Source organism: Brevibacterium sp. UMB1308A (assembly GCF_030230605.1).
Taxonomy (GTDB): domain Bacteria; phylum Actinomycetota; class Actinomycetes; order Actinomycetales; family Brevibacteriaceae; genus Brevibacterium.
Window position 1 is genome coordinate 115,343 of the sequence record NZ_JASPDO010000003.1, and the last position, 45,888, is coordinate 161,230.

At 57.5% G+C, this 45,888-nt stretch carries 43 protein-coding genes and 2 tRNA genes (1 of these 45 running past the window's edge); 7 read left to right on the top strand and 38 right to left on the bottom strand.

What is annotated here, in order from left to right; translation table 11 throughout:
* The 11 genes from QP868_RS02905 to mfd all read right to left on the bottom strand — a co-directional run.
* On the bottom strand, positions 1-2,134 hold the 5' portion of the coding sequence (locus QP868_RS02905) for a glycogen/starch/alpha-glucan phosphorylase (RefSeq protein ID WP_284925157.1). 353 nt of this gene lie to the left of the window's left edge; only the first 2,134 of its 2,487 coding nucleotides appear in the window; the start codon lies at positions 2,132-2,134; its stop codon lies off the left edge, out of view.
* A gap of 359 nt (positions 2,135-2,493) precedes the next feature.
* Positions 2,494-2,567: transfer RNA gene (locus QP868_RS02910), tRNA-Leu, on the bottom strand.
* 71 nt (positions 2,568-2,638) lie between these two features.
* A complete protein-coding gene (locus tag QP868_RS02915) occupies positions 2,639-4,012 on the bottom strand; it encodes an NAD(P)/FAD-dependent oxidoreductase (protein WP_284925158.1) in 1,374 nt (457 codons plus the stop codon).
* Between the two features lie 52 nt (positions 4,013-4,064).
* Positions 4,065-5,330 (bottom strand): S8 family peptidase, encoded by a 1,266-nt coding sequence (locus QP868_RS02920; protein WP_284925159.1) that lies wholly within the window; start codon positions 5,328-5,330, stop codon positions 4,065-4,067.
* Complete coding sequence (locus QP868_RS02925) at positions 5,323-6,258, bottom strand: Ppx/GppA phosphatase family protein (protein ID WP_284925160.1); 936 nt, start codon at positions 6,256-6,258, stop codon at positions 5,323-5,325. Before QP868_RS02925 ends, QP868_RS02920 begins: the two co-directional genes overlap by 8 nt.
* On the bottom strand, positions 6,258-6,758 hold the full coding sequence (locus QP868_RS02930; protein WP_005886284.1) for a DUF501 domain-containing protein: 501 nt from the start codon (positions 6,756-6,758) through the stop codon (positions 6,258-6,260). The genes QP868_RS02925 and QP868_RS02930 overlap by 1 nt, the downstream gene beginning before the upstream one ends.
* Before the next feature lie 2 nt (positions 6,759-6,760).
* Positions 6,761-7,207: an FtsB family cell division protein gene (locus QP868_RS02935; protein WP_284925161.1), complete on the bottom strand. Its 447-nt coding sequence runs from the start codon at positions 7,205-7,207 to the stop codon at positions 6,761-6,763.
* Positions 7,208-7,321: 114 nt separating this feature from the next.
* Positions 7,322-8,602, bottom strand: a complete 1,281-nt coding sequence (eno, locus tag QP868_RS02940) for a phosphopyruvate hydratase (protein ID WP_284925162.1) — start codon at positions 8,600-8,602, stop codon at positions 7,322-7,324.
* 42 nt (positions 8,603-8,644) lie between these two features.
* On the bottom strand, positions 8,645-9,394 hold the full coding sequence (locus QP868_RS02945; RefSeq protein ID WP_284925163.1) for a tyrosine-protein phosphatase: 750 nt from the start codon (positions 9,392-9,394) through the stop codon (positions 8,645-8,647).
* The gene (locus QP868_RS02950) at positions 9,372-10,160 is read right to left on the bottom strand and encodes a MazG nucleotide pyrophosphohydrolase domain-containing protein (protein ID WP_284925164.1); all 789 of its coding nucleotides are present in this window, start codon (positions 10,158-10,160) and stop codon (positions 9,372-9,374) included. Before QP868_RS02950 ends, QP868_RS02945 begins: the two co-directional genes overlap by 23 nt.
* Positions 10,157-13,765 (bottom strand): transcription-repair coupling factor, encoded by a 3,609-nt coding sequence (gene mfd, locus QP868_RS02955; RefSeq protein WP_284925165.1) that lies wholly within the window; start codon positions 13,763-13,765, stop codon positions 10,157-10,159. The genes QP868_RS02950 and mfd overlap by 4 nt, the downstream gene beginning before the upstream one ends.
* A 31-nt stretch (positions 13,766-13,796) precedes the next feature.
* On the opposite strand from mfd, the gene QP868_RS02960 reads away from it, so the two are divergent.
* Positions 13,797-14,516, top strand: a complete 720-nt coding sequence (locus QP868_RS02960; RefSeq protein ID WP_284925166.1) for a rhomboid family intramembrane serine protease — start codon at positions 13,797-13,799, stop codon at positions 14,514-14,516.
* Here QP868_RS02960 and pth read toward each other — a convergent pair.
* From pth to QP868_RS02985, 5 genes are all read right to left on the bottom strand, one after another.
* Positions 14,513-15,097, bottom strand: coding sequence for an aminoacyl-tRNA hydrolase (gene pth / locus QP868_RS02965; protein ID WP_284925167.1), 585 nt, complete (start codon positions 15,095-15,097; stop codon positions 14,513-14,515). The two genes, QP868_RS02960 and pth, sit on opposite strands and share 4 nt — an antisense overlap.
* A 61-nt stretch (positions 15,098-15,158) precedes the next feature.
* Positions 15,159-15,815: a 50S ribosomal protein L25/general stress protein Ctc gene (locus tag QP868_RS02970; protein WP_284925168.1), complete on the bottom strand. Its 657-nt coding sequence runs from the start codon at positions 15,813-15,815 to the stop codon at positions 15,159-15,161.
* Between the two features lie 212 nt (positions 15,816-16,027).
* Positions 16,028-16,999 carry a ribose-phosphate diphosphokinase gene (locus QP868_RS02975; RefSeq protein WP_284925169.1) on the bottom strand — a complete coding sequence of 324 codons (972 nt, stop codon included), beginning with the start codon at positions 16,997-16,999 and terminating at the stop codon, positions 16,028-16,030.
* Positions 16,996-18,447, bottom strand: coding sequence for a bifunctional UDP-N-acetylglucosamine diphosphorylase/glucosamine-1-phosphate N-acetyltransferase GlmU (gene glmU, locus QP868_RS02980; RefSeq protein ID WP_284925170.1), 1,452 nt, complete (start codon positions 18,445-18,447; stop codon positions 16,996-16,998). The genes QP868_RS02975 and glmU overlap by 4 nt, the downstream gene beginning before the upstream one ends.
* Before the next feature lie 27 nt (positions 18,448-18,474).
* Positions 18,475-18,546, bottom strand: a tRNA-Gln gene (locus QP868_RS02985).
* 51 nt (positions 18,547-18,597) lie between these two features.
* On the opposite strand from QP868_RS02985, the gene QP868_RS02990 reads away from it, so the two are divergent.
* Positions 18,598-18,957 (top strand): hypothetical protein, encoded by a 360-nt coding sequence (locus QP868_RS02990; protein ID WP_284925171.1) that lies wholly within the window; start codon positions 18,598-18,600, stop codon positions 18,955-18,957.
* An 81-nt stretch (positions 18,958-19,038) separates the two neighbouring features.
* A complete protein-coding gene (pcrA, locus tag QP868_RS02995; RefSeq protein WP_284925172.1) occupies positions 19,039-21,348 on the top strand; it encodes a DNA helicase PcrA in 2,310 nt (769 codons plus the stop codon).
* Between the two features lie 66 nt (positions 21,349-21,414).
* On the opposite strand, the gene QP868_RS03000 is transcribed toward pcrA, so the two are convergent.
* The 6 genes from QP868_RS03000 to purN form a co-directional block, all read right to left on the bottom strand.
* Positions 21,415-21,597, bottom strand: coding sequence for an antitoxin (locus QP868_RS03000; RefSeq protein ID WP_284925173.1), 183 nt, complete (start codon positions 21,595-21,597; stop codon positions 21,415-21,417).
* Positions 21,598-21,739: 142 nt separating this feature from the next.
* Positions 21,740-22,873, bottom strand: coding sequence for an acyl-CoA dehydrogenase family protein (locus QP868_RS03005; protein ID WP_284925174.1), 1,134 nt, complete (start codon positions 22,871-22,873; stop codon positions 21,740-21,742).
* 10 nt (positions 22,874-22,883) lie between these two features.
* Entirely contained in the window at positions 22,884-24,002 is a 1,119-nt protein-coding gene (locus tag QP868_RS03010) for a CaiB/BaiF CoA transferase family protein (protein ID WP_284925175.1), read from the bottom strand.
* Between the two features lie 76 nt (positions 24,003-24,078).
* On the bottom strand, positions 24,079-24,348 hold the full coding sequence (locus QP868_RS03015) for a hypothetical protein (RefSeq protein ID WP_284925176.1): 270 nt from the start codon (positions 24,346-24,348) through the stop codon (positions 24,079-24,081).
* A 52-nt stretch (positions 24,349-24,400) separates the two neighbouring features.
* Complete coding sequence (gene purH / locus QP868_RS03020; protein WP_284925177.1) at positions 24,401-25,933, bottom strand: bifunctional phosphoribosylaminoimidazolecarboxamide formyltransferase/IMP cyclohydrolase; 1,533 nt, start codon at positions 25,931-25,933, stop codon at positions 24,401-24,403.
* A complete protein-coding gene (purN, locus tag QP868_RS03025; RefSeq protein WP_284925178.1) occupies positions 25,926-26,540 on the bottom strand; it encodes a phosphoribosylglycinamide formyltransferase in 615 nt (204 codons plus the stop codon). The genes purH and purN overlap by 8 nt, the downstream gene beginning before the upstream one ends.
* Positions 26,541-26,597: 57 nt before the next feature.
* Between purN and QP868_RS03030 the strand changes: the two genes are divergently transcribed.
* Positions 26,598-27,035: a cyclin family protein gene (locus tag QP868_RS03030; RefSeq protein WP_284925179.1), complete on the top strand. Its 438-nt coding sequence runs from the start codon at positions 26,598-26,600 to the stop codon at positions 27,033-27,035.
* Here QP868_RS03030 and QP868_RS03035 read toward each other — a convergent pair.
* Complete coding sequence (locus QP868_RS03035) at positions 27,024-28,211, bottom strand: cell division protein PerM (RefSeq protein ID WP_284925180.1); 1,188 nt, start codon at positions 28,209-28,211, stop codon at positions 27,024-27,026. The genes QP868_RS03030 and QP868_RS03035 overlap by 12 nt on opposite strands.
* 108 nt (positions 28,212-28,319) lie before the next feature.
* On the opposite strand from QP868_RS03035, the gene QP868_RS03040 reads away from it, so the two are divergent.
* Entirely contained in the window at positions 28,320-29,525 is a 1,206-nt protein-coding gene (locus tag QP868_RS03040; protein WP_284925181.1) for a zinc ribbon domain-containing protein, read from the top strand.
* Positions 29,526-29,583: 58 nt separating this feature from the next.
* Here QP868_RS03040 and QP868_RS03045 read toward each other — a convergent pair whose 3' ends face one another.
* From QP868_RS03045 to clpS, 12 genes are all read right to left on the bottom strand, one after another.
* Positions 29,584-30,984 (bottom strand): amidase, encoded by a 1,401-nt coding sequence (locus QP868_RS03045; protein WP_284925182.1) that lies wholly within the window; start codon positions 30,982-30,984, stop codon positions 29,584-29,586.
* A gap of 88 nt (positions 30,985-31,072) precedes the next feature.
* A complete protein-coding gene (locus QP868_RS03050; protein WP_284925183.1) occupies positions 31,073-32,839 on the bottom strand; it encodes a dipeptide ABC transporter ATP-binding protein in 1,767 nt (588 codons plus the stop codon).
* Positions 32,839-33,663 (bottom strand): ABC transporter permease, encoded by an 825-nt coding sequence (locus QP868_RS03055; RefSeq protein ID WP_284925184.1) that lies wholly within the window; start codon positions 33,661-33,663, stop codon positions 32,839-32,841. The genes QP868_RS03050 and QP868_RS03055 overlap by 1 nt, the downstream gene beginning before the upstream one ends.
* Complete coding sequence (locus QP868_RS03060) at positions 33,663-34,610, bottom strand: ABC transporter permease (protein ID WP_284925185.1); 948 nt, start codon at positions 34,608-34,610, stop codon at positions 33,663-33,665. Before QP868_RS03060 ends, QP868_RS03055 begins: the two co-directional genes overlap by 1 nt.
* Positions 34,611-34,615: 5 nt before the next feature.
* Positions 34,616-36,121, bottom strand: coding sequence for an ABC transporter substrate-binding protein (locus QP868_RS03065; protein WP_284925186.1), 1,506 nt, complete (start codon positions 36,119-36,121; stop codon positions 34,616-34,618).
* A gap of 191 nt (positions 36,122-36,312) precedes the next feature.
* Positions 36,313-36,603, bottom strand: a complete 291-nt coding sequence (locus QP868_RS03070; protein WP_284925187.1) for a hypothetical protein — start codon at positions 36,601-36,603, stop codon at positions 36,313-36,315.
* A 127-nt stretch (positions 36,604-36,730) separates the two neighbouring features.
* Complete coding sequence (locus tag QP868_RS03075; RefSeq protein ID WP_284925188.1) at positions 36,731-37,369, bottom strand: hypothetical protein; 639 nt, start codon at positions 37,367-37,369, stop codon at positions 36,731-36,733.
* Between the two features lie 138 nt (positions 37,370-37,507).
* The gene (gene rdgB / locus QP868_RS03080) at positions 37,508-38,098 is read right to left on the bottom strand and encodes an RdgB/HAM1 family non-canonical purine NTP pyrophosphatase (RefSeq protein ID WP_284925189.1); all 591 of its coding nucleotides are present in this window, start codon (positions 38,096-38,098) and stop codon (positions 37,508-37,510) included.
* A gap of 10 nt (positions 38,099-38,108) precedes the next feature.
* Positions 38,109-38,855 carry a ribonuclease PH gene (gene rph, locus QP868_RS03085; RefSeq protein ID WP_284925190.1) on the bottom strand — a complete coding sequence of 249 codons (747 nt, stop codon included), beginning with the start codon at positions 38,853-38,855 and terminating at the stop codon, positions 38,109-38,111.
* An 85-nt stretch (positions 38,856-38,940) separates the two neighbouring features.
* Positions 38,941-39,765 (bottom strand): MBL fold metallo-hydrolase, encoded by an 825-nt coding sequence (locus QP868_RS03090; RefSeq protein WP_284925191.1) that lies wholly within the window; start codon positions 39,763-39,765, stop codon positions 38,941-38,943.
* A gap of 2 nt (positions 39,766-39,767) precedes the next feature.
* Positions 39,768-40,373 carry a DUF2017 domain-containing protein gene (locus QP868_RS03095; RefSeq protein ID WP_284925192.1) on the bottom strand — a complete coding sequence of 202 codons (606 nt, stop codon included), beginning with the start codon at positions 40,371-40,373 and terminating at the stop codon, positions 39,768-39,770.
* A complete protein-coding gene (gene clpS / locus QP868_RS03100; protein ID WP_284925193.1) occupies positions 40,370-40,663 on the bottom strand; it encodes an ATP-dependent Clp protease adapter ClpS in 294 nt (97 codons plus the stop codon). The genes QP868_RS03095 and clpS overlap by 4 nt, the downstream gene beginning before the upstream one ends.
* A 63-nt stretch (positions 40,664-40,726) precedes the next feature.
* Here clpS and QP868_RS03105 point away from each other — a divergent pair, with 63 nt between their 5' ends.
* Entirely contained in the window at positions 40,727-42,043 is a 1,317-nt protein-coding gene (locus tag QP868_RS03105) for a nicotinate phosphoribosyltransferase (protein ID WP_284925194.1), read from the top strand.
* A 53-nt stretch (positions 42,044-42,096) separates the two neighbouring features.
* Here the strand turns inward: QP868_RS03105 and adhP are convergent, their stop codons facing one another.
* From adhP to QP868_RS03120, 3 genes are all read right to left on the bottom strand, one after another.
* Positions 42,097-43,119, bottom strand: a complete 1,023-nt coding sequence (gene adhP / locus QP868_RS03110) for an alcohol dehydrogenase AdhP (protein ID WP_284925195.1) — start codon at positions 43,117-43,119, stop codon at positions 42,097-42,099.
* 114 nt (positions 43,120-43,233) lie between these two features.
* Entirely contained in the window at positions 43,234-45,012 is a 1,779-nt protein-coding gene (locus QP868_RS03115) for a DEAD/DEAH box helicase (RefSeq protein ID WP_284925196.1), read from the bottom strand.
* Positions 45,009-45,278 (bottom strand): DUF3039 domain-containing protein, encoded by a 270-nt coding sequence (locus QP868_RS03120; RefSeq protein WP_005886356.1) that lies wholly within the window; start codon positions 45,276-45,278, stop codon positions 45,009-45,011. Before QP868_RS03120 ends, QP868_RS03115 begins: the two co-directional genes overlap by 4 nt.
* Here QP868_RS03120 and QP868_RS03125 point away from each other — a divergent pair.
* Positions 45,277-45,774, top strand: a complete 498-nt coding sequence (locus tag QP868_RS03125) for a flavin reductase family protein (RefSeq protein ID WP_284925197.1) — start codon at positions 45,277-45,279, stop codon at positions 45,772-45,774. The two genes, QP868_RS03120 and QP868_RS03125, sit on opposite strands and share 2 nt — an antisense overlap.
* The last annotated feature ends 114 nt before the right edge of the window (positions 45,775-45,888 follow it).

Consider the following 45,888-nt stretch of genomic DNA (forward strand, 5'->3'; position numbering starts at 1 on the left):
TGGTCATGCCAAACAGGAAGAAGTTTTCAGCCCCCACCTTTTCGCGGATTTCGACATTGGCGCCATCCAGGGTTCCGATAGTGAGGGCCCCGTTGAGCGCGAACTTCATGTTTCCGGTTCCGGAGGCTTCCATGCCTGCAGTCGAAATCTGTTCGGACAGGTCGGCGGCCGGGATGAGTTTTTCGGCCATGGACACGTTGTAGTTCGGTGGGAACACCACTTGGAGGAGGTCCTTGGTGTCTGGGTCGTTGTTGACCACTGCCGCGACGTCGTTGATCAGGCGGATGATGTCCTTTGCCATGACGTAGCTCTGTGCAGCTTTCCCACCGAACAGTTTGACGCGTGGCACCCACCCTGTAGACGGGTCGCGCTTGATGCGTTGCCAGCGGGCAATAGTCCAGAAGATGTTGAGCAACTGGCGCTTGTATTCGTGGATGCGCTTGACCTGCACGTCAAAGAGCCCGGTGACGGGAATGTCGATGTCGTGGTGGTGGTTGAGCCAGTCTGCTAGGCGGTTTTTGGCCGCGTGTTTGGTTTCGCCGAATGCGGTGAGGAAGTCGTCGTTGTCTGCGTACTCGGCGAGTTGAGTGAGCCGGTCGAGGTCGGTTTCCCACCCTTCTCCAATGGCTTCCGTGATGAGCGCGGCAAGGTCTGGGTTGGCAAGTTTGAGCCACCGCCGAGGTGTCACCCCGTTGGTGACGTTGAGGATCCTTTCGGGGTGGCGGCTGTTGAAGTCAGGGAAGAGGTCACTGCGGATGAGGTCAGTGTGGAGGGCGGATACTCCGTTGACGCGGTGGCTCGTGAGGAAGGCGAGGCTGCCCATGTTCACGTGGCCGTTGTCAATGATGGCGTTGGCCGGTTCAAGTGGGCCGTGCAACTCGATTTCGCGGTGTTGAATCTTTTCAATGAGGTCCATGTGGCGTGGGAGGACGTGGCGCATGAGGTCAACCGACCAGCGCTCCAGCGCTTCTGGGAGGAGCGTGTGGTTGGTGTAGCCCAGCACTTGTGTTGCGATATCTGCTGCGGTTTCGAATTCGAATCCGTGATCGTCAATGAGCAGACGGACGAGTTCTGGGCCTGCGATCGCCGGGTGGGTGTCGTTCATCTGGATCGCTGCGAAGTGAGGGAGTTTACGCAGGTCGTCGTGGGTGGCGAGGAAGCGGCGAAGAATGTCCTGCACGGAGGCCGAGGTGAGGAAATACTCCTGGCGTAGGCGCAGTTCCTTACCGGTGTCCGTGGTGTCGTTGGGGTAGAGAACTCGGGACAGGCTGCGTGCGAGTGCTTCGGCGAATGATGCGCGGGCCAGGTGTCCGGCGTTGAACTGGTTGAGGTCGAAGTACTTGGCGCTGGGTTTGGCAGCCCACAGGCGAAGGGTGTTGGCCCAGTTGCCTCCGTAGCCCACGATTGGGGTGTCGTGGGATTCTGCGACGACGTGTTGTTCGGGCACCCAGATGGTTGTGCCGTTGTCTTCTTCCAGGTGTCCGCCAAAGAGCACGCGGTAGGCGGCTTCGGGGCGGGTGAAGTTCCAGGGGCTGTCGTTGGCTTGCCAGTCTTCTGGTGTTTCGATTTGGACCCCGTGATCGAAGCCTTGTTTGAACAGGCCGTGTTCGTAGCGGATGCCGTATCCATATGCGGGGCATGCCAGGGTGGCGGTGGATTCGAGGTAGCAGGCGGCCAGGCGGCCCAGTCCCCCGTTACCCAGGGCGGGATCGGGTTCGTCTTCTGCGATGTCGTGGAAGTCGAGGCCCAGGCTTGTCAATGCTTCGTTGACGATGCTGAAAATGCCCAGGTTGATGGCGGTGTCTTCCAGGAGACGTCCGGTGAGGAACTCCATGGACAGGTAGTACACGCGTTTGTGGTCGGTGTCCCATGTGGTGCGGGTTGCGCGGAACCATGGGCTGATTGCGCGGTCACGCACTGCGTAGGACAGGGCGATTCGCCAGTCGAACTTTGAAGCGTGGGCTGGGTCTGAACCTACTGAGTACTGAAGGTGGTGAAGCAATGAGGAGCGGAAACCTTCAGCGGTGATTTCTGGAAGCTCCAGTGCATCGGTGTCGACGTTGTGAACTTTGAGCCGTTCAGACATGGGTCCCCTGACAGTAAAACCACGGTTGTTGGCGCGCGTTTTGCGCACGCGTTCTCATCGTAAATGACGTGGTGAGCGAAAAGCGCGTTAGCCACCGACCGTTCACACGGGGTTCACTCGAACGAGTGAAGCTACTGCACTCACCGCCGCAGCCAGGAGGGCAACAGGAACAGCTGCGGCCACCTCGAGCTCGGGAGCGCATTTGGCTACAGTCGAATCTGCCGACTGTAGCTAAACAACCACCAAATACCACCATTTAGTGACCTACGACACCATTTCGGCCACTTTTGTCTACACTCGAGCCCCAAAATCGAACTCGAGTGTAGCTAAACGACCACCACATCAACACCCCAGAACACAAAAATCTCGGGCCATCGAGTGAACGATGTCCCGAGACTTCACATGTGTCCCCCCAGTGGGACTCGAACCCACACTGGATCGATTTTAAGTCGACTGTCTCTGCCGATTGGACTATGGGGGGGGCAGGGTTTTACCCTACAACAGTTTGAGAGGCGACCACACACGCGTGGTCGCCTCTCACACGCCTAACGCTTACTTGTTAGCTGGCTCCTTGCGAGGAGCTGGCTTCGAGTGAGCAGCTTCTACGAAGCTCTTGCGTGGCACGTCCAGGTCCTTCAACGCGGTGAGGTCGCGACCAGCAACGAAGTTGAGGAACCAGTTGGTGAACACACGCAGCTTGCGGTCCACGGTAGGAATTGCGTAGCCGTGGTATCCACGGTGCATCAGCCATGCGAGGAAGCCGCGGGTTTCGAAGTCACCCATCTGTGCGACACCCTTGTACAGTCCCATACCGGCAACCGCACCCAGTGACTTGTGGAAGTACTGGCGGAATTCGGTTTCGCCACGCAGGGCAGCCAAAATGTTAGCGGCCAGAACAGGAGCCTGACGAACAGCGTGCTGAGCGTTTGGCACGCAGTAGCCACCAACACCGCCACCGGAGAGGTCAGGAACAGCAGCGTTGTCACCAGCACCCCATGCGCCTTCAACAACACCGTTTTCGTCTTCCACGCGCAGGTCAGCGCGAACCGTGAGGCGACCGCGGTCGTCCAGTGGAAGGTCCGAGTCAACCAGCAGTGGGTTAGCCTTCACACCGGCGTTCCACACGATGGTGTCAGCGTCGAACTCTTCACCGTTGGACAGCTTGCAACGCTTGTTAGTGCAGTCCTGCAGGAAGGTCTCCAGGTACACGTCAACGCCACGTTCACGCAGGTGGTCGACAACCCAGCGTGCCTGCGCTTCGCCAACTTCTGGCATAACGCGAGGTGCAGCTTCAACCAGAACAAAGCGAACGTCAGCTTCCGTGAGGGTTTCGTGCTGTGCAACTGCAGAGCGCACCATGTCTTCGATTTCAGCGAGCGCTTCGATTCCAGCGAATCCACCACCGACGAACACAAACGTCAGAGCCTTACGACGTTCTTCGTCGTTCTCCATGAGAGCCGCAGCGTCTAGTTGGTTGAGGATGTGGTCGCGCAGAGCAACAGCTTCTTCAATGCGCTTGACACCAATAGCTTCTTCGTCCAAACCAGGGATCGGAAGTGCACGTGCAACCGAACCGGCAGCCAACACGATGTGGTCGTAGTCCAGTTCAAATGCTTCGTCACCTTCAGGCTCAACAACCGCGTACTTTTTGGCGTGGTTGATGGAGCGCACGTAACCGGTGACAACTTCTGCACCCTTGAGGTTGCGACGCAGTGGTACCACAGCGTGGCGCGGTTCGATTGAACCAGCGGCAACTTCTGGAAGGAACGGCTGGTAAGTCATGTACGGGTTGGGGTCAACAACGGTGACAGTTGCTTCACCTCGACCCAGGTTCTTCAGCAGGTTCTGGGCGGTAACCAATCCGAGGTAACCTCCACCTACTACGAGGACGCGTGGACGCAATTTGCTATTACGAATCAAAGCCATAGTCTCATGCTATCGCTTGATCCGGTGTTTCACGAACGCGCCCCCTGAATGTTCATCGCATCTTTCCCGAGTCGTTTTTTCGACGTCGACTTTGCACCGACCACACGACTACACCGGACAGAATTAGCGCACCCCCTACGCTCAAAAGAGGTACGTAAAACCACGGCAGTTGATTGCGGTCGTGAGGGGTAGGTTGATGGGCCGAGGTGGTTCCCGGCTTGTCCGCGTCACCTTCGATAATGTCTTTTCCTGGCTTGGATGACTCTTGAGCCCGGCGATGCATGCGAACCCATTCGGCTAGCTCTTTCTTTGCCGATTTCACATCCTTGCCAGGTTTCGCATCAAGGGCCGCAACCGGGTCGATCCGCCCGTGTCCCACAATGGGGTCAACAGGTTTTTCCTGGTCGTGACCCTTCACGGGTTTTGCGGTGGAGGTCATAGCGGCCACCACCTGATCGGCCGAATACTCAGGGTGTTCGGAACGGATCAGCGCAGCTACACCGGATACAAAGGGGGCAGCAAAGGAACAGCCTTCCGCCTCGGCGTACCCACCTTCATAGTACGGAACAGGGATGTTCTGGGCCGGCCCCATCAGATCAACCGCAATGCCTGGCGCGGTCGACTCCGAATCGATTGAGTCGTCCTTCTTCAGACCCCCAACACCTACGACTCCCGGAACCGTAGCTGGCGACCAGGCTCGGGTCGCGCCCTGGGAAGCATTACCCACACACGCGATGATCACCGCGTCTTTTTCATAGGCGTAAGAAAACGCCTCGTCCCAGTATTCTGGCCACGCTGGATCGGCCCACCCAAGCGACATGTTGATGACCTTGGCTCCGTTATCCACGGACCACTTAATGGCGTCAGCTGCCTGTTGGCGTGATGAAGGCGCGTCCGCTGGTCCACCTGAACCCAGCCACATGGACGCGGATAAGAGTTCAGCGTCTGGGGCGACGCCGCGTGGCCCCAGATTAGAACCGTTCCCTGCGATGACTCCGGCAACAGCCGTGCCGTGCCGCACTGTGTCCTTTGGCCCCACAGGGGTTTGGCCGTCGGTTTTTGACCCGGAGAAGTCCTTTGCCCCAACGACTTTGCCCGTGAGGTTTTCGTGGTCACCCTTGACCCCGGAGTCAATGATGGCGACTTTGACGCCCTTCCCTGTTGTGCGTTCCCAGGCCTTGTCGATTCCATACGACTCAATAAACCACTGACCGGGTGACGCTTTTGGGGCGGCGTGCACTGGGGCGCCAGGGCTCAACAGTGAACCACCCAGCACCAGGATTGCAAGTGAACCTAGCACCTGGCGGAGTTTAGGCACGTGACCTCGCCACGCCAAGTGCGATTCCGTCGAGAATGTCAGTTTCGCTACTCCGAATCGTCAGCCCTGGAGCAGCAGCGACAATCCGAGTAATCAAGCGGGCGTACACGGTAGCGCCTGCACCAATGACGTCTACGCGTCCAGGGTGCATGTACGGTAACGCGGCCCGTTCCGCGCGTGTCATTGCGGCGAGTTTTTGACATGTTTCCAACACGCGGTCCACCTCGAGTTGCGCACCGTGGATGGCGTGGGGGTCGTATGTGGGCAGGTCCAAGTACGCTGCCGTGACTGTGGTGATAGTCCCGGCTACCCCCACCAAGGTGCGTGCCTGTGAAGTGTCGACTGTTTGACGTGCACGGTCGTACCACTCGTCGATGTCGGCCACCGCTGCCACTATTTCGTCCTCGGTAGGCGGGTCAGAGTGCATGTGTCGCTCGGTCATGCGCACGCACCCGATGTCCATCGAAAATGCACTGTCAACGGCATCCGTTCCCAAAACCAGTTCGGTTGAGCCGCCTCCTAGGTCCATGACGAGTGCCGGGTAGTCAACGCTTGCGCCCAGCCCGGCTGTCGCCCCAATGAACGACAGTCCGGCTTCTTCTTCCCCTGTGATGACTTCCGCTTCAATGCTCAAGCGTTCGCGCACTCCGGCAAAAAAGGTTTCGCGGTTGGAAGCATCGCGGGTGGCCGAGGTGGCAACGAAGCGCGCGTGTTCCGCACCGTGATCTGTGATGAGTTCAGCGTATTCGTCGATTGCTGAGAAGGTTCGTTCCAGTGCCTCTGGGGCAAACGCGCCTGTTGCGTCAACGCCTTGTCCTAGACGCACAACACGCATTTCGCGCACCACGTCGGTCAGCGTGGTGCCGTCTGTGTCGGCGATGAGGAGGCGGATTGAGTTGGTTCCGCAGTCGATGGCAGCAACTCGCATTATCTTTGTACCCCCGGAACGTTGTTCATGCGTTCAATTGCACGGTCACCGATTGGGTTGACACCCGGCCCGGCGGCCAGCGCGTGACCAACCAAGGCGTGCAGGCACTTGACACGGTTGGGCATCCCGCCGGCGGAAAAGTCAGCAATTTCTTCGACAAACTCAATTCCGGCCTCATCCCCCAGCGTTTTGCGATCGTGCAAATACGCGCGATGAGCTGCCAAGTACTGAGCGGCCAGTTCTTCATTTTCTGCGAGTTCAGCTGTCCATTCGGACATGATCCCGGATGCTTCTAGACGCGAACATTCCGCAACGTAGTCAGGGTGTGTCAGATAGTACGTGGTGGGGAACGGTGAACCGTCTTCTAAGCGCGGTGCTGTTGCAATCACAAGCGGTTCCCCGGTGACGGATCGAGCTGCGACTCCAAGTACTCCCCGGGGGATCCGGCCTAACTGTTGGCGCACTGTTTCTAAATCTGCCTTACTCGCCAGGCCGACCATTGCTATTCCTCCGTTGCTAGCCCCACAGTCTTCAGGGAATCCGAAAGTTCAACGTACCAGGGACGTTGCCGTTCACCCTTGTTCGCTTGATTTGCTGAACCGTGTTCGTCCTTGTCAGATTCTACGATAAATATCTTTTCACCCGGCTTGGCGTAATGGTATTCGTCACGTGCACGCCGTTCGATGTGCTTGGGGTCTTTGAGCTCTTGCTGTTTCTTCTCGAGGTCTCGGATCTCTTGTTCTGTCGCTGCGTTGTCGCGCTCCAGAGCACTGATTTGTTGAGCTTGCCTAATTCCCGTTGTCACGGTGGGCACGAACATGAGTGCCACCAAGATGAACACCCCTGCAAGTGCAGTTTTGCGCCCAAAGCTCAGACGCTTACGTGACTTTTTGCGACCGGAAGATTTTGAGGACGAGGTCGCACGATGACTCTGCGTTTTCTTGTTCATGAGACCTCGTCATTCGCGCGTAGGGGAAGGGAAAAGCACGACACTTGTAGTGTGCCGTGCTTTTCGTTAAACGCGAAGGCTATTCGCGGGTGTGTTGATTATCCGTTGTGCGGGCTACCCGTTGAAGCGTGGGAATGCGCGCGCACCTGCATAGCGGGCAGCGTCTCCCAAAAACTCTTCGATGACGAGCAGACGGTTGTACTTAGCAACGCGTTCCGAACGAGCCGGTGCACCGGTCTTGATCTGTCCGGCGTTGGTGGCCACCGCCAGGTCAGCAATCGTGGTGTCTTCGGTTTCACCTGAACGGTGGGACACCATGGTGGTGTAACCGTTGGAGTGTGCCAGTTCGATTGCTTCCAGGGTTTCTGTCAGGGTTCCGATCTGGTTGACCTTCACCAGGAGTGAGTTGGCGGCACCCTTTTCGATTCCGGTCTGCAAACGTTCAGGGTTGGTCACAAAGAGGTCGTCACCAACCAGCTGAACCCGGTCTCCCAGTGTTTCTGTCAGGTGGACGTAGCCGTCCCAGTCGTTTTCGTCCAGTGGGTCTTCAATTGACACCAGCGGGTACTTTTCCACCAGTTCGGTGTAGTACGCAGTCATTTCTTCTGCAGACTTCTGCGCACCTTCAAAGGAGTACGACCCGTCTTTGAAGAATTCGCTGGATGCAACGTCGAGCGCAAGAGCAATGTCCTTGCCCGGTGTGCGGCCGGTGGCCTGGATTGCTTCGATGATGAGGTCCAGGGCCTGCGCGTTGGATTCGAGGTTAGGCGCAAATCCACCTTCGTCGCCCAGGCCGGTTCCCAAACCTTTTGCCTTCAGCACCTTTTTAAGTGCGTGGTAAACCTCGGCGCCCCACTGGAGAGCTTCACTGAAGGTCGCTGCACCAATTGGAGCGATCATGAATTCCTGGATATCAACGTTGGAGTCTGCGTGTGCGCCACCGTTGAGAATGTTCATCATGGGCACAGGCATGACGTGCGCATTTGGGCCACCCAAGTAGCGGAACAGCGGTAGGTCTACCGACCGGGCTGCCGCGTGCGCTACTGCCAGCGAAGTTCCCAGGATCGCGTTGGCACCCAGGCGTTCTTTGTTTGGCGTTCCGTCGAGGTCGATCAGTGTCTGGTCAATGATGCGCTGGTCATCGGCTTCGATACCGGCAACTGCGTCGTGAATCTCATCGAGGACAGAGTCAACAGCGGACAGGACGCCCTTGCCGTCGTAGCGTTCTGGGTCGTTGTCGCGAAGTTCAACAGCTTCCCATTCACCGGTTGATGCACCGGAGGGGACACATGCGGAACCGATTGCTCCATCCTCCAGAAGGATCTCAACTTCGACAGTGGGGTTGCCGCGGGAGTCTAGGATTTCACGAGCGTTCGCCGCAATGATCTGTGCCATGGTGTCTCCTTATACACACGTCGAGAGGCTTCACGTGTAACTCTAATGCACAAGCAGTTTGTGGCGGAGGAGGTCCGGCGTTTTTGCATCCATGCCACCTGACAAAAGAAACTTTTCCACTCCCCCAAATTCTTCGTCTACCCGTCGCAACATGTTGTCCATGTAGACGCGTGGGGCTTGCGTGGCGGTCTCTGACAGGTTTGCCACAATTCCAGCGTTAGCAAAGTTCGCACTGATCGCGGCCAGAAACTCCGCCCCAAGGAACTGTTCTGTCGCGTTGTAGTCGGTCACCACGTCGTCACGCGCAACCCCTACGAGTTCGTGGATGAACGCCGTGACCACCCCTGTGCGGTCTTTTCCGGCCGAACAGTGGTACACCAAGGGACCTTCGGCATTGGCGACCAGGTCAATCACGTGCGCGACATTCATGGCGAAGTGATCGAGCAAGACACCATACAGAGTTTCCAAGTCACGCTTTTCTAGCACCAACCGGTCGGGTCTTTCACGATCCGCTGGGTAAAGCCGGTTACCGAACAGGGGCGCATGAATGTGGTTGACCTGCAGGTCCCCCAGCGCGTTAGGCGCGTTGGTGCGTTCCCGTTCCTCACGCAGGTCGATCACCGTGACGATGCCCAGTTCGTGAAGGCGCGTCCGTGCGTCGTCGGTCAGGGCGGACAACCCGTCCGAGCGAAACACTTTGTGTTGCACGACCTGCCCTAAAGGTGTGTTCCAACCTCCAATGTCACGGAAGTTGAACGTTCCGCCGATCTCAATGCGTGTCGGTTGGTGCACGTTGACCTCTTTCGTCGATAAGTGCGTCGGTGGCGCGACGCAAAGCTCCTTCGGCGTCAATCCCGTTCGCGTGGGCCTTGCGAACAGCCGCTAACAGTTCCTGCCCGATTGTGGTTTCGGTGACATCTTCGTCTTCAGTCTCCGGCACGCCGGCAACATCCGCGTTGCTCTCCACGCTCAGGTCCACCCTGTCCAAGCGGCCCAACACCGTTTGTGTCCTTGCGAGCGCAGGCATACTGGCTGGGATCGACGCACACGCTTCACGTGCCAAGTTATCACCCGCGGACACGTCCCCAGCGTCACCGTCGCCCGCGTCTCGTTTTTCTTCGGCCTTAATGCGTTCATAGGCCCGTTCAACGTCCTCAATACTGGTTGGTCCGGTGGTTTCAAAGACGTGTGGGTGCCGCCGAACCACCTTCGCACGCAACCTGTCTGCCACCTCGGTGATGGCGCGGGGGCTCACGTAGTTTCCGGTAGGTGGGCTCCCCGAGGTGGGGGTTGCGTTGGGCTGGTCGAGCAGCGCCGCGTGGAAAAGGACCTGATATGCCACGTCACCCAGCTCCCCTACAAGTTCCTCACGGGTCGTGGAGCTGGGGTTTGTGGTGTATTCCTCGATCGCGTCGAGGAGTTCATACGTTTCTTCAAGCACGTACGGGGCCAGGCTGGCATGCGTGTGCGCGGCCGCCCAGGGGCAGCGGGCACGCAAGTAGGCAACGACCTCGGCCGTTGACAGGGTCTCAGGGTCGACCGGTTCCCACCGCGTCACGACTCCCCCTTTTCACTACCGCCGCCCGGATTTCCACTATCGCCCGCCGTCTCACCACTGTCAGCTTTTTCGACCGGCAGGATCGCGTTGAGGAACTTCATGCACCATTCCAGCAGGGCTGTATCAGTGACGTCGCTGGCGGCGAATCCCTGTCCCGAGGTGGGTTTGGGTACCAGCACGGAACGCACCGCGGGTTTGATGAGGGACCGCGGGTAGAGGCGTTTGAGTCGCACGACTTGCGAATCGGCGAGTTCAACAGGGCCGAACCGAATGTTGTTTCCTTGCGTAACGATGTCGCTGATGCCCGAGGCGCGTGCCCGGATACGCAAGCGGGCAACATCAGCGAGCACTGCGACTTCTGGCGGGTAAGGGCCGTAGCGGTCAGTGAGTTCGGCCAGGACTTCGTTAACGCTGGCTTCATCGGTCGCTGTTGCGAGTTTGCGGTAGGCCTCTAAGCGCAAGCGTTCCTGTTCGATGTAGTTTGTTGGCAAGTGCGCGTCGATGGGGAGCTCGATCCGCATTTCTGGGAGCTCTTCTTCTGCTTCGCCCTTAAAGTTGGCGACCGCTTCGCCCACCATGCGCACGTACAAGTCGAATCCCACGCCTTCGACGTGCCCGGACTGTTGGCCACCCAGAAGGTTTCCGGCACCACGGATTTCGAGGTCTTTCATCGCCACCTGCATACCTGCACCCAGTTCGGTGTGGGCGGCAACGGTTTCGAGGCGGTCGTGAGCGGTTTCGGTCAGCTCGATGTCCGATGGGTAGAGGAAGTACGCGTAGGCGCGTTCCCGTCCACGGCCCACCCGGCCCCTGAGCTGGTGCAGTTGGGACAGACCCATGCGATCAGCCCGGTCTACGATCAGCGTGTTGGCATTCGCGATGTCGATTCCGGTCTCCACAATTGTGGTGCACACCAGCACGTCGTACTGCTTTTCCCAAAAGTCCACAATCACTTTCTCAAGCTGCTGTTCGCCCATTTTTCCGTGCGCAACAGCGATGCGAGCTTCAGGAACCAGCTCAGCCAGCCGGGTGGCTACCGCGTCAATGTCCTGGACCCGGTTGTGAATGAAGAACACTTGACCTTCACGCAACAACTCACGACGAATCGCTGCAGTGACCTGCTTTTCCTCGTACTTACCCACGTAGGTGAGCACTGGGTGACGTTCCTCCGGCGGAGTGGCCAGCGTGGACATTTCACGGATTCCCGTCACAGCCATTTCCAGCGTGCGCGGAATCGGAGTCGCGCTCATGGCCAACACGTCCACATTGGTGCGCATAGCTTTAAGTGTCTCTTTGTGCTCCACTCCAAAACGCTGCTCTTCGTCAATGATGACAAGTCCCAAGTTCTTAAACCGCACTTCACCGGAAAGCAAACGGTGCGTTCCGATCACCACATCGAGCTTGCCGGAATGAATGTCGTCCTTGGTTTGCTGTGACTCTTTTGGAGTTTGGAAACGCGAAAGCCTACCCACCGTGACGGGGAATCCCGCGTACCGTTCCCTAAACGTCTCAAAGTGCTGCTGAACCAACAAGGTGGTAGGCACCAGCACAGCCACCTGCTTGCCATCCTGAACTGCCTTGAAAGCGGCCCTGACTGCCACCTCGGTCTTTCCATAACCCACATCACCACAAATCAGCCGGTCCATGGGAAGAGGCTTCTCCATGTCCTCTTTAACTTCGTCGATCGTGGTGAGCTGATCAACGGTTTCGACGTACCTGAACGCGTCTTCCAGTTCCCGTTGCCACGGCGTGTCTGGTGAGAACTGGAAGCCTTTCGAGGCCATGCGCGCTGAGTACAACCGCACCAGTTCGCCGGCGATTTCTTTGACCGCTTTGCGAGCGCGCTGTTTGGTCTTCGCCCAGTCGGCCCCGCCCATCTTGTTCACGGATGGGCTCTCCCCACCCACGTAGCGGGTGATCTGGTCAAGCGAATCAGACGGCACGAACAAGCGGTCACCCGGATGGCCGCGTTTGGACGGCGCGTATTCGATCACTAAGTATTCGCGAGTCAGGGACTGCTTACCTTTGCGTGTGGTGCGCTGAACCAACTCCACGAAGCGTCCCACCCCGTGCTGTTCGTGCACCACATAGTCACCAGGTTTCAGATCGAGCGGGTCCACCTGCCCACGGCGACGCCTGCGCGGAAGGGACTTTCGCCCTTGCCGGCTGTTCTGCACGGAACGGCCCAACACCTCGGATTCGGTGAGGACGGCCAGTTTAGCCTTTTCACTCACAAACCCCGCATACGTGGCAGCCGTTGTCACGGTCACGGTGGCCGCCGGCGCAGGCGCCTCGATGACTGGTTCAAAGTGGGCAGGAATGTCGGCCTCGGAGAACACTTCAACGAGTCGGCTGCCAGAGCCCTTACCTTCTGTGAGCACGTACACGTTCCATGCGTGCGAAACGTGGTCGCGCACGTCAGTGAGCACCGCTTCAACATCACCCGCATAACCGCGCGGTTCGCGGGCGCCTACTGTGACATGGTTGTCCGTGGCCTCCACCAGTTCTTCATCGCGGGCAAACCCGCCCACTTCCCACCATGGAAGGCTGAGTTGGTCTGCAGCCGTGCGGGTCTCCTCCAATGTGCGGAAGCTCGCCGGGGACAGGTCAATGGGAGCTTCCCCTCCCGAGGCGGTCGCCGTCCACGCGGCCGCCAAGAACTCGTCTGTGGTGGCCACGAGGTCTGCAGCCCGTGTTTCGACGCGTTCTGGGGACAACACCACAATGCGAGTGGTACTGGGGAGGCGGGCCAACAAAGGCTCCATACCGTCGGCTAGCACCGGGGCCAGGGACTCCATCCCGTCTACGGCAACCCCGTCAGCGATTTTGTTAAGCATGTCCGCAGCTGCTGGGATCTGTTCTACCAAGGCGGCTGCACGTTCACGCACCTTCGATGACAAGAGGACTTCACGGCACGGTGGCGCCCACACATGCGGGGTCTCCGCGCCTTCTTCGACTTCGATCGAACGCTGGTCGGCAACCGAAAACCGTCGGATCTCTTCTACCTCATCACCAAAGAACTCGACGCGCAGGGCCGAATCTTCGGTGGGAGGGAAGATATCGATGATGCCACCTCGGACGGCGAATTCGCCCCTCCGTGACACCATGTCCACGCGCGAATATGCCAAGTGCGACAAATGTTCAGCGAGTTCCGTGAGGTCGTGTTCGTCACCCACTTTGAGGGTGACCGGCTCCAGATCTCCCAGCCCTTTAACAATCGGTTGTAAGAGCGCACGCACCGTGGTGACCACAACGGACAGCGGGCGTTCCCCTGGGTGACTGAGTGCACGCAAAACGGACAAGCGTTTACCCACCGTGTCCGACCGAGGCGAAAGGCGTTCATGTGGCAGGGTTTCCCAGCTGGGGAAGAACGCAACAGATGAGGGAGCCAGGTGGTCGGCGAGTGCTTCGGTAAGTTCTTCGGCTTCTCGGCCCGTCGACGTCACTGCGACGACGGGGGCAGTTGCACTAGCTTGAGCGATGAGGAACGGCCACAGGCCCTTCACCACATCGATAGACCCTCCTGGATCTGTGTTGAGGGCATCAACGGCTTGGTTGAAGCCAGGCAGTTCGGTCACGCTTGCAGAGATTCCCGTCAAAGACACGCGGCTAGTCTACCTGTGAAACACTTGTTTCATGAGCCAGTCGCACAAAACCGGTGACGAAGACAGTCTGGGCGCTATTGGGGTCGACATTGCAAAACGCTTAGCGTCTCCCCTCATCATGCTTGCGGCCATGTGGGTGATCCGCATTGCTGACTTTGTGATTCCCATCCGCTTCAACGGCGCCGGGTTACGGTCGTGGGACTTTTCGCACTGGTATGGGATCTTCACCATGCCCTTCTTGCACTCTTCGTGGCCCCACTTGTTGGCGAACTCGCTTCCATTCCTAGTTTTAGGCGGACTGGTCGTGGCCGACGGTGTTGTCCGCTTCTGGGCCGTCACCGGAATCGTCATGGTCACCAGCGCAGTGGGGACGTTCTTTGTTAACGAACCGGGCACTCTCACGGTTGGCGCGTCTGGTTTAGTGTTTGGCTACTTTGGGTATCTGGCAGTGGCCGCGTTCTTCGCCCGCACATGGTCAGGTCGAATTGCCCGCGGAATCATTTCTCTGCTCGTCATTGGGATTTACGGAAGCGCCATGCTCTTTGGCGTGCTCCCCCGCCTGGGCCACATTTCGTGGCAAGCACACCTGTTTGGGCTGCTAGGCGGAGTCTTCGCAGCCTGGTTCATCCTCGCCTGGGCGGGACGCAGGAAGTCGCAACGACCTCGGGCCGGCTTCACTGGCACCCCCGGCGGGAAAACAGCTGGCACCGGGGACCCGGAACTCGACGCGATACTGAAGAACCTCGACTAGTTCTGGCGCGAGTGGTAGCGCTGTTGGGCTTCCGTCAGCCCCTTGAGCACCAGGTCTTCAACAGCGTCGGCGCAGTCGGACACAAAGATGGGCAGGTCCTTGCGTTCTGCGCTTGAGAAGTTCTGCAAAACATAGTCCGCGGTGTCCATGCGTCCAGGCGGACGGCCAACACCTGCGCGCACGCGCAAATAGTCACGCGTGCCCAAGTGTTTGCTCATCGAACGCAAGCCGTTGTGGCCGCCTTCTCCCCCACCCAGTTTCAGTTTGATCGAGTCAAACGGCAGGTCCACATCGTCGTGGATTGCGATCACGTGGTCGGGGTCAATCGAATAAAAGTCGGCAAGCTGGCGCACCGGAATCCCGGAATCGTTCATGTAGGTTGCGGACTTCATCAGAACGGCCTTTGTTCCCACAACCCCGCCGAGGTCGCCCACACTGGCCGCTAAAGCACGGGTTTTCGTAGATACCAGAGTGGCCCCGCACCTGCGGGCGAGTTCGTCGAGCACCATGTGCCCAATGTTGTGCCGGGTATTCGCGTAACGTGGCCCCGGGTTTCCCAGACCAATAATGAGGTAGCGCATGCCGTCCTTCGGTTAAAAAAGTGGGGTGTGCGACATGCACACCCCACTCAGTTTACGGCGATTACTCGTCGTCCGAGGATTCGCCAGCAGCTTCGTCTGAAGGCTCAGCGCCAGTTGATGCTGCAACTTCTTCGTCCACTGCCTCGGATTCAAGTTCGGATTCGAGTTCAGCTTCGGTCATTTCAGCTGCAACGTGGATGAGCATCATGTCGTCGTCGTCAATCAGTTCGACGCCTTCTGGCAGCTCCACGTCCTTAGCGAAGACGTGTTCACCGACCTTACGGCCTTCAATCGACAGTTCGAAGAGTTCTGGAATCTGGGTTGGGTCGGCCAGAACACGCAAGGTCTGAGTTTCGACCGAAACAAGAGTTCCAGGAGCTGCTTCGCCCACAGGTGAAACTGGGATTTCAACCTCAATCTTTTCACCGCGCTTAACGATGATGAAGTCAACGTGGATGATGTCGCGACGAACGGGGTGACGCTGGATGTCACGAGCAACAGCGAGGCTCTTGAGCTTGCCGTCAGCGGTTGCGATTTCGACCAGCGAGTTTGGGTTCTTCATCGCCATCATGATGGCGTGGCCGTCAAATGAGAGGTGCGCGGGTTCGTTTCCGTGGCCGTAGAGAACGCCGGGAACACGTCCAGCGGCGCGGGTACGGCGGGCAAATCCCTTACCGTAGTTTTCACGGAGTTCGGCTTCGAGCTTAATGTCAGCCATGATGTCCTTTCGTGTGGTTTATCCAAACCACGGCGACAGTTTTCGCGGTCAGATAACACCTTCACGAATAACCGCGTCGATAACGGAGAAGTTTTTCCTCCCTCGCCGAGGCGAGAAACATTCTATACGGTGACTCGACACAAGCGCAAAAGCACACGCACGCGTTCGTTGAACGCGTGCGCCTAGGCTCGTTACTTTAAGTCTGTGAGTTGTTAGATGTTGAACAGGCTCGTGACTGATCCGTCTTCGAACACTTCGTGAACTGCACGACCCAGCAACGGGGCGATTGACAGAACCGTGAGCTTGTCAAAGACCTTTTCTTCGCTCAAAGGGAGAGTGTTAGTCACGATTACTTCGTTCGCAACCGAGTTCTTCAACCGTTCAACAGCAGGACCGGAGAACACAGCGTGCGTAGCCACGATGACCACGCCTTTTGCACCTTCAGCCATACACGCCTCAGCCGCTTGCACAATGGTCCCACCGGTGTCGATCATGTCGTCAACTAGAACGCACATGCGCCCCTTGACGTCACCAACCACGCGATTAGCCTTTGTCTGGTTTGGGCGGTCAATATCGCGAGTTTTGTGGATAAAGGCCAGCGGGCAACCACCTAGAGCAGCTGACCAGTTTTCAGCGACCTTAATGCGTCCCGCATCCGGGGAAACAACAGCGAGAGGCTGCTCGTAGTTGTTGCGCACATAGTCAGACAGAATTGGCAGAGCCACCAAGTGATCAACAGGACCGTCGAAGAACCCTTGGATCTGAGCAGTGTGGAGATCCACAGTGATAATACGGTCGGCCCCGGCGGTGCGGTACAAGTCAGCTACCAGACGAGCTGAAATAGGTTCGCGTCCGCGGTGCTTCTTGTCTTGACGCGCGTACGGGAAGAATGGGGCAATGACAGTGATCCGTTTTGCTGATGCGCGTTTGAGAGCATCAACCATGATGAGCTGTTCCATCAACCATTCGTTGATGGGTGCACAGTGGCTCTGAAGAACGAACGCGTCACAACCGCGTACCGATTCCGAAAAGCGAACATAGATTTCGCCATTCGCAAAGTTGTACACATCAGCTGGGAGCAGTTCAGTGCCCAGGTTTTCTGCGACTTGTTGAGCTAGTTCTTCGTGTGCACGCCCAGAAACGAGAACGAGTTTCTTTTCTCCTGCGGCGGTAATCGAGTTCACTGTTCGTCCGTCTCCTTATTGGCAGAAGCAGCGTCGGCAGCGGGGGTTCCAGGTCGGTTCTTAACCACCCACTCCTCAATATTACGCTGAGGTGCAACCGTAATTGCGAGCGCACCCGCAGGAACGTCTTTCCTGATCACCGTTCCGGCCCCGGAGTATGCTCCGTCGCCCACAGTCACAGGTGCAACGAACATGGTGTCGGACCCTGTTCGCACATTGTCGCCCACCACAGTGCGGTGCTTGTTCACACCGTCATAGTTCACAAAAACACTCGAAGCACCAATGTTGGAGTTCTTGCCGATAGTCGCGTCTCCAACATATGTGAGGTGCGGAACCTTGGAACCGGTTCCGATCTGAGCGTTCTTCGTTTCGACAAACGTTCCGATCTTACCGTTTTCGCCCAGGTCAGTTCCGGGTCGCAAGTACGCAAACGGACCTACCGTGGCACCTGCTCGCACAACAGCGAGCTGAGCGTGAGTCCGAATCACCTGCGCGCCTTCTCCAACCTCGGTGTCCGCCAAAGTGGTGTCCGGGCCAATCACAGCTCCCGAAGCGATTTCACAAGCCCCGTGAAGCTGAACGCCAGGCAGGATGGTCACGTCTGGGTTCAATGTCACGTCTGCGTCAATCCACGTGGTGTCTGGGTCAACGACCGTGACACCGGCGCGCATCCATTTCTCAACAGTGCGCCGGTTGAGTTCTTTTCCAAGGGTCGCAAGTTGCACGCGGTCGTTTGCGCCTTCAACCTGCCACACGTCGTCAATAGCCAAAGCAGCCACGGCCGAACCTTGAGAACGAGCGATCCCAATAACGTCCGTGAGGTACTTTTCGCCCTGTGCGTTGTCCGTTCCGACAGCAGCCAAGGACGTGCGCAAAACTCCTGCGTCAAATGCATAGATTCCGGAGTTGATTTCAGTGATTGCGCGCTCTTGTTCCGTGGCATCTTTTTCTTCCACGATCTTTTCAAGCGTCCCGGTTGCGTCGCGCACAATGCGACCGTAACCACGAGGCTGCTTCACGTGAGCAGACAGCACCGTGACAGCGTTGGAGTGTTCTTCGTGGAACGCAACGAGGTCGTGAATGGTGTCCGCTTCCAAGAGGGGCACATCACCGTAGGTCACAACAACCGTTCCAGTGAGGTCTTGTGGAAGTTGTGTGAGTGCACATTCGACTGCGCGCCCGGTGCCTGGAACGTCGTCCTGATCGGCAACCAGCACCGCGCATTCACGCGCCTGCGCAATGTTTGCAACGTGCTCACCCACACGGTCGCGCTCGTGGCGCAAAACGACCACCAGGTGATCTGGGTTGACCCCCGCAGCCGCATCGACGGCGTGGTGCAGCAGTGAGCGACCACCAATGGGGTGCATCACCTTGGGCGTGGAGGACTTCATACGGGTTCCCGCTCCAGCGGCGAGAACGATTACGGCAGCTGGCGACTGCTGCGTCATGTGCACTCCTTGAACTAGCGACGCTAGCTCCGCCCCTAGGATTCGAACCTAGACTGCACGGCTCCAAAGGCCGGCGTGCTGCCATTACACCAGGGCGGATTGTTCATACGATGAACAAGGCTTTTCTATCTTGCCATTAAGATGGGAAACATGGAAATTCTGCGTAGCATTTTGCTTATTTTGCACCTTGTCGGCATGGCCATCATCGTTGGTGGTTACTTTACATACATGCGTTCACCACGTGTCGTGGCAGGCATGTTGCACGCTTCCTTCCTGCAGTTGGTGACCGGTCTGGCCCTTGTGGGTATCGCTGAAGCGATGGGTGGGGCCAACCACATGAAGATCGGAATCAAACTGGTCCTAGCGATTCTGGTCACCGTTTTCGCGTTCATTGGCAACCGCAAGCAGAAGGCTCACGACCAAGCCGATGGACCGCAGCCGTCAGCCACAATGGCTCACTTGACCGGTGTGTTCGCAATCATCGCGGTCATCGTTGCAGTAACGCTGTAACAGCCTGCATTTCAACGAGCGACACCCGCGCGGTGTCGCTCGTTTGTGTATCAGCTCCCCGTCGCTTAAAAGTGAAACATCATGAATTTTGACTTCCTTGATTCGCAATCCGATTCACAACCCGAAGAACCGGAAGCACACACCGCACCACACCAGGAAGAACTTCTGGAAAATCTCAACCCGCAGCAGCGACAGGCCGTCACGCATTCAGGTTCGGAGCTGTTGATCGTTGCAGGTGCTGGGTCAGGAAAAACGACCGTTCTCACACGACGGATTGCGCATATTTTGGCGACTGGCCAAGCTCACCCCGGGCAGATTCTTGCGATCACATTCACGAACAAGGCTGCTCGCGAAATGCTCGACCGTGTCACCTCCCTGGTGGGCGAACGGGCACGTGGCATGTGGATCTCTACGTTTCACTCCGCCTGTGTACGCATTCTGCGACGCGAAGCACGGGATCGCACATCGAATTTCTCCATCTACGACGCGCAAGACTCTTTACGACTCATCACGCAGGTGACAAAAGAGCTCGACCTCGACCCCAAAAAGTTCGCGCCCAAGACCCTTCGGAATCGCATTTCAAATCTCAAGAACGAATGTGTGACCGCAGCAGACTTCGAAGCCACAGCTAAGGAAAACAATCCGTTAGAGCAAGCGACTGCGCGGGTGTACAGCCGGTATCAAGAACGTTTGGCAGTAGCTAACGCGTACGATTTTGACGACCTCATCATGGAAACCGTGCGGTTGCTCACGCACAACCCCGAAATCGCGCGCAACTATCGTGCACGCTTCACGCACATTTTCGTCGACGAGTATCAAGACACCAACCCGGCTCAATACGCGCTGATCCGGGTACTTGCCGGCGCGGACCTGCCAGAGCCCACCGGCCAGCTCACCGTGGTTGGTGACGCCGACCAGTCGATCTACGCGTTTCGAGGAGCCACTGTTCGCAACATTGTGGAGTTTGAAAAAGACTTCCCCCACGCACAGACGATCGTTCTCGAACAGAACTACAGGTCCACGCAAAACATTCTTTCGGCTGCCAACGCGGTCATTCGGAACAACGACGACCGTCGCGACAAGAACTTGTGGACAGACCAAGGAAGCGGTGAAAAAGTGGTGGGGTGGGTCGCTTCTACTGAGCACGCAGAAGCGCAGTTCATCGTGGACACGATCGACGAACTCATGGACGAATCGGACCTCACGTACGGCGATTTCGCTGTTTTCTACCGCACTAACGCTCAGTCACGGGCCATTGAAGATGCCCTGGTGAGGGCAGGCCTTCCATACAAGGTGGTTGGTGGAACCCGCTTCTATGAGCGCAAGGAAATCAAAGACGTTCTGGCCTATGCTCACGTTTTGTCTAACCCGTCCGACGATGTGAATCTGCGCCGTATTCTCAACGTTCCTAAGCGTGGAATCGGTGACCGTGGCGAAGCCTTTATTGCGGCACTTGCAAACCGCGAACGCATCAGCTTTTATGACGCACTCCTCCGCGCTGAAGAGGCCCCCGGAATGACAAAACGAACGCTGGGGCCGCTCCAGTCGTTTGCCAAACTCTTGAGTGATCTCCTCGAAGCGTCCCAGGGCGCTCAGCCGTCCCGCGTCCTTGAAGCGATCATGGAGCAAACAGGCTACTTAGACGAACTGAACCGCAGTACCGACCCTCAGGATGAATCACGGGTGGACAACCTCGCGGAGTTGGTTGCGGTTGCTGAGGACTTCCAGCACACACAACCGGAAGCTACGCTCAATGACTTTCTCGAGCGCGTCTCACTGACCGCAGATGCCGACTCTGTTCCAGACTCTCACGCCGGCGAAATCACCCTCATGACTTTGCACACAGCCAAGGGCCTAGAGTTCCCCGTGGTGTTCCTCACCGGTTTAGAAGATGGCACGTTCCCGCACCAGCGCTCGTTTACCAGCGCTACGGAACTGGCGGAAGAACGTCGTTTGGCCTATGTGGGTCTTACGCGCGCAATGCAGCGCCTCTTTGTGTCTCGCTCAGAAACCCGGTCCATGTGGGGCCAGTCGTCCTACAACCCGCCCAGTAGGTTCCTGCAAGAGATCCCAGAGGAGCTGATCGATTGGCAGTCGACCGGCACGGTTGCTGCGCCTGTTGCGAGCTCAGCTAACCGTTCGCTGTCAGCTGGCCGGTACACCTCGGGAGGACGCACGGCAGCTTCCGTAGGCAGGTCCGGTTCGCGGATCCGGCCGCAAAGGGAGGTTCCCGAGGTCGCAGTTGGGGATACTCTGTCCCACGACTCCTTTGGTTTGGGAACTGTCGTCGAAGTGACGGGCTCGGGCGATAAAACCGTTGCGCACGTGGACTTTGGTTCAGAAGGGACCAAACGGTTACTCATGCGCTACGCGCCAGTGCAAAAACTCTAAGATCCCAGACACAGCAAAGGGGCGGGAGCTCTATGCTCCCGCCCCTTTTGAGAAGAACGTGTGTTCTTACTCGTTTCCGAGCTTGCCGTCAGCAGCGTCGCGACCCTGGTTAACCTGGTCTTCGAACTTGCCACCGGTCTTGTCGTTAGCGAAGTCAGCACCCTTGTCGAGTGCGTCGTCGGTAACGCCTTCAGCCTTTTCGCTATTAACTGCGTCCTTTGCCTTGTCTGCGAAGTCTCCGAGTCCCATTAATCCTCCTTGTATTACGTGGACAGTTGCGATCAGCAACCTGTCTCCAACATTTCCATCGAGTAGCTTGTGAGACAACCGCCCCTTAAGAAAACCTTGCGATTTTCACGTGACGTTCAGGTTTTCTTCGCCGTTCCTTCAGCTAGCGTGTGAGCTGGCGCCCGATGATGGTCCGCTGAATCTCCGAGGAGCCCTCGTAAATGCGGAAGATTCGGACGTCACGGGCGTAGCGCTCGAGCGGGAAGTCCCTGGTGAAGCCGTAACCACCGTGAATCTGCAGAGCTTCGTCCGTGATGAACGCGGCGGCTTCAGATGCCACCAGTTTTGCGGTTGCCGACTTGATGGTGAAGTCTTCGCCCGTGTCACGCGAGTGCGCGGCGTCCATTGTGACGAGGAATGCCTGCTGGTAGCGCGCGTAGATGTCAGCAAGCTTGAAAGCGATCGCCTGAAGGGCCGCAATAGGTTTGCCGTTGATGTGGCGAGTCTTGGACCATGCAACAGCGTGCTCCATAGCCTTGCGCGAAATACCGATACTCATCGCGGCAACTTCGATACGACCTCGGTCCAGGACCTTCATGGCGGTCTTAAAGCCCTGGCCTTCTTCACCCAGTAGGGCGTCTGCAGGCAGTTCGCAGTCGAACGAGATTTCATACACGGGTGATCCGCGCAGACCCATCGTCTTTTCGTGGCCACCGACCACAATGCCTTCGACCTTAGCGGTGTCGACCAGGAAGGCCGAGATTCCGCGGTGGCCGGCCTCGGGGTCAGTGATGGCGTACACGACGACAAAGTCAGCGAACCCAGCATTCGTGATGAAGTGCTTGGTGCCCTTGAGGTGCCAACCGTTGTCAGTGCGCACGGCTTTTGTGCTCATTTCGGCTGGGTTAGAACCTGCGCCGGGCTCGGTGAGACCAAATGCACCAATGACTTCACCGCTGGCAGCACGTGGCAAGTAGGCGTTCTTCTGTTCGTCGGTTCCGCCAATCAGCACAGAGTCTGTGGCCAGGTAGTGCGCGGTGACGATCGACGCGGTCGAACCACATCCGCCAGCGACTGCAGCGACCATGTGGGTCATCGCGACCGAGCTGATTCCTGGACCACCGTACTCTTCTGGCAGGTTAAGTCCCATGACTCCCATGTTCGCGAGCGCCTTAATGACGTCGTGAGGAATCTCTTCAGTTTCGTCGGTTTTCGCGGCTTGGGGTTCCAGAACTTCGTTCGATAGCTCCTCGACGGCTTCGATGAGCATCTTCTCGTCGTCAGATACACCAAACATGTGCTTCCTCCTAAATTTCGTCGTTGTGTTCACCCAGGCGGGGAACCGGCAGCTCAGCGACTGGCCGCTCGCCGTCAAAGAGCAGTGGGTGTCCCGCATAGCGGTGGCCTGTGCGTTCGTCAGTGCGGATGAGGTCGCGTTCCCGGCCGAGGTCGGACTCGAGGCTCTGTTTCAAGTCCAGTACCGCTGAGCACGGGATTCCGTTCGTACCGAGGAGCTCCAGTGCCGAATCAACAGTGTGGGATTTGAGAGCTTCCTCGATTTCGGCGCGGAGATCCTCTTCGTTCGCCTTCCGCTTGGGGTCGGTGAGGAAACGTTCGTCGGTTGCGAGCTCAGGCCGTTCAAGGGTTTCAGCGAGGTGAGCAAACAGGCGGTCGTTTGCCACCGCAATAACAATGAGCCCATCAGACACCTGGTAGGTGTCAAAAGGCGCGGTGACGGGGTGAGCGTTCCCTGAAGGAACCGGCGCCTCACCCGTCGAGTCGTACACCGCCACGTTGGTAGGCTGCATCGAAACCAGCACATCGTACATGGGAATGTCCACATGGCTACCCTCGCCGGTGACCTTCTGCTTGTACAGAGCAGACGCGATCCCAAAGGCTGCAAGGTTTCCGGCTGCGACATCAGCAATCGACTCCCCTACACGCGTAGGTCCACTTTCAGCTGTCCCCGTAGCCGCCATGAGGCCACTACGTGCTTGAACCACGGTGTCATACGCTGGGCTCTTGGCGAAGCTACCGGCCTGCCCGTAACCAGAAATAGATGCGTACACCAATTCAGGACGCTTAGCACGCAACTGTTCAGCTGAAATACCCAACTTCTGAGCAACGCCGGGGCGGAAGTTTTCAACCACAACGTCGGCACGCTCGAGAAGAGCATCCAAACGCGCACGGTCTTCATCAGACTTCAGGTCGATTTCAACCGATTTCTTTCCGCGGTTAAGGCCAGAGAAGTAGACGCTCTCTCCGTCTTTAAAGGGACCCAGGTGTCGCGCGTCGTCGCCCACGCCGGGGATTTCGATCTTGATGACCTCAGCACCTAGATCAGCAAACATCGCGGTCGCGTAGGGACCGGCAAGCACTCGTGAAAAATCTACGATTGTGACGCCAGAAAACGGTGAATGTGACATACATCAATTGTCCCAGCCTGGGCTAGAACATTCAGTTTCTCCCGAACACGAGTGTCCAGCTAGTCGGACAAAATGCTTACACGCCAGGGACCGTCAGCGCGAGTGTCAGCACTAAGCCGGCCAGGATCATCAGCGTGGTTACATCGGCGATCATGCTGCGGTTACTCCACCACGAATTCCACGGGCTCAAACGCACACACGCCAGCCCAACCAGGCAGAGCGCTAAACATGCCGCCGTGTAGAGCACGCTCACAAACGCAAGTGCGCAAGCCACCAGAATCCACAGCAGGGTCACCAACAAGACCCAATCACGGCCGGTGGGGTTGGAGAACCTGCGTTTCCACACGATCCACCGTTTGGAAATAGGCCCGCGGCCTCGTCGTTTCGTCCGAGCTTTTTTAGTGGAAGAAATGGCGAGTACCCGTCAAATAGAGCGTCAATCCTGCCTTGCGTGCAGCTTCGATCACTTCTTCATCTCGAATCGACCCACCAGGTTGCACCACCGCACGCACGCCAGCCTCGATGAGCACTTCCAAACCGTCAGCAAACGGGAAGAAGGCGTCAGACGCCACAACAGATCCGCGAGCGCGCTCCTCACCGGCACGCGATACTGCCAAACGGGCCGAATCAACCCGGTTGACCTGCCCCATTCCAATACCCACAGAAGCACCGTCTTTTGCCAACAGAATTGCGTTGGACTTCACCGACCGGACCGCGCGCCATGCAAACACCAAGTCAGCGAGTGTCGCGTCATCGGCAGGTTCGCCAGTAGCCAACGTCCAGTTGTCTGGGTTGTCGCCTGGGGCCTGGTACACGTCACGTTCCTGAACCAAGATCCCGCCGCTGATCGATCGGAACTCTGTTGGAGCAAACGACACATCCCCCAGTTCCAACAGGCGGATATTCTTCTTTTTCTGCAAAACCTCAGCGGCACCTTCTTCGAAGGACGGAGCGGCAACGACCTCGGTGAAAATAGGGGCGATCTGCTCCGCAAGTGCCACAGTCACTGGCCGGTTTGTCGCGATGACCCCACCGAAAGCAGAAACCGAATCACACTCATGGGCACGTGCGTGAGCTTCCTCAATTGTTGTCCCCACCGCGACCCCACACGGGTTGGCGTGCTTAATGATTGCCACTGCGGGTTCGTCGAAGTCATAGGCCGTGCGCACTGCAGCATCCGTGTCTTGGTAGTTGTTGTACGACATTTCTTTTCCGTGCAACTGCTTGGCAGATGCCAGGCCCCCACCAGTTGCGTACACGCGTGCTTCCTGGTGTGGGTTCTCGCCGTAACGCAAACCGGACTTCAACTCTCCCGTAGCCCCAAAGAACTCCGGAGTTTCGCTGTGTGAAGCGAACCACGACGCAACTGCAACGTCATAGGTTGCGGTGTGTGCGAACGCTTTAGCCGCAAGAGCAGTCCGTTGCTCGAGCGTGAAGCCGCTACCCTGTGCAGCTTCAACAACAGAAGAGTAGTCAGCGGGGTCTACCACGATCGCCACGGACGCGTGGTTCTTCGCAGCGGCCCGCACCATGGAAGGGCCACCGATATCGATCTTTTCAATACAGTCGTCATACCCTGCACCGGAGGCGACAGTTTCACTAAACGGGTAGAGATTCACCACAACCAGGTCAAACGCTTCGATGTTCAGGTCTGCCAATTGCGTCATGTGGTGGGGGTTGCGGGTGTCAGCGAGGATCCCCGCGTGAACACGTGGGTGAAGCGTTTTGACGCGCCCGTCAAGACACTCAGGGAAGTCGGTGAGCTCTTCCACTTTGGTGACCGCGACACCGGCCTGCGCGATCGTCGACGCTGTTGAGCCTGTCGAAACAATGTCGACTCCCGCGGAAGCCAGGCTCTGAGCGAATTCTTCTAACCCGGTCTTGTCAAAAACACTGATAAGAGCGCGGCGAATAGGGCGTTGTTCAGACACGTGAGGACTCGCTTTCTGATGGTGTGAGAGTGACGCGACGCCCGTTGAGGGTCAGCGTGTGCGTCGCCAAGTCGGACAGAAGTCGCACGAGTTGTTCCCGCTCGACTTCTTTAATTCTTTCGTGAAGGGTTTCTTCAGTGTCAGTGGGACGGATGTCAATGGGAAACTGACGAATAATGGGGCCAGTATCCACACCCTCATCGATGAGGTGAATAGTCGTACCGGTCACCTGGACTCCGTGGGCCAGGGCATCGCGCACCGCGTGGGCCCCCGGAAAACTTGGGAGAAGAGCCGGGTGCGTGTTGATGATGGTGCCTGCAAACCTTGAGACAAACTCTGGTCCTAGAATCCTCATCAGCCCAGCTGACACGATCCAGTCCGGTTGATAGCTCGCAACCGCATCAGCGAGCGCTCGGTTCCACTCCGCACGATCCGCATACGAAGAAAAATCCACACTAAACGCATCGACACCCGCCTGCTCAGCACGCTGCAAAACCGGGGCGTCAGGAAGATCTGACCCCACTGCGACAACGCTGTAGGGCCCGGCAGCGTCCAAAACCGCCTGGGTGAGTGTCCCTGAACCAGAAGCCAACAGAAGAATACGCACGTCGCCATTCTAAGCCTTGCGGTTCACCGCTCGAGTTCGTGTGCCACACTTAGACACGTGATGCCTCCCAAGAATGAAACGACTGAAAACACCTCCATCGGACACGATGAGAAGAAACGCCGGCGCTTGGGCTACACATTTTTAGCCCTGTGCGCGCTTTCCTTCATGTTCTCTTTCTACCGCTTGCCGTTTTCCTTGCTCGCAGGCGTGTTTTCAATCGGAGCTCTCATTTGGGGTATCCGCCTGTTCATCGCTTGTGTGAAAACTAAGGGCCCTGCCCCAATGCTGGTGTTTTCAGTCATCGGTGTGGTCGCCTCGGTGATGAGCATCCTGGCCGCCGCTGGAACGCTCGTCTTGTACCCCACACAAAAGTCCCTCGAAGAATGCACCACATCTGCCATCACTCAAGAAGCCAGCGTTGCGTGTCAAACGGAATACAAACAAGGCGTCGAGGAGCTCTACAAGCAGATAACCGGACAGCCTCTACCCAGCTGATTGTGAATCCGAGTGCTGAGAAGTAGACGTCGAGACATAAAAGTCGCGCAGTTTTTTCATCCCTAAGCCAAGACCAACCCCAGCTATCAGCCAAACAGCGCTTGCCACCACAAACGTCCACGGAACCACACCCGTAGCTTGCAAGCCTCCCGGGCCAATTCCACCAAAGAAGAAAAACGACGCGAGTACTAAGGCACACAACGCTTGGATACCTGCAACCACGGAATTCTGCAGCGTCGCCATATCCGAAAACGCAACCACTAAGGCAACGACAACAATGGGAACAGCCACCAACGCGATTCCTTCCGGATGTGGTGAGTGCGGGATGACCGCAAAACTCGGAATAGCAGGCAGTGGACCTTCGAACCCGGACATCGCTGAAGCATGGATGTCACCACCCAAGTGAAGTGGAAACCCTGTCACCCATGTCAGAGTCGCAGCCCACACGGTAGGCGCAAACATAACCTGCACAATGCCGAGCCCAACAGCGGCAACCGCAGGCGCGCTGTATGAAGAAACGACCTCGGCGGCGGTGGAAAAATTCCTCCACACGGCAACCGCAAAAACAACATGTGCGGCAACAATAAGAGCAATAAGCAGACGTGCAACAAGTGCTACTGAACCGTCTACAGCATCTCCCCATGCAAAACTCAAACGATCGTCGCACCAGCGTGCCACATGTTCAGCACCTATACGGATGCCCCAAGCCGGAGCGATGACAAGAAGAATAATGTTGCGGAAAACAGCAAGCCCAGTAATGGGGGCCCCGCTCACCACAACCGCAACCACAATGACAAGAAGAACGCTCAGTGACAGGCCAGCCAGCCGTAACAGCTGAGTTCTCAGCAAGTCTTCGGAAGAAACACTGTCTTCTGCACGTAGCGACTTACCTGCGCGATACATCTGCCACGCGATTACGAGCGAAAGCAACGTCGGGGGCAAACTCAAAACAAAATCGGCCTGTTCGAACGGGAACCCGAAAGCCGCTAACGCACCGCGCGTGGCCCAGTCAGGAATCGTGGAGATAGGCAACATCTTGGCTACCGCCACCAGCCACATCACAAACGACAAACCCAATGCGCTGAGAACAAAAACGATGAGGACACGGGCGCCCGCCAGCGCACCGAGCCCCACAGGCCGGGCAAACTCATTGAACGATTGGGAAGTCTTTGGCACACATACATCTTGCCGTCCCAGCAACGGGTGTTCCAATTAAGACACACCCGGTTTAAAGCCTGCATGATACCTTGGAGACGGTATATATAGACGTTTTGTGAGGATTATATGAGTTCAGGGAATAACTTTCCCCCTGGCATGCCGCCACAGCCACCCCGGCCACCGCAGCACAACGGAACGCCAAACGGCGCAGGTTCCACACCTCAAACTCCCATGGGAACGGGACCTAATCAGCCACCTCGGCCGGCGCCCGCCCCAGGTTATGCGAACCCTCAAGCTGGGCCACAAAAGAAGAAATCTTCCAAGGCCCCACTCATTATTTCGCTCGCCGCAGTTGCAGGTGTCATCCTTCTGGTTGTCGCTGGGATCGTCGTGGTCAATGTTGTCAACAAACAACAGCACAGCCCTCAGGCCCTCGCACAGTCATACGCTGACGCCGTCAACGCTGGCGACATGAAAGAAGCCAACGAAATCGCCAAGGTTCGCGTGCCCAAGGGTGCGCGCGAAGAACTCCTTGACCCTCGTTTTATTGAGTCGTCTCCCGACAAGATCACCGACGTTAAGGTCGATGACGTTGAGCGCAGGGGCGACACCGCACAAATCGGCTTGTCATACACCATCAGCGGTCAAGAACATTCCGTGAAGTTGCACGCCGAAAAGAAAGGCAAAAAGGGCCTGTTCTTCGACGACTGGCAGATGCAGGGCCCCCAGGTTCAGCCTGTGACCCTCGAATCACCTTCCGACAAGATCAAGGTCAACGGTGAAGAACTCAACGTTGAACCCGGAGCCACCGTGTTCGCAGTATTCCCCGGCACATACGAGGTTGAAACGCCTGAGAGTAAGTTCCTGACCGGGGACACGCAATCCTTTTCCTTGGGCTTCCTCAGCGAAGAAGACAAAGAAGAGCCACAAGAGATCCGACTGCGCACAGATGTCAAAGACGAACTGAATAAACAGGTTGAAAAGCTCGTCAACAAAAAACTCGACAAGTGCATCAAGTCGGGCAGTTTCGCTCCAAAAGGATGTCCTTTCTCCGTCGACACGAACTCACAATCTCAGGGCCTAAAGATTAAGGACGACGTCAAAGACGGCGACGTTCACTGGAAGCTCAAAAAGCGCCCTAAGATCTACGTTTCGTACTCCGGAACCCTGGGAAGTGGAGTGTACTTCACTAAAGAGGATGGTGAAGCCTCGTTTACAGCCGACTCAAAGCAGGCTGGAAAGAACGCATGGAAGTCAACCAGCAACCAAAAGTTCAAGATGTCCGGAAAGGTCATCATTGACGGAGACTCCGTAAAAATTGAGGACTACTGACCGTAGTTCACACATGTGGGCCCCCGGACGCTACGTCCGGGGGCCCACATGCTTCTGGCTACACTCCCACGGTACGCGCCGGAAGCTCCACGTTCAGGGCCTGTTCCAACCACAGCGATGCAGACAGAACAAACGGATCGTTAAAACGACGCCCCGCAACCTGCACTCCCACCGTGCGCCCGTCGTCCGTGTAACCAGCGTGCACCGTGGACGCCGGCTGCTCCGACATGTTGTACGGCACAGTAAACGACGTGTGTCCCATGCTCTGCGTGGGATCATTAAACGGCATTGGCCACTCAGCTGGAAACGCCGCGACCGGAGCCACCGGCGACAACACTAGGTCATATGGTTCAGTTGCGCTCACCGTGCGTTTCCGCATCCTATGAATTGAGTTGTACGCGTCCATGAGTTCGGGACCGCTGACATCGGCCCCAGCTTCACACCACTGCACAACATACGGAAGCACGTGGGCACGGTCTTCTTCGCTGAGTTTCATGAGGTCGTTGTACGACCGCACACGCCAGAACAGATCAATGAGGCTCAGCAGTTCGTCATCCATGAACGGTGCAATTTCTTCCACCTGCGCACCCGCCGCCTCGAACGCGCGGGCAGCGCCTCGCACCACCTCGGCGACCTGCGGATCAACGTCCATTCCGCACCCAGCGTCCACATGCACGGCCACGCGCACGGAAGCAGGATCAAAACTGGTTTGATAAGGCCCTTCAAACGGCGGAAGTTGGGAATAGTCGCGCGAATCGGAACGCCCAATGATGTCCATCGCAGCAATCACGTCACTCATGCGACGCGCAAGCGGGCCCGCGCAACGTCCCTGATACGGCACGGAAAGCGGAATTCGACCAAAACTGGGCTTAAGAGTCGCCAGTCCCAGCCACGTTCCAGGAAGGCGGATCGAACCACCAATGTCGCTACCGATGTGTATCGGGCCATAGCCTGCAACAGCAGCTGCACCAGCACCAGAAGACGAGCCTCCCGTTGTCAGGTCCGGGTTGATGGGCGAACGTGTGATCCCGTGAAGTGAAGACACCCCAGAGGACAGCATGCCCCAGTCTGGCATAACGGTCGAACCCACGATGACGGCCCCGGCTTCTTCCAGACGATCCACAATTGGCGCGTTGTCCTTCTCTGGGGTGCGTGAGCCCGGCTGGGTTCCTGACGGCATCGCGACCCCGGCACGCGCAATGTTCTCTTTCACCGTGACCATCACACCGTCCAGGACGCTCAGAGCTTCGCCACGCTGCCAGCGTTCGGCTGACTCCTGTGCCGCTTTTCGCGTGCGTTCCATGGTTGGCCCGTCTGCCGTAGCGTTGTCCCACAGCGCGTTAATAGTGGGTTCGCACGCAGCGATGCGCTCCGCGACCGCATCGAGCACATCAACTGGGCTAAACTCCCCGTTTGCGTATCCAGTTGTTGCTTCTTGAGCGGACAGATCCGCCAGCATAATGTGCTCCTTTCTGCAGATGTGTCGACGTGTATCGACGTATTTTGACTGTGTGGTGCCCCCGTCACCCGGTCACCACGTGGTTTGTTTAGGCGTGTTGCGACAGTGCATCCTCAAGTTGTGGAGTCGCAGCTACGAGCTTCTGCGTGTACGGGTGGGACGGTGCTTCATAGATGTGGTCGACTGTCCCAGTTTCCACAATTTCGCCACTTTTCATGACTGCAACATCGCTACACAGATAGCGCACTACAGACAGGTCGTGGCTGACAAAGATCAACGTGAGGCCGTATTCCTCAACGAGGTCGGTGAGCAGGTTGAGGACCTGCGCTCGAACCGAAACGTCGAGCGCTGAAACAGGTTCGTCGGCAACCAAGATCTGTGGCCTGCACACCAGTGCGCGCGCGATCGAGATGCGTTGCCTCTGCCCGCCAGAAAACTGGTGTGGGTACCGGTTTTCTGCTGTTTCATCGAGCCCTACCGCGATGAGCATTTCGCGTACTCGGGTGGCGCGTTCCTGTGCGGGAACTCCCATAGCGATGAGCGGTTCAGCGACGATTTCGCGCACTTTCATGCGCGGGTCAAGCGACGCGAACGGGTCTTGGAACACGATCTGCAGGTCTTCGCGAACCTTGCGGATGTCCGCTTCCGCCCCGGCTGTGACGTCGTAGTCACCCACGGTCACTTTCCCGCTTGATGCTGTTTCCAACCCCGACAAGATCTTCAACAGGGTCGATTTCCCTGAACCGGACTCCCCCACGATTCCGAACCGTTGCCCCGGCTGGATCGTCAGGTCAATTCCTTTGAGCGCGTGGACTTTGTGGGGTGGCGCGAACAGACGCCCGGACTTGCGTTCATAGTCCTTCTTCAAGTCACGGATCTGGACGACCGTCCCGGGGTTTTCCTTCCCCGAGGTGTCCCCCACCTTCGTACTCCCCGCTGCCGAGGTGTCCCCCACCTCGGCACTTTCTGTCACCTTGGCATCATCTGCCGCCTCGGTGGCCTCCCCGGCGGCGTGGTGTTCCGCTTCTTCGAGCCGGTAGTCGTGGGCGGTTTGGATGGTGAAGAGGCGGCCGTTTTCATCGGTTGCGGACAGGTCCGAGGCGGCTAACAGTCCGCGTGTGTATTCGTGTTGCGGGTGTGTGAAGACGTCTTTGACCGTGCCTCGTTCGACGAGCTCTCCTTTGTACATCACCAACACGTGTTCGCACACGCGCGCAACGACAGCGAGGTCGTGGGTGATGAAGATCAGTCCCGTGTTGTTTTTCTGCACGCTGTGCCCAATGAGGTCCAGGATTCCTGACTGGACGGTCACGTCGAGCGCGGTGGTGGGTTCGTCGCAAATAAGTAGCCGAGGTGAGTTCGCCATTGCGATCGCGATCACCACGCGCTGTCGTTGGCCTCCCGAAAGTTGGTGTGGGTAGGCTTTTGCGGCGGCTTGTGGGTCAGGTAGGTCCACTTGAGTAAGTAGGTCGATGACCTTGTCGCGCAGGTTTGTGGTGTTCCCGTGGAGCTTCATGACTTCAGCCACTTGGTCGCCCACCCGCATGAGCGGGTTGAGCGCGCTCATGGGTTCTTGAAACACCATTGAGATGTCTTTTCCACGCAGTTTGGACATGCGGGCGTCGCTGAGCTTGAGCAGGTTTCCGGCGTGGCCCTGAAGTTCAATGGTCCCTGCGGCGTGCAGTTCATCAGGAAGGAGTCCCATGATCGCCGAGGCGGTGAGGGACTTTCCTGAACCGGACTCACCGATCAACCCCACCCGTTCACCTGGTGCAAGGTCGAAGGACAGAGGCTGCACGAGCTCCGTGGTGTCTGTTGCAATGCGCAGGTCTTTGACGTGTAAGAGTTCTGACATCACGACCGTCCCTTCAGTTTGGGGTCGAGTCGATCGCGGAGACCGTCACCCAACAGGTTGAAGCCCAACACTGCGATCGCGATTGCGATGCCTGGCCAGATCGCCAGTCCTGGGTGGCTTTCCAAATGTTGCTGCGCGTCGTACAGCATCCTGCCCCATGACGGAGTTTGCGCCTGGGTGCCTAGTCCCAGGAAGGACAGACCCGCCTCGGCCAAAATAGCCAGCGCGAACGCAACCGAACACTGCACGATCACCATGCCACCGATATTGGGCAAAACGTGTGTGCGCGCGATCGCGAACGCACTTCGATTTGCAGACTTTGCGGCCATGATGAATTCACGACTCATCACCTGCAGCGTCCCGGAGCGGGCTACACGCGCAAATCCGGGGATGGACGCGATTCCCACCGCAATCATGGCAGGCAAGGTTCCCGGCCCCAAGGCGGCGGCGAAAATCATGGCCAGCAAGAGCGCTGGAAACGCCAACAACAGGTCGTTGGTGCGCATGATCAGGCTCGACAGCCACCCGATGTTGGTCATGCCAGCCAAAATGCCCAGAGGTACACCAATGAGAACCGCAATTCCCACTGCCACGGCTCCCACGTACAGAGTGATCCGCGCACCCATCATGACCCATGTGAAGGTGTCACGGCCGTATTGGTCGGTTCCTAGCCAGTGCTCAGGCGTAGAACCAGACAACCGAGCGTCCATGTGATTGGGCGAATACGGCGTCCAAATAAAGCTGATGAGCGCGGTGATAATGATGAGAGCCACAAACACCAGGCCAACGATGAGGCTCATGTGCGAAAAGATTCGCTTGTTCATTACGCGGCCCTCCTCACACGCGGGTCGAGTATGGGGTACAGAAGGTCAATGATGGTGTTAAGCGCAAGCACCAGCACCACGAGCACTAAGACGATTCCTTGCACCGCAATCAGGTCACGGTTGCTCACTGCACGCACCAGTTCTGACCCCATCCCCGGGATCACAAAGACCTGCTCGATCACAACTGCTCCAATGAGCAGTGTGGCTAACTGCACACCGGCCACGGTGACAACGGGGATCGCGGCATTCCGCAGTCCGTGCTTCATCAGCGCGCGACCTTTTGTTTGACCTTTAGCGCGGGCGGTTCGCAAGAAATCTTCACCCATGACTTCCAGAACCGCCGAACGCACGTACCGGGTCAAAATGGCGGCCTGGACCAAAGCGAGCGCAAAGACCGGAAGCACTAAGCGGACCAGAAATTCTCCAAAGCCTTCTGCCGGCGCTTTCCACCCAGATGACGGGAACCATCCGAGCTGGAGCGAAAACAGCATGACCAGCAAGATACCCGCTAAGAAGTTCGGGATCGCCACGCCGATCTGGCTGGCACCGGAAATCAATGAGCCGAGCACGTTCTTGTGGTTGACAGCAGACAGGGTACCCAGTGGAACGGCGATGGCCAGGGCCACCACCATTGACGCCAGCACCACAATGAGCGTGACCTGAATCGAGTTCGCGATGACCGGAGCGATCGGCGCACCAGTCACGTACGACGTGCCAAAGTCACCAATGAGCACATGACCGATCCAATCGAAGTACTGCACCACGATGGGACGGTCCAAGCCATACTGTTTCTCCAAAGCTGCTACGGCCTCGGGGGTGGCACTCGTTCCCAACGCAACTTGCGCGGCGTTACCCGGCAGGATTTGCATGAGTGCGAACACCACCACCGAGGCGACTGCCGCTGTCAGAATGAACTGGAGCAGTCGACGTAGAAAGTAGCTTGTCAAAGCGGTTACTCCCAGCCGAGGTCGGCGATACGGAATGCGTCAGAAACTTGGTTTTCGGCTACCCCAGTGACCTTCGAGTTGGTCACGACCAGGTTGGGGAAGAGGAAAAGGAAGCCAGCGGCCGCATCTTCTGTGATGGTACGTGCGACCTTCTTCATGCCTTCCGTGTATTCCTCTTCTGAACCTTTATCAGCTTTGGCAGCGATGTCGGTGATCTTCTTAGCGTCGTATCCGGTGTAGTAGCCCTCACCAAAGACCGTGAGCATGTCGCGGGCTTCAATGTGGTTGATGATGGACATGTCGTATTCGTGGTTAGTGAACGTCTTGTCCAGCCACACTGCCGGGAACTCTTGAGTTTCAACCTTTGCCTTCAGTCCCACTGCTTCGAGCTGGGAAACAACGACGTTGGCAGACGCGGTGGCGTACGGGAGGTTAGGCACCGTGAACTTCACGGTCTCGCCTTTCACATCTGCTTCTTCGACAAGTTTCTTAGCTTTTTCAACATCGTGGGGCCAAATGTCGTTGAGGTCTTCGTAGTAGGGGTCAGTGGGAGGGACCATGGACCCGATCAGTGTTCCGTGGCCACTCCACGCGGTGTCGATGATGGCCTGCTCATCAAGCGCGTACATGACGGCTTCGCGGACTTTCTTGTCCTTAAACACGCCGTCTGCGTTGTTCAGAGCTAGCAGAACTTCACCGTTTGAGGTTCCTTCAACCACTTTGAATTTGTCGCCTTCTTTTTCAAAGCTCGACAGAAGATCGGGTGCTTGGAGGTTAGCAAGAACATCCACTTCGCCGGACTTCAACGCGTTGGCACTAGCCACTGGGTCCTTGAAGTACTTGAACGTCACCTTGTCCAGTTTTGGCGCTTCGCCCCAGTAGTCATCACGGGAGGCGAACACGATCTGCTGGCCGCGTGTAAATGTGTCGACCGTGAACGGCCCAGTTCCTACGGCTTTGTTGGCAAGGTCGGATACTCCGTCTTCGTCAAAGATCGCCCCTACCAGGGAAGCAAGGTCGAACAGCCACCGGTTCGACGGGTGGGACAGTGTGATTTCAACCGTCGCGTCATCGACAACCTTGATCGAGTCAACGACATCCATCTTGGACTTCAACGCGTTCTTCCACTCGTCTGACTTCACGCGTTCGTATGAGAACTTGACGTCTTCGGCAGTGAAGTCGGCTCCTGAGGAGAACTTGACACCTTCGCGGAGCTTGAAGGTGTAGGTCTTGCGATCCTCTGACAGGTCCCACGATTCGGCGAGCGCCGGTTGAATCTGCCCTTCTTGGTCAATCCGAACGAGCGACTCATAGACGTTTTCCATCAGCGCTTGAGGCACGGCGGCCCCAGCCGAGGTGGTAAAGTCCAAGTTCGCAGGTTCGGCCGTGTGCGCCACCACCATGTCGGTGCGCGCCTCAGAGGAACCCGATGATGACGCACCCGCGTTACATCCAACAAGTGCGAGTGAACTTGCTGCCGCTACGATCGCTAGGCTAAAACGCTTTTTCATGTGACTCCTTCTTCCATTCGTGGAGGCTCCGGCGACTCCCACACTGTAATGAAGATTACAAAAGATTTAACGAATGTTCAGAAACTGGTTCACATACCGACACGCCGTGTCCTCCCACGTCACACCACACGTTCCGGGGCGCCAACGTTTTTGCGGGGCCAGTCCCCGCTCACACTCAGTGCTGCTAGCCCTCACGAACGCCTACGGCGCGCACCTGCAGCTCGCATCTTGACCAACACGACAAACAGTAGCCAGGCCACAGCTGCCTGACCAAGGCGGACCGGCAGGCGATCCATGAATGTCAGATGTTGCACCCCTTGTGCTTCTGCAACGCAGAAACGGGTGACGCTGACGCTTGTTTCACCCTCGCTGTTTGTCCATTCGTCTGAGGTGCTGATGAGTTCCGCCCCTGGTTCTTTGCACAATAACGGTGCAAGTGGTGCGTCGAGAATGGGGAACATGAGCTCGATGGGGAAAACCACAACACATCCAACAATAATGTATGAGACCACGCCCGCTACAAGAAGCCCGCGGAAGCTATTTTTCTTGCTTTTAACGGGTCGAGATTTTTCTTGGTTTGTCCGTTGTTGTCCAACCGACGCTGACGAATTAATCACGAGAAATGACCTCCCCGGTCTGAGGATCAAATTCGAAGCTCACGAGTCCTAGTCGGGGACCATTCACGGTTCCGTGAAGTGACACGTTCGTTGTGCGTTGGGGAACAGGGGCGTCCTGAACCTCGCCCCTGGGTGCTGCTCCCTGCGCGTCAGCCACAATCGTTTCGTTACCTACTCGCACCATGAGGTCAAAGTTCGTGATTTCTGCTCCATCGACTTCGTCACGCATATTGCGGATGAGAGTGGCAGGATCCTTGCGAAAAATAGGCGGAATATCTTGTGCCAAGAAGTACGAGTCGGTACTGTTTTCCCTTGGCGAAGCTTTGCGGGAGGGCTGTGAGTAAACCCAGTCGTTTTCTACCGGATTCTGTGCGTTGAGCACATCACCAACGAACGAAAAGTTTGAACCCTGGAAACTGATTCGCCGCAGTTGGGTTTTTTCGACGTCGTCATACCCACCGTGTTGCGCGAAGTCCTGGAGCGCCTGTTCGACCCGTGGCGCTGCGATGCCTCCTCCACGCTCAAACATCTGTTGAGCAAACTTCTCTTCGCTGATTGCACCGATTGCGCATGCGGAAGTAGCAAGAGCTGCGAGAGTAACTACGACAATTGAGCGAATGAAACGTGCCAACGGTCTTCCCTTTCGAAAGGCCATACGAGTGTCCGTCAGCACATGCGTGCATCCGTGCAATCGTTTGACAATAGAGTAACACCAATCTGGTGGCCCACTGCATCCAAATCCGCGCCTATTCCGCTGTCAGCACATCCGCTACGCAGGGGCGATTTCTGCCACGAGTTTCCGTAACGCCTTGCCCCTGTGACTGATTGCGTTCTTCTCTTCCGAGGACAACTGTGCCGCACTCACGTTCACGCCGTCTGGTTGAAAAATCGGGTCGTATCCAAAGCCGCCGTCTCCCACCGGTTCCCGCAGGATCGTGCCACGCATTTCCCCGGTACGCACCACCTCGGCGCCGGCGTTCACGTACGCGGCCGCACACACAAAACGAGCACCGCGCCCACGGGCTGGAATGTCGCTGAGCTGCGCAAGGAGCAACTCCAAGTTCGCGCGGTCATCGCCGTGCTCCCCCGCCCAGCGGGCAGACAGAATCCCGGGAGCAGAACCCAGCACATCAACAACGAGCCCCGAATCATCAGCAATCGCAGGCAAGCTGGTCTCCCGGGCCACAGCGCGAGCCTTAATCAGCGCGTTCTCTTCGAACGTCAACCCATCTTCAACAACATCAGCCAACCCCAGCTCGCCAGCCGTGACGACCTCGGCGGTGGGAATCACCTGCGACAAAATCGCCTGCAACTCAACTTTCTTACCAGCGTTGTGGGTTGCCAGAACAAAACGAGTCACGGCCGGCCCCTTACTGTTCCGAACCGCTCACCAGACCCTGTGCCAGAGCACGGGCCTGAATCCGGGCGAGTTCCGCACACCCGTGCTCCGCCAAATCCAGCAACGAGCCCAGCTCAGCGCGGTCGAACGGAGCACCCTCCGCGGTCCCCTGCACCTCCACGAACGCACCCGAGCCAGTCATGACCACGTTCATGTCGGTTTCAGCAGCCGAATCCTCTTCATACGGCAAGTCCAGCACGGGCGTCCCATCCACAATTCCCACACTGATCGCAGCCACGGAGTCCTTTAACACCTCGGCGTTCTTAGGAATCCACCCCAGCTCCTTGCCTTTTGCAACCGCGTCGACGAGCGCAACATACGCACCCGTGATTGCGGCCGTGCGCGTGCCACCGTCGGCCTGCAACACGTCACAGTCCACCTGGAGCGTGTTCTCTCCCAGTTTCGACAGGTCAAGAACCGCACGCAGGCTACGGCCGATCAGACGGGAAATCTCGTGCGTCCGTCCCCCGATCTTCCCCTTGACACTCTCGCGAGAACTACGAGTGTGGGTAGCACGTGGCAACATGGCGTATTCGGCCGTGGCCCAACCGCGCCCTTCGCCCTTCATCCACCGAGGGACGCCTTCAGTCAGCGACGCTGCACACAGCACCCGCGTGCGCCCAAACTCCACGAGCACGGAACCTTCCGCGTGGTCGAGCCATCCGCGCGTAATTTTTACCTCGCGCAGTTCATTGGCTTGGCGTCCGTCAAATCGCACTGTTTTCTCCTTGCGTTGGTTGGTGAGTGGGACTGAGTTGGTTGCGGTGGGGTTTCCCCGGGGGTGTTGTGGCTCCCGAGGTCGTTCAGGGAACCGTGTATGTGGCCAGTGGTGTTGCGAGTTCGGGAGTACTACCGAAAGTTTCCGTGGCTTCTGCGCGCACCTTGTGCTCACTGGTCCACGGCGGTATGTGTGTGAGCATGAGGCGTTTAACACCTGCTGCTTGTGCAACTTCCCCCGCCCGTTTACCGGTGAGGTGAATGCCCCGAACAGTGTCGCGACCTTCTTCAAAAGCTGCTTCGCACACGAACAGATCTGCTCCGCGAGCGGCTTCGATGAGTCCGTCGCACGCATCTGAGTCACCCGAATACGTGAGCACTGCGCCGCTGACGTGCTCAACACGTAGCGCGTACGTTTCCACCGGGTGTTCCACCAGGTGGGCTTCCACGGTCAACGGGCCAATTGTGTGTCGCGAACCGGGAGTGAGGTCCTTGAACTCGAACGCCGAATCAAGCGTGGATTCATCCGTGTTTTTCCCAGGCCCTGCTGCCAGTCCGGCGGGTGTGCGGTGGGCTGCTTGGAGCCGCTCTTCGCTTCCAGCGGGCCCGTACACCGGAAGTTTAGGGAGATGCGAGTCACCGAAGAAGAAGTCGGGGTCATAGGTGCGCAACACGTACAGCCCGGTGATGTCGAGGCAGTGGTCGGGGTGGAGGTGGCTGAGGAACACCGCGTCGATCTGGGTGTGTGTGAGGACCGTTTGGAGCGGCCCAAGTGCTCCCGAACCCAGGTCCAATACAATGTTGGTCGTTTTCTCCCCGTCGCGTGCGCTCACCACATAGCAACTAGCCGAAGATGCCGGCCCAGGGTAAGAACCAGAAATCCCTACCGCTGTGATCGAAAAGTCAGTCATTGTTAAGGCCCTTCGTTCCCGAGGTCGTTGCCACCGGCCTCGTCATCCTCGCCGAGGTCGGGGAGAGCTTCCAAAAGAATAGTCGTGATACGGTCCTGCGCCCAGGTGAGAAGTTCATACACGTTCACCGTCATGACCGTGCTTTCGGGCTGTTCGTCGAGTGTTTCCAGTAGGTTTTCAAGGTCAGATTCGGTCGCGATTCCCAGCCTGGTCGCAAGGATCAGTCGCACATCGCCCAAGGCAGTAGCCCAAGCCCGGGCTTGCTCCTCCGTAAGTTCCGCCCTGCCGGACCTGTCCAAGGTGAACAGTGCCGTTCGGAAGTTCGCCAGCTTCGATTCGCGAATGTCACGTTCCGTCAACCGCCTGAACTCTGTTGCACGCTCCGAGTCTTCGGCATCTACGTCCGGGAGAAGTCGGAGCACAGCTGGGTCGGTGGGTCGCTCTCCAGAGCTCATTCCTACCAGTTTGGCTAGCTCATCTGCTTCGGTTTCGGAGTTGTCGCCACCGAGCAACTCTGCAGCGTCAGAAAAAAGTCCCGCGAGAAGACGACGTTCAACTGGTTCGACTTCAACAATTGCCGTAAAGCGCGCACTGGGCGTAATCTTCATGTGTCAGCCTTCTTACACGTAGCCCACAGTCCAAAGCCGTGCATCGCTGCCGTGTCACGTTCCATCTCTTCACGCGTCCCGGTTGCAACAACCGATTTCCCGTTGTTGTGGACTTCCATCATCAACTTGTTCGCTTTAGCCGGCGAATACCCAAAGTAGCTTCGGAAAACATACGTCACGTACGACATGAGGTTGACCGGGTCATTGAACACGATGGTTACCCAGGGCGAGTCCGTCGCAACGACTTCGTCAACCTCTGGCTCAGCTAGAGTGCTCGTGGAAGTGCTCACATATTCACCATATGCGAAATATGATTGTGACTCGCAGTAGGAAGGTGCAATAGGATCACAGGTATGAGTGATCTCACACACCAGTCCACGGCACTTCTCACCGATCAGTACGAACTCACCATGGTTCAGGCTGCTCTAGAATCCGGCCGAGCAGACCGCACATGTCTCTTTGAAGTTTTTGGACGCAGACTCCCGCCCGGTCGCCGTTACGGCGTGGTCGCAGGAACCGGCCGTTTCTTAGAAGCCCTCGAAAACTTCACTTTCGGCCCTGATGAACTCGCATTTCTCAAGTCAGCGAACATTCTGGACGACACCACGCTGGACTGGCTTGAAAGTTACACGTTTACGGGAAACATTCGCGGGTACGCAGAAGGGGACATGTACTTCCCTCACTCCCCCATCCTCACGGTTGAAGCGACCTTCGCACAGGCTGTAGTCCTCGAAACACTCATCTTGTCCATCATGAACTATGACACGGCCGTTGCATCCGCTGCTTCCCGCATGTCACGGGCTGCCGGTGATCGTCCATGTGCAGACATGGGTTCACGCCGAACCCAGGAATACGCCGCAGTGGGTGCAGCACGTGCCGCAGTGATCGCCGGTTTCGCATCAACTTCGAACCTCGAAGCAGGAAGGCGCTACGGGCTCCGCACCATTGGCACCGCCGCGCACGCTTTCACTCTTCTCCACAACACCGAACGCGAAGCATTCGACGCCCAAGTGAAAGCGCTAGGCAAAGACACCGTCCTGCTTCTAGACACCTACGACGTCGACGAAGCACTCAAAACCGCAATCGACGTCGCGGGAACAGAACTGGGCGGGGTGCGCATTGACTCCGGTGACCTTGGAATCCAAGCGACTGAAGTCCGCGAAAAGCTCGACGCACTCGGTGCCACCAACACGAAAATCACTGTCACCTCGGACTTGGACGAATACGCAATCGCTTCCCTCCGAGCCACCCCAACCGACTCCTACGGTGTGGGAACCCGCCTTGTCACCGGTTCTGGCTCGCCCACAGCGAACTTGGTGTACAAACTGGTGGCCCGCTCCGACAACGGCGAAGACTGGGTCTCGGTTGAAAAGAAATCTGCCGGCAAGGGATCACACGGTGGGTTCAAGCAGGCCGTGCGTGCACTCGAAGGTGGCGTGGCAACTGAAGAAGCAATCGGAGTGCCCACACTGCCAGAAGAAGTTTCCAGTGGCCGTCCCCTCACAGTTGACCTGGTCGTTGACGGCCAGATCGTCGACGGATACACCGGTCCCGAAGGCGTGGAACGTGCACGCGCCCACTACCACGACTCCATTCGCGAACTGCCCCGCACCGCGCACCGCTTGCAAGACGGTGAACCAGCTATCCCCACGGTGTACTACAACGCATAACGCAAGCGGGGTTACAGGCTTTCACACCTGTAACCCCGCTTAAGTAGGTTCACTCAGTATTCGACAACAACACGGCCGTCGATCTTGCCGTGGACCATTTCATCAAACACCGCGTTAATGTCGCCCAAAGGACGCTTAGTGAACGTGGGGTGGATAAGACCACGCGCGTAGAAGTCCAAAGCTTCTTCCATGTCGCGGCGGGTTCCCACGATCGAACCGCGGATCGTCAGACGCTTAAGAACAATGTCGAAGATCGGTGCAGGGAACTCACCTGGTGGCAAACCGTTGAACACAATCGTGCCACCACGGCGCGTCATTCCAATCGCCTGCCCAAATGCGTCTGGGTGCACAGCTGTCACCAGAACGCCATGACTTCCACCCACTGCTTCCTGGACCTCCGGGACGGGGTCGTTCGCGAATGCGTTGACAACCACCTCGGCCCCGTGCTTCTTAGCAAGCTGGAGCTTGTCATCAGCAATGTCTACAGCAACAACGCGCATCCCCATGGCAACCGCGTACTGGACTGCAATGTGTCCCAGGCCGCCTACACCAGAAATAACAACCCACTCACCGGGCTTCACCTCGGTTTCTTTCAGACCCTTGTACACCGTGACACCTGCACACAGAACTGGTGCGATTTCATATGGGTCAGCACCTTCTGGGATGAGTGCGCAGTAACGGCTGTCTACCAGCATGTACTCGCCAAACGAACCGTCGACCGAATAGCCACCGTTCTCCTGCTTCTCACACAGCGTCTCCCAGCCGGTTTCGCAGTATTCGCACTCACCGCACGCGCTCCACAGCCACGCGTTACCAACCAGGTCACCTTCCTTCACGCGCGTGACGTAGTCACCTACTGCAACGACCTTTCCAACACCTTCGTGACCGGGAATGAAAGGAGGCTCAGGCTTGACCGGCCAGTCACCGTGAGCCGCGTGAAGGTCGGTGTGGCACACACCAGTCGAAATGTTCTTCACAAGCGCCTGGTATGGGCCGGGTTTGGGGACGTCTACTTGCTTAACTTCGAGGTCTTTTCCAAATTCATTGACGACAGCTGCATTCATTGTTTCGGACATGGGGGACAACTCCTTCGTCGCGATAGGTCGCAGATTTTCTGCGAGACACACATAGTGCATCTCTTATGAATCCTATTGACCAGTCAGGGCCCGTGTGAATACCCCGCACGGAATTTATGAGCGACCCACAAACCACCGTTGCAGGGTCTTGATCCTGTCTTGGATCTGTTCGCGTGACGCCTGTGCTACGGCGGGGCCACCGCACGCGCGTCGCAGTTCAATGTGGATTGAACCGTGTGGTTTGCCGGTTCGTCTGGCCCACGCCCCCACCAGCGACTGCAGTTTATTGCGTTCCTCTTTCATCGCTTTGTGTTCAAGTTCGTCCGGGTCTTCGGTGGGTGTGACCCGGCCTTTGCGTTTGGACTGTTCTGATTGCCGGGCGCGCAACAGGTGGGACACTTGTTCGGGTTCGAGTAGGCCGGGGAGTCCAATGAAGTCCAGTTCGTCGTCTGAACCCACGGCTCCCCCGGCCCCAAATTCGCCACCGTCGTAAAGTACGCGGTCAAAGGACGCTTCTGCTGACAAGGCCTCGTATGTTCCTGTCGCTAAGTCCCCGGACGCGGATTCGTTGCGGTTCGCTTCGTCGAGGGCCTGGTCGTCGAGCAATCCTTGGTCTTCGTCTTCTTCGGATCGCCGCACATCGAGTGCGTGGTCGCGTTCAGTTTCCAGGTTGTTGGCAAGGGCCAGGAGCACGGGCACGCTAGGCAAGAAGATCGATGCGGTTTCTCCGCGTTTGCGTGCTCGCACAAAACGCCCCACGGCCTGCGCGAAAAACAGCGGAGTGGCCGACGAGGTCGCGTACACGCCCACTGCCAGCCTGGGAACGTCCACACCTTCAGACACCATGCGAACCGCGACCATCCATCGACGGTCGGAGTTTTGGAACTCCTCGATTCGTTCGCTGGCTCCCGCTTCGTCCGAGAGCACCACGGTTACATCTTCGCCTGCTATTTCTTTGAGCTGTTTGGCGTATGCGCGGGCCACTTGCTGATCGGTTGCGATCACCAGCCCGCCGGCATCGGGCACAGTGCGTCGCACTTCGGTGAGCCTGCGGTCGGCTGCTCTGAGAACTGCAGGGATCCATTCGCCTGTGGGGTTCAGTGCGGTCCGCCAGGCTTGTGCGTGGACGTCTTTTGTGGCGTCTGCCCCTAGAACGGCTTCCATTTCGTCGCCAGCTTTTGTGCGCCACCGCATGTTACCGGAGTAGGTCATGAAGATGACGGGGCGCACCACGCCGTCGCCAAGCGCGCGTGAGTACCCGTAGGAATAGTCGGCTTGCGAGGTGCGGATGCCTTCGTCGTCGGGGACGTAGGTGACAAAAGGGATCGCCGAGGTGTCCGACCGGAAAGGCGTTCCCGTCAGGGCGAGGCGGCGGCGAGCAGGTTCGAAAGCGTCACGTACGGCGTCACCCCAGGACAGGGCATCGCCTGCGTGGTGAATCTCATCGAGGATGACCAACGTGCGGTACTTTTCTGTGCGGTTTTGGTGGAGAACGGGCTTCGCTGCCACTTGCGCATACGTGACTGCGACCCCGTGGAACCCTGGCGCTGAGCGTCCTTGTGAGTTCTTGAAGTTGGGGTCGAGTTTGATTCCCACACGACCGGCTGCTGCCGCCCATTGGACCTTGAGGTGTTCTGTGGGTGCGACAACAGTGACTCGGTCCACTTTGCGCTGAGCGAGTAGTTCGGATGCTAAACGCAAAGCGAAGGTGGTTTTACCTGCTCCTGGAGTTGCAACTGCTAAAAAGTCGCGAGGTTCATTGCGAAAGTACTGTTCGAGTGCCTCAGCCTGCCATGCACGCAATTTTCCCGCTGTTCCCCACGCGGCGCGTTCGGGGAAAGCGGGAGAAAGATGTTCGGCGGCAGAGGTTCCTGGAACCCTACCAGTGTTCACTCGTCGTCAGGCTCCTGACCTTCTGGCATGGATTCGTAGATTTCTTTGCACAGAGGGCAGACGGGGAATCGTTGTGGGTCTCGGCTGGGGACCCATACTTTGCCACAGAGAGCTACCAGGGGCGTGCCGGTCACCATGGATTCCATGATCTTCGCTTTGGGTGCGTAATGTGAAAACCGCTCATGATCACCGGGTTCGGTCAGTTGTTCCTGCAACTCGCGGTCGAGTGTTGCTGTGCCACCGGTACTCGGATAGGTTTCAGTCATGCCCCCCATTCTATCCAGTGACTTTGTTGACGACTACCGCCGGTTGAGCGATTCGATTGCTTCTGGCGTTGCAGTGGTCACGGTTGGCCGGGGAACTAGGTTCACGGGGGTCACTGTCGACTCATTTCTTGACGTGTCGTGGGACCCACCAACCATGCTTGTGTCTGTCCTTTCATTGTCGCGAATCATGGATGTGTTGGAGTCAGCGCCCATGTTCACGCTCAGCGTGCTGAATGCTGGGCAGGAAGATATTGCGGCATGGTTGGGTGCGTCTGGGCAACCGAACTACGGGCTGTTGAGTGATATCGCCACCGTTGAGGGTGACCGTGGACCGGCGCATATTGCTGGCGCGTGTGCGTTCTTCGAGATCGAGGTTGCTGACCGTCATGTGGTAGCGACGCATACGCTGTTTTCTGGTCCGGTAGTTGCGCAGGGTGGTACCCCTGACACACCAGCGTTGGTGCGGAGGAACCGGATGTACGGCACTTTTGGGTGAATTGTTTAAGGGCCTGACCGGTAGTGGTCAGGCCTTACCTTTTTGTGTTGAATATGGAAAAGAGGAGGCCACGGCTTCGTGGTCTCCTCTTTTCGTTTACGTTGGTTTTGCGGC

What these genes read in the sequence shown, in the direction of transcription:
- QP868_RS02915 (WP_284925158.1), bottom strand. Translation starts at nt 4,012, where the DNA reads ATGGCTTTGATTCGTAATAGCAAATTGCGTCCACGCGTCCTCGTAGTA.
- QP868_RS02925 (WP_284925160.1), bottom strand. Translation starts at nt 6,258, where the DNA reads ATGCGAGTTGCTGCCATCGACTGCGGAACCAACTCAATCCGCCTCCTC.
- QP868_RS02930 (WP_005886284.1), bottom strand. Translation starts at nt 6,758, where the DNA reads ATGGTCGGCCTGGCGAGTAAGGCAGATTTAGAAACAGTGCGCCAACAG.
- QP868_RS02935 (WP_284925161.1), bottom strand. Translation starts at nt 7,207, where the DNA reads ATGAACAAGAAAACGCAGAGTCATCGTGCGACCTCGTCCTCAAAATCT.
- eno (WP_284925162.1), bottom strand. Translation starts at nt 8,602, where the DNA reads ATGGCACAGATCATTGCGGCGAACGCTCGTGAAATCCTAGACTCCCGC.
- QP868_RS02960 (WP_284925166.1), top strand. Translation starts at nt 13,797, where the DNA reads ATGAGCCAGTCGCACAAAACCGGTGACGAAGACAGTCTGGGCGCTATT.
- pth (WP_284925167.1), bottom strand. Translation starts at nt 15,097, where the DNA reads ATGCGCTACCTCATTATTGGTCTGGGAAACCCGGGGCCACGTTACGCG.
- QP868_RS02970 (WP_284925168.1), bottom strand. Translation starts at nt 15,815, where the DNA reads ATGGCTGACATTAAGCTCGAAGCCGAACTCCGTGAAAACTACGGTAAG.
- glmU (WP_284925170.1), bottom strand. Translation starts at nt 18,447, where the DNA reads ATGACGCAGCAGTCGCCAGCTGCCGTAATCGTTCTCGCCGCTGGAGCG.
- QP868_RS02990 (WP_284925171.1), top strand. Translation starts at nt 18,598, where the DNA reads ATGGAAATTCTGCGTAGCATTTTGCTTATTTTGCACCTTGTCGGCATG.
- pcrA (WP_284925172.1), top strand. Translation starts at nt 19,039, where the DNA reads ATGAATTTTGACTTCCTTGATTCGCAATCCGATTCACAACCCGAAGAA.
- QP868_RS03000 (WP_284925173.1), bottom strand. Translation starts at nt 21,597, where the DNA reads ATGGGACTCGGAGACTTCGCAGACAAGGCAAAGGACGCAGTTAATAGC.
- QP868_RS03005 (WP_284925174.1), bottom strand. Translation starts at nt 22,873, where the DNA reads ATGTTTGGTGTATCTGACGACGAGAAGATGCTCATCGAAGCCGTCGAG.
- QP868_RS03010 (WP_284925175.1), bottom strand. Translation starts at nt 24,002, where the DNA reads ATGTCACATTCACCGTTTTCTGGCGTCACAATCGTAGATTTTTCACGA.
- QP868_RS03040 (WP_284925181.1), top strand. Translation starts at nt 28,320, where the DNA reads ATGAGTTCAGGGAATAACTTTCCCCCTGGCATGCCGCCACAGCCACCC.
- QP868_RS03045 (WP_284925182.1), bottom strand. Translation starts at nt 30,984, where the DNA reads ATGCTGGCGGATCTGTCCGCTCAAGAAGCAACAACTGGATACGCAAAC.
- QP868_RS03050 (WP_284925183.1), bottom strand. Translation starts at nt 32,839, where the DNA reads ATGTCAGAACTCTTACACGTCAAAGACCTGCGCATTGCAACAGACACC.
- QP868_RS03055 (WP_284925184.1), bottom strand. Translation starts at nt 33,663, where the DNA reads ATGAACAAGCGAATCTTTTCGCACATGAGCCTCATCGTTGGCCTGGTG.
- QP868_RS03065 (WP_284925186.1), bottom strand. Translation starts at nt 36,121, where the DNA reads ATGAAAAAGCGTTTTAGCCTAGCGATCGTAGCGGCAGCAAGTTCACTC.
- QP868_RS03090 (WP_284925191.1), bottom strand. Translation starts at nt 39,765, where the DNA reads ATGACTGACTTTTCGATCACAGCGGTAGGGATTTCTGGTTCTTACCCT.
- QP868_RS03095 (WP_284925192.1), bottom strand. Translation starts at nt 40,373, where the DNA reads ATGAAGATTACGCCCAGTGCGCGCTTTACGGCAATTGTTGAAGTCGAA.
- QP868_RS03105 (WP_284925194.1), top strand. Translation starts at nt 40,727, where the DNA reads ATGAGTGATCTCACACACCAGTCCACGGCACTTCTCACCGATCAGTAC.
- adhP (WP_284925195.1), bottom strand. Translation starts at nt 43,119, where the DNA reads ATGTCCGAAACAATGAATGCAGCTGTCGTCAATGAATTTGGAAAAGAC.
- QP868_RS03125 (WP_284925197.1), top strand. Translation starts at nt 45,277, where the DNA reads ATGCCCCCCATTCTATCCAGTGACTTTGTTGACGACTACCGCCGGTTG.
- QP868_RS03120 (WP_005886356.1), bottom strand. Translation starts at nt 45,278, where the DNA reads ATGACTGAAACCTATCCGAGTACCGGTGGCACAGCAACACTCGACCGC.